Source organism: Novosphingobium sp. MD-1, from assembly GCF_001014975.1.
In the GTDB taxonomy this organism is placed as follows: domain Bacteria; phylum Pseudomonadota; class Alphaproteobacteria; order Sphingomonadales; family Sphingomonadaceae; genus Novosphingobium.
In genome coordinates, this window is the sequence record NZ_BBXA01000032.1 from 1 (window position 1) to 56,409 (window position 56,409).

Annotated in this window: 54 protein-coding genes (1 of these 54 only partly in view); 25 read left to right on the forward strand and 29 right to left on the reverse strand. The window is 66.3% G+C overall.

Annotated features, from left to right (window positions below):
- Both NMD1_RS17025 and NMD1_RS17030 read right to left on the reverse strand, forming a co-directional pair.
- On the reverse strand, positions 1–519 hold a 519-nt coding region (locus NMD1_RS17025; RefSeq protein WP_199558159.1), incomplete at its 3' end, for a glutaminase.
- Between the two features lie 38 nt (positions 520–557).
- A complete protein-coding gene (locus NMD1_RS17030) occupies positions 558–2,588 on the reverse strand; it encodes a S9 family peptidase (protein ID WP_158453987.1) in 2,031 nt (676 codons plus the stop codon).
- Between the two features lie 395 nt (positions 2,589–2,983).
- Between NMD1_RS17030 and NMD1_RS17035 the strand changes: the two genes are divergently transcribed.
- The 4 genes from NMD1_RS17035 to NMD1_RS17050 are packed head-to-tail and all read left to right on the forward strand — an operon-like array spanning position 2,984 to position 5,937.
- Positions 2,984–4,264, forward strand: coding sequence for an arylsulfotransferase family protein (locus NMD1_RS17035; protein WP_158453988.1), 1,281 nt, complete (start codon positions 2,984–2,986; stop codon positions 4,262–4,264).
- On the forward strand, positions 4,261–4,524 hold the full coding sequence (locus tag NMD1_RS17040; protein WP_199558155.1) for a hypothetical protein: 264 nt from the start codon (positions 4,261–4,263) through the stop codon (positions 4,522–4,524). The genes NMD1_RS17035 and NMD1_RS17040 overlap by 4 nt, the downstream gene beginning before the upstream one ends.
- Entirely contained in the window at positions 4,521–4,913 is a 393-nt protein-coding gene (locus NMD1_RS17045) for a hypothetical protein (RefSeq protein WP_124808675.1), read from the forward strand. The genes NMD1_RS17040 and NMD1_RS17045 overlap by 4 nt, the downstream gene beginning before the upstream one ends.
- On the forward strand, positions 4,864–5,937 hold the full coding sequence (locus NMD1_RS17050; RefSeq protein ID WP_125955872.1) for a sulfotransferase: 1,074 nt from the start codon (positions 4,864–4,866) through the stop codon (positions 5,935–5,937). The genes NMD1_RS17045 and NMD1_RS17050 overlap by 50 nt, the downstream gene beginning before the upstream one ends.
- Before the next feature lie 22 nt (positions 5,938–5,959).
- On the opposite strand, the gene alaS is transcribed toward NMD1_RS17050, so the two are convergent.
- The 6 genes from alaS to smpB all read right to left on the reverse strand — a co-directional run bounded on the left by alaS (position 5,960) and on the right by smpB (position 14,421).
- Positions 5,960–8,611, reverse strand: a complete 2,652-nt coding sequence (alaS, locus tag NMD1_RS17055) for an alanine--tRNA ligase (RefSeq protein ID WP_125955874.1) — start codon at positions 8,609–8,611, stop codon at positions 5,960–5,962.
- A gap of 68 nt (positions 8,612–8,679) precedes the next feature.
- Entirely contained in the window at positions 8,680–9,516 is an 837-nt protein-coding gene (locus NMD1_RS17060) for a trans-aconitate 2-methyltransferase (protein ID WP_125955876.1), read from the reverse strand.
- 136 nt (positions 9,517–9,652) lie between these two features.
- On the reverse strand, positions 9,653–10,723 hold the full coding sequence (recA, locus tag NMD1_RS17065) for a recombinase RecA (RefSeq protein WP_124808679.1): 1,071 nt from the start codon (positions 10,721–10,723) through the stop codon (positions 9,653–9,655).
- A 145-nt stretch (positions 10,724–10,868) separates the two neighbouring features.
- Positions 10,869–13,289, reverse strand: coding sequence for a response regulator (locus NMD1_RS17070; RefSeq protein WP_125955878.1), 2,421 nt, complete (start codon positions 13,287–13,289; stop codon positions 10,869–10,871).
- Positions 13,286–13,846, reverse strand: a complete 561-nt coding sequence (locus NMD1_RS17075) for a DUF2062 domain-containing protein (protein WP_124808681.1) — start codon at positions 13,844–13,846, stop codon at positions 13,286–13,288. Before NMD1_RS17075 ends, NMD1_RS17070 begins: the two co-directional genes overlap by 4 nt.
- A 92-nt stretch (positions 13,847–13,938) precedes the next feature.
- A complete protein-coding gene (gene smpB, locus NMD1_RS17080; protein WP_124808682.1) occupies positions 13,939–14,421 on the reverse strand; it encodes an SsrA-binding protein SmpB in 483 nt (160 codons plus the stop codon).
- A 182-nt stretch (positions 14,422–14,603) separates the two neighbouring features.
- Here smpB and NMD1_RS17085 point away from each other — a divergent pair, with 182 nt between their 5' ends.
- Positions 14,604–15,740 (forward strand): patatin-like phospholipase family protein, encoded by a 1,137-nt coding sequence (locus NMD1_RS17085; protein ID WP_125955880.1) that lies wholly within the window; start codon positions 14,604–14,606, stop codon positions 15,738–15,740.
- Positions 15,741–15,789: 49 nt separating this feature from the next.
- On the forward strand, positions 15,790–16,572 hold the full coding sequence (locus NMD1_RS17090; protein WP_125955883.1) for a 3-hydroxybutyrate dehydrogenase: 783 nt from the start codon (positions 15,790–15,792) through the stop codon (positions 16,570–16,572).
- A 129-nt stretch (positions 16,573–16,701) separates the two neighbouring features.
- Here NMD1_RS17090 and dapA read toward each other — a convergent pair whose 3' ends face one another.
- Positions 16,702–17,583, reverse strand: coding sequence for a 4-hydroxy-tetrahydrodipicolinate synthase (gene dapA, locus NMD1_RS17095; RefSeq protein WP_124808685.1), 882 nt, complete (start codon positions 17,581–17,583; stop codon positions 16,702–16,704).
- A gap of 119 nt (positions 17,584–17,702) precedes the next feature.
- Here dapA and NMD1_RS17100 point away from each other — a divergent pair, with 119 nt between their 5' ends.
- From NMD1_RS17100 to NMD1_RS17125, 6 genes are all read left to right on the forward strand, one after another.
- Entirely contained in the window at positions 17,703–19,703 is a 2,001-nt protein-coding gene (locus tag NMD1_RS17100; RefSeq protein WP_233497755.1) for a lytic transglycosylase domain-containing protein, read from the forward strand.
- Between the two features lie 77 nt (positions 19,704–19,780).
- Entirely contained in the window at positions 19,781–20,269 is a 489-nt protein-coding gene (locus NMD1_RS17105; protein ID WP_124808687.1) for a GreA/GreB family elongation factor, read from the forward strand.
- A 40-nt stretch (positions 20,270–20,309) separates the two neighbouring features.
- Complete coding sequence (locus tag NMD1_RS17110; RefSeq protein ID WP_125955888.1) at positions 20,310–20,951, forward strand: phosphoglycerate mutase family protein; 642 nt, start codon at positions 20,310–20,312, stop codon at positions 20,949–20,951.
- Positions 20,951–21,142: a DUF4169 family protein gene (locus tag NMD1_RS17115; protein ID WP_125955890.1), complete on the forward strand. Its 192-nt coding sequence runs from the start codon at positions 20,951–20,953 to the stop codon at positions 21,140–21,142. The genes NMD1_RS17110 and NMD1_RS17115 overlap by 1 nt, the downstream gene beginning before the upstream one ends.
- Positions 21,142–21,345 carry a hypothetical protein gene (locus NMD1_RS17120; RefSeq protein ID WP_125955892.1) on the forward strand — a complete coding sequence of 68 codons (204 nt, stop codon included), beginning with the start codon at positions 21,142–21,144 and terminating at the stop codon, positions 21,343–21,345. The genes NMD1_RS17115 and NMD1_RS17120 overlap by 1 nt, the downstream gene beginning before the upstream one ends.
- A 3-nt stretch (positions 21,346–21,348) precedes the next feature.
- Positions 21,349–21,858 (forward strand): hypothetical protein, encoded by a 510-nt coding sequence (locus NMD1_RS17125; protein WP_223806535.1) that lies wholly within the window; start codon positions 21,349–21,351, stop codon positions 21,856–21,858.
- Positions 21,859–21,973: 115 nt separating this feature from the next.
- On the opposite strand, the gene NMD1_RS17130 is transcribed toward NMD1_RS17125, so the two are convergent.
- Positions 21,974–22,648, reverse strand: a complete 675-nt coding sequence (locus tag NMD1_RS17130; protein ID WP_124808691.1) for an outer membrane protein — start codon at positions 22,646–22,648, stop codon at positions 21,974–21,976.
- 274 nt (positions 22,649–22,922) lie between these two features.
- On the opposite strand from NMD1_RS17130, the gene rlmN reads away from it, so the two are divergent.
- Positions 22,923–24,170 carry a 23S rRNA (adenine(2503)-C(2))-methyltransferase RlmN gene (gene rlmN, locus NMD1_RS17135; RefSeq protein ID WP_125955895.1) on the forward strand — a complete coding sequence of 416 codons (1,248 nt, stop codon included), beginning with the start codon at positions 22,923–22,925 and terminating at the stop codon, positions 24,168–24,170.
- Between the two features lie 127 nt (positions 24,171–24,297).
- Positions 24,298–25,611, forward strand: a complete 1,314-nt coding sequence (locus NMD1_RS17140; RefSeq protein ID WP_125956065.1) for a cyclopropane-fatty-acyl-phospholipid synthase family protein — start codon at positions 24,298–24,300, stop codon at positions 25,609–25,611.
- Here NMD1_RS17140 and NMD1_RS17145 read toward each other — a convergent pair.
- Positions 25,569–27,614 (reverse strand): S46 family peptidase, encoded by a 2,046-nt coding sequence (locus tag NMD1_RS17145; RefSeq protein ID WP_125955898.1) that lies wholly within the window; start codon positions 27,612–27,614, stop codon positions 25,569–25,571. The two genes, NMD1_RS17140 and NMD1_RS17145, sit on opposite strands and share 43 nt — an antisense overlap.
- Positions 27,615–28,036: 422 nt before the next feature.
- Here NMD1_RS17145 and NMD1_RS17150 point away from each other — a divergent pair, with 422 nt between their 5' ends.
- From NMD1_RS17150 to NMD1_RS17160, 3 genes are all read left to right on the forward strand, one after another.
- On the forward strand, positions 28,037–29,326 hold the full coding sequence (locus NMD1_RS17150; RefSeq protein ID WP_125956067.1) for a cyclopropane-fatty-acyl-phospholipid synthase family protein: 1,290 nt from the start codon (positions 28,037–28,039) through the stop codon (positions 29,324–29,326).
- A gap of 61 nt (positions 29,327–29,387) precedes the next feature.
- Positions 29,388–30,077 carry an aquaporin Z gene (aqpZ, locus tag NMD1_RS17155; RefSeq protein ID WP_125955900.1) on the forward strand — a complete coding sequence of 230 codons (690 nt, stop codon included), beginning with the start codon at positions 29,388–29,390 and terminating at the stop codon, positions 30,075–30,077.
- A gap of 115 nt (positions 30,078–30,192) precedes the next feature.
- Complete coding sequence (locus tag NMD1_RS17160; RefSeq protein WP_125955903.1) at positions 30,193–31,407, forward strand: argininosuccinate synthase; 1,215 nt, start codon at positions 30,193–30,195, stop codon at positions 31,405–31,407.
- 886 nt (positions 31,408–32,293) lie between these two features.
- Here NMD1_RS17160 and NMD1_RS17165 read toward each other — a convergent pair.
- Positions 32,294–32,716: a CHRD domain-containing protein gene (locus NMD1_RS17165; RefSeq protein WP_124808696.1), complete on the reverse strand. Its 423-nt coding sequence runs from the start codon at positions 32,714–32,716 to the stop codon at positions 32,294–32,296.
- A gap of 125 nt (positions 32,717–32,841) precedes the next feature.
- Here NMD1_RS17165 and NMD1_RS17170 point away from each other — a divergent pair, with 125 nt between their 5' ends.
- Complete coding sequence (locus NMD1_RS17170; protein ID WP_125955905.1) at positions 32,842–33,852, forward strand: 2-hydroxyacid dehydrogenase; 1,011 nt, start codon at positions 32,842–32,844, stop codon at positions 33,850–33,852.
- A gap of 9 nt (positions 33,853–33,861) precedes the next feature.
- On the opposite strand, the gene NMD1_RS17175 is transcribed toward NMD1_RS17170, so the two are convergent.
- Positions 33,862–34,641 carry an enoyl-CoA hydratase gene (locus tag NMD1_RS17175; RefSeq protein ID WP_125955907.1) on the reverse strand — a complete coding sequence of 260 codons (780 nt, stop codon included), beginning with the start codon at positions 34,639–34,641 and terminating at the stop codon, positions 33,862–33,864.
- A 211-nt stretch (positions 34,642–34,852) separates the two neighbouring features.
- Between NMD1_RS17175 and rpsF the strand changes: the two genes are divergently transcribed.
- The 3 genes from rpsF to rplI are packed head-to-tail and all read left to right on the forward strand — an operon-like array spanning position 34,853 to position 36,049.
- Positions 34,853–35,215 carry a 30S ribosomal protein S6 gene (rpsF, locus tag NMD1_RS17180; RefSeq protein ID WP_124808699.1) on the forward strand — a complete coding sequence of 121 codons (363 nt, stop codon included), beginning with the start codon at positions 34,853–34,855 and terminating at the stop codon, positions 35,213–35,215.
- Positions 35,216–35,218: 3 nt separating this feature from the next.
- Positions 35,219–35,443 carry a 30S ribosomal protein S18 gene (rpsR, locus tag NMD1_RS17185; protein ID WP_011445073.1) on the forward strand — a complete coding sequence of 75 codons (225 nt, stop codon included), beginning with the start codon at positions 35,219–35,221 and terminating at the stop codon, positions 35,441–35,443.
- Positions 35,444–35,455: 12 nt separating this feature from the next.
- Positions 35,456–36,049 (forward strand): 50S ribosomal protein L9, encoded by a 594-nt coding sequence (rplI, locus tag NMD1_RS17190; protein WP_124808700.1) that lies wholly within the window; start codon positions 35,456–35,458, stop codon positions 36,047–36,049.
- Between the two features lie 59 nt (positions 36,050–36,108).
- Here the strand turns inward: rplI and NMD1_RS17195 are convergent, their stop codons facing one another.
- Positions 36,109–36,681 (reverse strand): septal ring lytic transglycosylase RlpA family protein, encoded by a 573-nt coding sequence (locus NMD1_RS17195; protein ID WP_125955909.1) that lies wholly within the window; start codon positions 36,679–36,681, stop codon positions 36,109–36,111.
- Between the two features lie 106 nt (positions 36,682–36,787).
- On the opposite strand from NMD1_RS17195, the gene NMD1_RS17200 reads away from it, so the two are divergent.
- Together NMD1_RS17200 and NMD1_RS17205 are read left to right on the forward strand one after the other, a co-directional pair.
- Positions 36,788–38,227: an AMP nucleosidase gene (locus tag NMD1_RS17200; RefSeq protein WP_125955911.1), complete on the forward strand. Its 1,440-nt coding sequence runs from the start codon at positions 36,788–36,790 to the stop codon at positions 38,225–38,227.
- Between the two features lie 335 nt (positions 38,228–38,562).
- Positions 38,563–39,891 (forward strand): HD-GYP domain-containing protein, encoded by a 1,329-nt coding sequence (locus NMD1_RS17205; protein WP_125955914.1) that lies wholly within the window; start codon positions 38,563–38,565, stop codon positions 39,889–39,891.
- Here the strand turns inward: NMD1_RS17205 and NMD1_RS17210 are convergent.
- The 15 genes from NMD1_RS17210 to ffh all read right to left on the reverse strand — a co-directional run bounded on the left by NMD1_RS17210 (position 39,866) and on the right by ffh (position 54,344).
- Positions 39,866–40,444, reverse strand: coding sequence for a YbjN domain-containing protein (locus NMD1_RS17210; RefSeq protein ID WP_223806536.1), 579 nt, complete (start codon positions 40,442–40,444; stop codon positions 39,866–39,868). The genes NMD1_RS17205 and NMD1_RS17210 overlap by 26 nt on opposite strands.
- Positions 40,445–40,529: 85 nt before the next feature.
- Positions 40,530–42,356, reverse strand: coding sequence for a M2 family metallopeptidase (locus NMD1_RS17215; protein WP_124808703.1), 1,827 nt, complete (start codon positions 42,354–42,356; stop codon positions 40,530–40,532).
- A gap of 86 nt (positions 42,357–42,442) precedes the next feature.
- A complete protein-coding gene (locus NMD1_RS17220) occupies positions 42,443–43,204 on the reverse strand; it encodes an alpha/beta fold hydrolase (RefSeq protein ID WP_125955916.1) in 762 nt (253 codons plus the stop codon).
- A complete protein-coding gene (locus tag NMD1_RS17225; protein WP_125955919.1) occupies positions 43,201–43,647 on the reverse strand; it encodes a GFA family protein in 447 nt (148 codons plus the stop codon). Before NMD1_RS17225 ends, NMD1_RS17220 begins: the two co-directional genes overlap by 4 nt.
- Before the next feature lie 52 nt (positions 43,648–43,699).
- The gene (locus NMD1_RS17230; protein ID WP_125955921.1) at positions 43,700–44,392 is read right to left on the reverse strand and encodes a hypothetical protein; all 693 of its coding nucleotides are present in this window, start codon (positions 44,390–44,392) and stop codon (positions 43,700–43,702) included.
- Entirely contained in the window at positions 44,385–45,035 is a 651-nt protein-coding gene (locus NMD1_RS17235) for a 2-hydroxychromene-2-carboxylate isomerase (protein WP_125955923.1), read from the reverse strand. Before NMD1_RS17235 ends, NMD1_RS17230 begins: the two co-directional genes overlap by 8 nt.
- Before the next feature lie 118 nt (positions 45,036–45,153).
- Complete coding sequence (locus tag NMD1_RS17240) at positions 45,154–46,179, reverse strand: aspartate-semialdehyde dehydrogenase (RefSeq protein WP_124808708.1); 1,026 nt, start codon at positions 46,177–46,179, stop codon at positions 45,154–45,156.
- Between the two features lie 99 nt (positions 46,180–46,278).
- A complete protein-coding gene (locus tag NMD1_RS17245) occupies positions 46,279–48,585 on the reverse strand; it encodes a S9 family peptidase (protein ID WP_125955926.1) in 2,307 nt (768 codons plus the stop codon).
- Positions 48,586–48,726: 141 nt separating this feature from the next.
- Entirely contained in the window at positions 48,727–49,107 is a 381-nt protein-coding gene (rplS, locus tag NMD1_RS17250) for a 50S ribosomal protein L19 (protein WP_124808710.1), read from the reverse strand.
- 3 nt (positions 49,108–49,110) lie between these two features.
- Entirely contained in the window at positions 49,111–49,851 is a 741-nt protein-coding gene (gene trmD, locus NMD1_RS17255) for a tRNA (guanosine(37)-N1)-methyltransferase TrmD (protein ID WP_124808711.1), read from the reverse strand.
- A gap of 19 nt (positions 49,852–49,870) precedes the next feature.
- On the reverse strand, positions 49,871–51,382 hold the full coding sequence (locus NMD1_RS17260) for a serine hydrolase (RefSeq protein ID WP_307546763.1): 1,512 nt from the start codon (positions 51,380–51,382) through the stop codon (positions 49,871–49,873).
- Positions 51,383–51,491: 109 nt separating this feature from the next.
- Positions 51,492–51,812 (reverse strand): hypothetical protein, encoded by a 321-nt coding sequence (locus tag NMD1_RS17265; RefSeq protein WP_125955928.1) that lies wholly within the window; start codon positions 51,810–51,812, stop codon positions 51,492–51,494.
- Between the two features lie 52 nt (positions 51,813–51,864).
- The gene (rimM, locus tag NMD1_RS17270) at positions 51,865–52,353 is read right to left on the reverse strand and encodes a ribosome maturation factor RimM (RefSeq protein ID WP_370385485.1); all 489 of its coding nucleotides are present in this window, start codon (positions 52,351–52,353) and stop codon (positions 51,865–51,867) included.
- 2 nt (positions 52,354–52,355) lie between these two features.
- Positions 52,356–52,814, reverse strand: a complete 459-nt coding sequence (gene rpsP / locus NMD1_RS17275; protein WP_124808714.1) for a 30S ribosomal protein S16 — start codon at positions 52,812–52,814, stop codon at positions 52,356–52,358.
- A 45-nt stretch (positions 52,815–52,859) separates the two neighbouring features.
- Positions 52,860–54,344: a signal recognition particle protein gene (ffh, locus tag NMD1_RS17280; protein ID WP_125955931.1), complete on the reverse strand. Its 1,485-nt coding sequence runs from the start codon at positions 54,342–54,344 to the stop codon at positions 52,860–52,862.
- Between the two features lie 259 nt (positions 54,345–54,603).
- On the opposite strand from ffh, the gene dapF reads away from it, so the two are divergent.
- Complete coding sequence (gene dapF / locus NMD1_RS17285; protein WP_125955933.1) at positions 54,604–55,428, forward strand: diaminopimelate epimerase; 825 nt, start codon at positions 54,604–54,606, stop codon at positions 55,426–55,428.
- Positions 55,425–56,409, forward strand: partial view of a MiaB/RimO family radical SAM methylthiotransferase gene (locus tag NMD1_RS17290; RefSeq protein ID WP_125955936.1) — the 5' portion only. Its footprint extends 218 nt past the window's final position; 985 of the gene's 1,203 nt are visible here — the first part of the coding sequence; the start codon lies at positions 55,425–55,427; its stop codon lies off the right edge, out of view. Before dapF ends, NMD1_RS17290 begins: the two co-directional genes overlap by 4 nt.

The following is a 56,409-nucleotide window of genomic DNA, read 5'->3' on the forward strand; positions in this document are numbered from 1 at the left end:
CGTGCGCTCCACGGGATGGCGAATATTGCCGAACGCCCGCATGTAGTTGGCCAGCGCGAAGTTGCGGAAGCCGGTTTCCCGCTCGGCATTGGCCACGCGTTCGTCGATGATCACGCTCTCGTCGCCCGCCAGCGCGCGCACGAAGTGCAGGATGCTGCCGATCGCCTCGCGCGGCTCGTGGCCGGAAAGCAGCACGTCGGCCACCACGATCGCGCCGGCGTTGATGAACGGGTTGCGCGGAATGCCGTGCTCGCTTTCAAGCTGCACGATCGAGTTGAAAGCGCTGCCCGATGGTTCGCGGCCCACGCGGCGCCACAGGGCGTCGCCCACCGCGCCCAGCGCCAGCGTGAGCGAAAACACCTTCGAGATCGACTGGATCGAAAACGGTTCTTCCGCATCCCCGGCCGTGAACACGTCCCCTTCGGCCGTCACCACCGCCATGCCGAAGCGATCGGGCGATACGCAGGCCAGCGGCGGGATATAGTCGGCCACCTGGCCCCGGTCGGTGGCCTCGCGCATTTCAGCGGCAATCTCGGCAACGATGGCGGCGATATCGCTCACTTCAGATAGCGCTTATACCAATCGGCGATCCGCTCGAACCGGTCGCGCAGGAAGCTTGGCCGGACAAGTCCGTGGTGTTCGCCAGGATAAGCCACCAGCCGCGTCGGAACCCCCGTCAGCTTGAGCGCCTGATAGAGCTGCTGCCCACCGATCAGCGGCACGTTGTCATCCGCCGTGCCGCCCAGGAACAGCGTTGGTGTCTTGATCCGGTCCGCATGGAGCAGCGGCTCGGAAAGGCGCGTCCACAGCGCCGTGTTCTGCCACGGGGGGCCAAGCTCCTGCACATATTGCTCGATGTACTGGTCCACGCCGAAAAAGGCGAAGATGTTGCCCACCCCCGCCCCGCTGACACCGGCCTTGAAGCGGCTGTCGCGCACGATCAGATAATCGGTGAGAATGCCACCATAACTCCATCCGCCAACGCCAAGGCGCGCGGGATCGGCAATGCCCTGCGCCACCGCCCAATCGACGGCGGCGTGCAGGTCGAGCACTTCCTTGTTGCCCCAGTCGGCGGCGATCGCGGCACCATAGGCATCGCCCCGGCCCGAACTGCCGCGATAGTTGACCGCGAGCACGGCATAGCCCTGCGCCGCGATCCATTGCCGCATCGTGTCGATCTCGTGCGCGTCCTGCGCCGTCGGCCCGCCGTGAATCCACAGCACGGTAGGATAGCGTTGCCCCGGCACGTAGCCGGCCGGGAGCGTCAGAATCCCGTGCACTTCGCTGCCGTCGCTCGCCGTGGCGGCAAAATCGCGCACCGGTGACCAGGCAATGCCTGCGTTCAGCGCGCGGTTGTGCGCGGTCAGCGGCCGCATCGTCTTGCCTTCCAGCGCATAGACTTCGGGCATCGCGTCATCGCCGCTGGCAATCACCGCGCGCGGCGCCCTGGCATCTTGGCCGTCGCACTGGTCGAACACCGCCAGCCGGGGATCGCCCAGGCGCTGCACGCCGCCCGTCGCCAGATCAAAGACGGCGGGAACCTCGTGCCGGTCCTCGGCCAGGATGGCGCCCACGCGCCCGCCGCCCAGATCGACGGGCCGTTGCACATAAGTGCCCACCGATGTCGCCACAGTCCGGGTTTGACCGGTCGCCAGCACCGTTTCGGCAAGGCGCGGCTGGCTATACTGGTTTAGCTTGGGCACATCGCCGACCAGATGCGCGATTTTCGCGCCATCGGCAGACCAGATCAGCGCCTGCCCCAAAGCCCCGGCAAGCTTCGTCACCACGCGCGGAGCCGCGCCCGCCTTCGCTTCCACAACGGTGAGCCACTGGGTTGCCGGCGCGGCGGGATCGATGCCGTGATTGGCAAGGTAGGCCACGCTCTTGCCATCGGGTGACCATTCCGCCGCGATGACGTCGAACGAATCCGAAGCCGTCAGCCGCATCTCGGTGCGCGTGGCCACGTCGAACAGCGCCAGATGGGTATGGCTCGCGGCGGTGATGAAGCCCTGGCCGTCTTCCTTGAACTTTGCATCATCGACCACGACCGGCAGCGGCCGCTCAGGATCGTCCTTGGGTGGCTCGGGCGCGGGATCGCTCAGCGTCAGCAGCAGGCGGCGCGAATCGGGCGACCAGCGGAAGGCGGCGATATCGCCCTTAACATCGGTCAGCTTCTGCGCCTCGCCCCCCCGCCGGTCGAGCAGCCATATCTGGGCCTGCTTGTCCTTGCCACGCTTCGAAAGGAACGCGATGGTCTTGCCATCCGGACTGAACGCGGGCGCGCTGGCGCTCTCTTCGCCGTCTGTCAGCTGCAGCGCGGGCGCCCCGGCCAGATCGGCAAGCCAAATCACCGATCGGCGCTTGTCCGTCTTCACGTCCGCATCGCTCACCACGTAGGCGGCCTGCCGGCCATCGGGCGCGCAGGCCATTTCCGAGAGCGATCGCATCGCGAGAATGTCGTCGATAGTCACCGCGTGACGTGCCGGCGCGGATTCCCCCGCGACCGCGAAGGCCGGCAGTGCAGCCAGCGCCAAAATCGTGCCACACCGCAGCGCGCGTGAAGCCTGACGCCATTTCGCGATACCCATCTCTTCCCCCCAACAATCCGTGAAGCAGAGCGTAACCGGGCGGGCCCCAACCGGCAATCGCTCCGGCAAAAAGGGTGCCCGCTGCGCAATCAGCCCCCGATGCCCGCTTTCAGCCCGCCCCCCGCGCGTACGCCCGATACATTTTGCGACAAAGCGCCCCGTGGCTGACATACCCCGGTTACAACTTGTCTATAACTTTAGATCATGAATCTTTATATCTCCTCCATAGGGGCAGCCCGTCCTGGCTCAGGGGGAAATCGTATCCGTTCAGGATCCAGCCAAGGATGAGGGAGCCCACGACGGCAGCAGCGGCGTCCCCGCCCGCACGTCTGTGGGAACGCATTTGCAACGCCCGGATACCGTTGTGGGCAGTCGGCCTCCTGAGCCTTTGCGGGGTGGTCATCACCATCGCGTTCGGCGCGATCGTGGCGCAGGCCGATCGCCATGGCGCGCTGGGCAAGGCTGCGGCCCAGATCGCCAGCATCCCCAACACGCTGGCCGGCGTCTATCACGGACTGTTCCCCAACCGGCCGAAGCTGGTGCTCGATTACGTGCCGGAACCCGGCGGGCTGCACTATGCGGCCGGCCAGAGCTTTGTCGATCCGGGCTATGTCCTGCTTACGGAATTCAGCAATGTCCGCCAGCAGCGGGTCATCCGCCTGATGCGGCTGAGCGATGGCAAGATGCTTCGCGAATACGCGCCGGACGTGCGCGCTATGCTGCAAGGGTCCACGTTCCGATCGGCCATCGTCGACCTGCAACGCGACAAGACCCAGCGGCTCTACTTTCCGATGCATCCCATGCTCACCAATGATGGCGGGCTGATCCTGCACGATACCTCGCCGCTCACGCGGATCGATGCCTGCGGGAAGCGGCAGTGGATGATCGACGGCATCTTCCACCACGCGGTCGAACGCGCGCCTGATGGCACGCTGTGGGCGGCCGACCGGCAACCCCGATCGCGCCGCCCCGGGCTTGGTCCGCTGTTCGGGGACGAGAATATCGTGCATCTCCGGGCGGACGGAACCGTCCTGCGGCGCGAAGCGATCATCGACATTCTCGATCGCAACGGCCTTGGCTATCTCTGGCGCAGCCGCCCCTACCAGGACGATCCGATCCACCTGAACGATGTGCAGCCGGTGCCGGGCGATGGCCCCTACTGGCATGCCGGCGATCTCCTGCTCAGCCTGCGCAACCTTTCGATGATCGCCCTTTACCGGCCAACGGAAGGCCGCATCGTGTGGCATCGCGAAATGCCCTGGCGGTTCCAGCACGATGTAGCCGTGATCGACGATCATCGCATCTCGGTGTTCGACAACAACTGGCGCTGGAACTGGCAGGCACCCGAAAAGGTAGAAACCGACGGGCACAACCGCCTCCTTGTCTATGACTTCGCGGCCGACACCGTCAGCGATCCGCTGGGTGAGGCCTTCCGCAAGCTGGACATCCGCACTCACGCGCAGGGCAGGGCGATGCCCCTGCCCGGCGGCGATTTCCTGATCGAGGAAACCGAACGCGGCCGCCTGTTCCGCATCGCGCCCGATGGCTCCGTCCGCTGGCGCTACGTATCCGCCGATCCCGACCAGCACCGGTATGAACTGCGCTGGAGCCGGTATCTCGATCCCATCGCCGACAGGGTCGGCATTCAAGCAGCGGTGAACGCCAAATGCGAATGAACCTTCAGAGCATGGCCCATGGCCTTTCGATCGCTTCCCTTGCCGCCATCGCCCTGATGGCCACGACCGTTCCGGCGCAGGCCTATGTCGGCCCGGGGCTGGGCCTTGGCGCCATTTCCACCGCACTGGGCGTGGTGGGAGCCATTCTTCTCGGGATCGTGTCCTTCGTCTGGTATCCGGTCAAGCGGCTGGTCCGCGCGGCGCGGCGCAAGCCGGCTGCGCCGGCGCAAAGCGATCCGCTGCCGGAATCCGAGCTGTGATTCCCGCCGCGCTGGTCCTGTTCGCCGCGCTTCTGGCCTCCGTGCATCTGGCGCGCCGGTGGATGCTGCTGCGCCATTTCGGCGATCTGGCCGCGATCGGCCAGCGCTCCGTCCGCACGCTCGCCCGCAGCGGCGTTTCCGATTGGAGCAAGGAACGCGCGACGCGCATTCTCGCGATCCGGATGATGGGCAAATCGCTCGCAGCCGGCGGCCTCCTGCTGATGATCGTCCTGCCCATCGCAGCCGTGCTGGCGATCGGCCCGGTCGCGGGCATTCCAACGCAGGACGCGCTGTTCGATCCCACCGCCCGCCTGTCCATTCTTGCCGCAGGTATCGCCCTTGCCTTCCTCCGCTCCCGCGTCCGCCGCTTTGGCTTACGGCCCGCTTGACCGCCTGCTGCACCGCATCGCCCTGGGCAGCGACGCGGTGCTGGAGATGAGCTTCGATCTGGAACGCTCCCGCCATGGCAAGGCGGCGGCGGCGCGGGAACTCGGCCCGCCGGTCTTCGTCACCGGCCTGGCCCGCGCCGGCACGACCATCCTGATGCGGCTGATCCACGCGGCCGACGATTTCGCCGCGCTCCGCTATCGCGATCTGCCGTTTCCGCTGGCGCCGAACAGCTGGGCACGTATCTCCGACCACCTGAAACGCCATGTGGAAACGCGCGAACGTGGCCACGGCGATGGACTGGAGCACGATCTCGACAGCCCCGAAGCGATCGAGGAAGTGTTCTGGAAGCTCCACGATGGCAAGCGCTATTGCCGTCCGGACGGCTTGGTTCCCTATCAGCCCGATACCGAAACCCTGGCCGCCTTCGGCGATTACCAGCGGCTCGTCTGCCTTCGCTGTGGCGCTCAGCGCTATCTTTCCAAGAACAACGCCAACGTGCTGCGCGTGAGCAGCCTGGCGCGGAACGTTCCCGGCGCGCGCATCTTGCATCCCTTCCGCGATCCGCTGGCGCAGGCCCGTTCACTCCACCGCCAGCACCGGCAAGCCTGCATGCTGGCAGCGGACGATCCGTTTCGTGGCGCCTTCATGCGGTGGCTGGGCCACCACGAATTCGGCGCGCACCAGTTGCCTTTCCTGCTGCCCGCCGGCTCAGGCCCCCAGGGCGATCCCGATACGCTGGCGTACTGGCTGGCGACGTGGATCGGCGTCCATACCCACCTGCTCGGCCAGCCCGAGGACGTGCGCGAAACCCAGGTTTTCGTGGACTACGACCTGCTGGCCACCGGCGATCCCGAATTGCTGGACCGGCTTGGCAGGCGGCTCGATCTGGCCCGCCCGCTCTCGCCCGCCACCCTGCGCCCGCCGACAGCGTTGCCACACCGGGACGCGAAATTGCCCGCCGATCTGATGGATGAGGCCGACCGGGTACACACCGCGCTGCGGAAGCGCGCGGCGGCCCTGTAAGGAGCCACCGCCCGGCTTGTCGCTATCCCGCGATCACGGCCTTGACCGCCGCGATGGCTGCGGCCGCCTTCGCGCCATCCGGACCGCCGCCCTGTGCCATGTCGGGGCGCCCGCCGCCGCCCTTGCCGCCCAGCGCTTCCACGCCCGCGCGCACCAGATCGACGGCGCTGACCTTGCCGGTCAGGTCGTCGGTCACCGCCGCCGCGATCGATGCGCGGCCATCGTTGACCGCGACGATCACGGCCACGCCCGAACCAAGCCGCTGCTTCGCCTGATCGAGCAACCCGCGCAGTTCCTTGGGGTCCAGCCCTTCGAGCACCTGGCCGGCGAACTTCACCCCGCCCACGTCCTCGTCGGCCGCTTCGGGCTTCGTCCCGGCACCGCCACCCAGCGCGAGGGCCTTTTTCGCCTCGGCCAGTTCGCGTTCCAGCTTGCGCCGCTCGTCGAGCAGCGCGGCAATCCGGCCTTCGACGTCCTCTGGCGTGGTGCGCAGCAGGCTGGCGGCGTGCTTCAGCGCTTCCTCGCGGCCCACCAGCCACTGGCGCGCGCCTTCACCGGTCAGCGCCTCGATCCGGCGCACGCCGGAGCTGACCGCGCTTTCGGACACGATGCGGAACACGCCGATATCGCCCAGCGCGCGAACGTGCGTGCCGCCGCACAGCTCCACCGAATAGGGATGCTCCGCGCCCGCGCTGCCCATGCTCAGCACGCGCACCTCGTCGCCATACTTTTCGCCGAACAGCGCCATAGCCCCGGCGGCAATCGCGTCGTCCGGCGTCATCAGGCGCGTGGTAACCGGTTCGTTGCCGCGAATCTCGGCGTTCACTTCGGCCTCGATCACCGCGATGTCCTCGGCGCTGAGCGCCGTGGGGTGCGAGAAATCGAAGCGCAGACGATCAGGCGCGACCAGCGAGCCCTTCTGCGTCACGTGCGCGCCCAGGCGGTGGCGCAGCGCCGCGTGCAGCAGGTGCGTGGCGGAATGGTTCGCGCGCGTGGCATCGCGGCGCGCGGTATCCACCGCCAGCGCCACGGCGTCGCCCACCTTGATCGTGCCGGCTTCGACCTTGCCGTGGTGCGCGTGCAGCCGGCCCAGCGGCTTTGCCGTATCGCTGATGGCGATCTGCAGGCCATCGCTCCCCGTGATCGTGCCGCTGTCGCCGGTCTGGCCGCCCGATTCGCCATAGAACGGGGTCTGGTTGGTCAGGACGACCACCTCGTCGCCCGCGCTCGCCGACGGGACTTCCTTGCCGTCCTTCACCAGCGCGACCACCTGCCCCTCGCCGCTTGTCGCGGTGTAGCCGGTGAATTCGGTCGCTCCCTCGCGCTCGGCGATGTCGAACCACACTTCGCTGTCGGCGGTCTGGCCGGACCCCTTCCACGCCGCGCGCGCCGCCGCTTTCTGCTGCGCCATTGCCGTGTCGAAGCCGTCCTTGTCGACGGCGATCCCGCGCGAACGCAGGGCGTCCTCGGTCAGGTCATAGGGGAAGCCGAAGGTATCGTAGAGGCGGAACGCCGTCTCGCCCGGCAGCTTGTCGCCCTCGCCCAGCCCGGTCGTCGCCTCGTCCAGCAGCTTGAGGCCGTTCGAGAGCGTGCGGCGGAACTGCACTTCCTCGCGCAGTAGGGTTTCCTCGATCAGCGGCTGGGCGCGGCCGAGTTCGGGATAGGCCTGGCCCATCTCCGTCACCAGCGCGCCGACGAGCCGGTGCATCAGCGGCTCCTTCGCGCCCAGCAGGTGTGCATGGCGCATGGCGCGGCGCATGATCCGGCGCAGCACATAGCCGCGCCCTTCGTTCGACGGCAGCACGCCGTCCGCCAGCAGGAAGCTGGTCGAGCGCAGGTGGTCCGCGATCACGCGATGGCTGGCGCGCTGGTCGCCTTCCGCCTTCACCCCGGTCAGCCCTTCGGACGCGGCGATCAGCGCTCGAAACGTGTCGGTATCGTAGTTGTCGTGCTCGCCCTGCAGCACCGCCGCTACGCGCTCCAGCCCCATGCCGGTATCGATCGACGGTTTGGGCAGGTTGCCGACGATTTCGCCCGCCGCCTGCTCGAACTGCATGAACACGAGATTCCAGATCTCGATGAAGCGGTCGCCGTCTTCCTCGGCCGATCCCGGAGGGCCGCCCCATATGTGGTCGCCGTGGTCGAAGAAGATTTCCGAGCACGGCCCGCACGGGCCATCATCGCCCATCGCCCAGAAGTTGTCCTTGGTGGCGATGCGGATGATGCGGTCCTCAGGCAGGCCGGCGATCTTCTTCCACAGCTCGAACGCCTCGTCGTCGGTGTGATAGACCGTGGCGAGCAGCTTGTCCTTGGGCAGGCCCCATTCGCGCGTCAGCAGCGTCCAGGCGTGGGTGATCGCCTGTTCCTTGAAATAGTCCCCGAACGAGAAGTTGCCGAGCATCTCGAAGAACGTGTGGTGGCGCGCGGTATAGCCCACGTTGTCGAGGTCGTTGTGCTTGCCGCCGGCGCGCACGCACTTCTGCGAGGACGTGGCGCGCGGCACGGCGCGCGTTTCCAGCCCCGTGAACACGTTCTTGAACGGGACCATGCCCGCATTCGTGAACATCAGGGTCGGGTCGTTGTAGGGCACCAGCGGCGCGCTGTGCACCACCTCGTGCCCTTGCGAGCCGAAGTATTCGAGGAAGGACCGGCGGATTTCGTTCGTCGACGTCATGAGCCGCCGATTAAGCGAGCGTTCGGCCCGGAACAAGCACGTTTCGCCGATCAATGTGATCGCACATGCTATTCGGCCGTCGCGCGCACCAGCCAGACCGCCGCGGGGAACGAGACGACATCGCCTGAACGGTGGCTTTCGAGCAGATTTGCCAACCGTTCCAGGAAGGCTGGCCGCTCCACTTCGGACATCACGCGAATCGCCCGCGCCGCGGGACCGATCCGGCCGAAGAACGCCAGCGCTTCGGCCACGGCATCGGGTCCGGCTCCGGCGATATAGTCGAAATCGACCGGGGTGAACGTCACGTCCCGCCATCCGCGCAGGCAGGTGCGCACATGATCGGGATCGGCGAACGCGAACGGCCCCGGCGCGAAGGGATCGGCTGAAGTTGGGGGTGGGGCTGACGCGGATGCGCCGGATTCCGGCAGCAGCGAAGCGATCCCGCTCGCCCAGCGATTCTCGCGCGGGGTGCGGAAGCAGGAGAAGACGATTCGCGCGCCCGGCGCGGCTATGGCGGAAAGGTGCGCGAAAGCGGCCGGCGGTTCGGGAAAGAACATCACGCCATGGCGCGAGACATACAGGTCCGGGGCCTGCTCCGGCTGCCAGGTCGAGGCATCGGCAACGGCGAAACGCACGTTGTCCAAACCGGCAGCCCGTGCCGACGCAGCCGCCACCAGGTCCGCCGAAACGTCGACACCGGTGACTGCCGCATCGGGGCGGGCCCGCGCGAGCGCAAGCGAGAGTTCGCCGGCGCCACAGCCAATATCGACGACGTACCGCGCCTGCTCTTCATGGATCGCCGCCAGCAGATGCGGCGTCATCCGGGAAAAGCTCCGGTCCGTCCTGGCGTGCTCGTCCGCCCAGCTCCGGCCCACGCCGCCCTGCCATTCGCCGATGTCCGTCATGTCCGTTCGCCTTCTTCCCGATCCCTCCCGACGCCAAGAAACCGGCACGGCTCCTGCCGGGGAGCGTGCCGGTTCTTTGGTCTGGCTGGACGGACGCGAGCGAGAGGAAGATGCCCGCGCCCGTCAGCCTGAAGGATCAGATGTCGTCGTCCGCGTCCGGCCCCGCCATCAGTCCTTCGGCAACCTGTTCGGTGCGGCCGCGAATGGCGGCTTCGAGACGGTCGCAAACTTCCTTGTTCTCGCGCAGGTAATTCTTCGCGTTCTCGCGCCCCTGGCCGATGCGGATCGAATCGTAGCTGAACCACGCACCCGACTTTTCGACGAGCCCGGCCTTGACCCCGAGATCGAGAATCTCGCCGATCTTGGAGATGCCCTCGCCGTACATGATGTCAAATTCGACCTGCTTGAACGGTGGCGCGACCTTGTTCTTGACGACCTTGACGCGGGTGGAGTTGCCGACGATCTCGTCACGGTCCTTGATCTGCCCGGTGCGGCGGATGTCGAGCCGGACCGAGGCATAGAACTTGAGCGCGTTGCCGCCGGTGGTGGTTTCGGGATTGCCGTACATCACGCCGATCTTCATGCGCAGCTGGTTGATGAAGATCACCATGCAGCGCGAACGGCTGATCGAGCCGGTCAGCTTGCGCAGGCTCTGCGACATCAGGCGCGCCTGCAGGCCGACGTGGCTGTCGCCCATCTCGCCCTCGATTTCCGCCCGGGGCACCAGCGCGGCGACCGAGTCGACCACCAGCACATCGATCGCGTTGGAACGAACCAGCGTGTCGGTGATTTCCAGTGCCTGTTCGCCGGTATCGGGCTGCGAGACGATCAGTTCGTCGATGTTGACGCCCAGCTTCTTGGCATAGACCGGATCGAGCGCGTGCTCGGCGTCGACGAACGCGGCGGTGCCGCCGTTCTTCTGCGCTTCGGCGATGACGTGCAGCGCCAGCGTGGTCTTGCCCGAGCTTTCCGGCCCGTAAACTTCGATCACGCGGCCGCGCGGCAGGCCGCCGACGCCCAGCGCGATATCCAGCCCGAGCGACCCGGTGGAAATCGCTTCCACCTGCATGGTCTCCTTCGAGCCGAGCTTCATCACCGAGCCCTTGCCGAATGCCCGGTCGATCTGGGCGAGCGCCGCGTCGAGCGCCTTCTGACGATCCATTTCCTTGTCTTTGCCTTCCTGAATGAGCTTGAGCTGCGCCGCCATGGCTTCTCGTCCCCTTGCTAGAGATGGCTGACCTGAACCGTCAACAGGGACTATGTACCCACTTTGTTCCATAAGAACAAGATGGGAACGAAAATTTTTCCCGGCATCGCCGAAAAATCATCCATGCCATTGTAGATTATAGATTTTATGCGCCTCGCAGAACCTTTTCCACGGCCGCGACGATCTGCGCGACCGAGAACGGCTTGGCAATGAAGTGCATGTTGGGGATGTCGATATCGCGCCGCAGCTGCTCTTCGGCATAGCCCGACATGAACAGCACCGGCAGCTCGGGCTTCAGCCGGCGAATCTCCCGCGCCATGGCGGGGCCGTCCATCGAAGGCATCACCACGTCGCTCACCACCAGGTCGAACGGCCCGTTCCGGCCGATCGCTTCCAGCCCTTCCTCGCCGTCGGCGGCGGTGGTCACCTCGTAGCCCTGCCGCACCAGCGCGCGCTCGGCCACGGCGCGGACGGTGTCCTCGTCCTCGACCAGCAGCACGCGCCCACCGCCGCTCCATTCGCGCCGGACATCAGCCTTCGGCTTCGGGCCTTCCAGGCTGGCTGCCGGATCGGGGGCATGGACCGGCAGGTAGATCGAAAACCGCGTACCCCGGCCTACCTCGCTTTCGGCGAAGATGAACCCGCCCGATTGCTTGACGATGCCATAGACCGTCGAAAGCCCGAGCCCGGTGCCCTTGCCCTTTTCCTTGGTGGTGAAGAACGGTTCGAAGATCTTGCCGAGCAGCGCCGGCTTGATGCCGTGACCGTTGTCCTCGACGATCAGCGCGGTGTAATCGCCGATCGGCAGGATATCGCTTTTCATCCCGCGCACGTCGGCGGCGGTGATGCGCCGGGTCATCAGCCGCAGCACCCCGCCGCTCTTGTTGTCGGCCATGGCATCGCGCGCGTTGACCGCCAGGTTAAGCAGCACCTGTTCCAGTTGCACCGGATCGGCCCGCACGAAGCCAAGGTCGCGGTCATGCGTCACTTCCAGCTGGATCTTGCCGCCCAGCAGCCGCTTAAGCAGGGTGGACACCTCGGCCACCACGTCGGGCAGTTGCAGCACTTCGGGGCGCAGCGTCTGCTGGCGCGAGAAGGCGAGCAGCTGGCGCGTCAGCGATGCCGCGCGGTTGGAATTGGCCTTGATCTGCTGGATATCGTCGTAATCGCTGTCGCCCGGCGTGTGGCGCATCAGCATGAGGTCGCAATACCCGATGATCGCGGTCAGCACGTTGTTGAAATCGTGCGCCACGCCGCCGGCGAGCTGGCCCACGGCCTGCATCTTGGTGGCCTGCGCGATCTCGCGCTTGAGGCGGGTTTCCTCGCTCGAATCCTTGAGGCTGAGCAGCACCGCGCCATCGCCCAGCCCGCGCACGCCGGCAAGGCTCAGCGAAACCGGTTCCTCGGGCGAGGACCGCAGCCGCACCGCGACGTCGCCCGCCGTCGGCGCCCCTTGCGCGTAACGGCGCACGGCATCGGCGAGCGCGCCCTTGTCCTCGCGGATGACAAGGTCCGAGGGATAGGGAGGCGGCATCGTGTCGTCATGGCCGGCGGCGCGCAGGAAAGCCCGGTTGGCGAACAGGAAGCGCCCGTCGCGGTCCGTCATGGCCAGGCCCAGCGGAAGCCTTGCGAGCAGAGCCTCGATCTGCGGCAGGCCGGTGCGCGCGTCGCCCACCCCGCCCTGGTTGTCGAGCAGGATGAACAGCGAGGCGGTGTGCGAGGGATCGGCGTCGACGCCGCCGTCCGGATCGGCCACCGGCAGGTGGATGAAGCGCACCGGTATGCCCTTGGCGCCTTCGCGCGCGTAGTAGATCCGCTCCTGCTCGTCGGACCGGAACCAGGCCACGAATTCGGTCCCGGTGATCGCGCCGTTCTCTTCCCCGCTGGCGCGGCTGGCGAACGCGGTATTGCCGGCAAGGATGCGCCCATCCGGCGCCACGACCGCCGCCTGGATGCTTTCGCGGGCCAGCGCGCGGCCAACCTTGCCGCCAACGTGCTGCACCATTTCCGCCACCAGATCGCGCTGGTTCACGGGCGTGAAACGCCACACGAGGTAATCCTCGCCCCGCCCTGCGCGGGCGACTTCACCGCTCCAGCGGCCGGTCGCAGTTTCGATCAGGTCCAGCGTGGCACGCCCGTCGCGCCAGGCGGCGCGGGCGGCGGCATCCAGCGCCTCGGCCTGCGGCTTCGACACCGGCAGGCGCGGCGGCGCAGCGCCAAGGCCGAACCATTCGCTGAACCGCAGACTGGCGCAGGCCAACCGGCCGGCGCGGTCGGTGATGGCGATGCCCATGTCCGGCCGCTCGATCGCGGCATGGGTGACCGACCAGTCGGGCGCGGCGAAATCGGGCGCGGCCACCTGCGGGCGCAGGCGCAGGGCCAGCCGAAGCGCACCGCCCAGCAGCAGCGCGCCACCGGCAAAGGCCACCGCGACCACCGGCTCGCCCGATACCGCCCACAGCAGGACGGCCGTCGCCACCAGCGCCCCGCCCAGCAACAGCCATTCGCGCCAGGGTGCCCTGGCGTCCTGCGCCACGGGACCAAGCGCGAGCGGCGATTCGTTCATTCGGCGTGGTCCCGCGCGGCCGCGCGCATCAGCCGCGTGCGCCGCTTGTGCCCGGTCCACCAGCGCCAGCCGAGCGCCGAGAGGACATATCCCGCCACCGCCGCCAGCAGCGAAATCAGGAACAGACCGATCAACAGCGATGGCGCGGCATCGCTGCCCAACCACGCGAGCCATTCACCCACACCCGCTCCGCGCGTAACCAACTCACGCACCGTCAGGAAATCGGCGTGATAGCCGAAGCTGTTGCCCACCCAGATCGCGCCCGGCAGGAACACGAACAGCGTCGTCGGCGGAATCGAGATGAACGTCATCAGCGCAGCCAGCGGGATATTGCCGCGGACGGGAACGCACATCAGTGCTGCGCCGACGATCTGCACGCCGGGAATCAGCGCGAAGATGCCGATGAACAGGCCCGCCGCCACGCCGCGCGGCACCGACCGGCGGGTGAACCGCCATAGTTCATGGCGCGCGGCGAGCGGACGGGCGAAGCGGTTCTGCTCCATCTGCTCGCGCGTTGGCATGTTGGCCTGTGCCCATTTCACGATCCTGTCGAACATCGCGTCCTGCGTTCCACCCGTTTCCCGCCAGCCCACCATCAGGCCGATTTCGCCGCTCTAGCCCTGCCCCGCTTTCGAACCGGTGAAGCGCGTCAGCCGTGCTCCTTCATGATCCGCGCCTTTTCGCGCTTCCAGTCGCGTTCCTTGATCGTAGTCCGCTTGTCCGCCGCATTCTTGCCCTTGGCCAGCGCCAGTTCCACCTTGGCCCGGCCCCGGCCGTTGAAATAGACCGACAGCGGCACCAGCGTCATGCCCTTGCGTTCCACCGCGCCGTGGAACTTGGAAATCTCGCGTTCCTTCAGCAGCAGCTTGCGCGGCCGCTTGGGCTCGTGGTTGAAGCGGTTGCCGTGGCTGAATTCGGGCACGTTGGAATTGATCAGCCACACCTCGCCGCCTTTGACCTCGGCATAGCTTTCGGCGATCGATCCCTCGCCGAAGCGCAGCGATTTCACTTCCGTGCCGGTCAGCACGATTCCCGCCTCGTACACGTCCTCGATATGGTAATCGAAACGCGCACGGCGGTTCTCTGCGACGATCTTCTTCTTGTCGAAAGCAACGGGAGTCGGACGGGCCATGGTATCGAGCATGTAGGTGCGCGGCGGGCGAATTGGAACCCCGCAGGCAAATAGCGGCCGCTCCCGCCCGAAACGGTGCGAAACAAGGTCGCCGGCACGGGAACCGCTCTTGCACTTCCTTCGTTGCAGTGCACAAACCGGACCGGGATTTCCTCTGCGGGGATTCGCAAGCGGAGCAGCGCATGGCCAGATCGAAGGTCCGGCAATCTGAAGACCGAAATCAGGCGGATGACCGGGAACAAGTCGTTCTCGTCCTCCAGGGCGGCGGCGCGCTCGGTTCCTACCAGGCCGGCGTGTTCGAGGCACTGGCCGAAGCCGGGCACGATCCGGACTGGATCGCCGGCATCTCGATCGGCGCGGTCAACGCGGCGCTCATCGCCGGCAACCCGCCCGAACGGCGCGCGCGGCGGCTGCGCGAGTTCTGGGAACAGGCGTCCTCGCGCGTCCCCTTCCCCTCGCCTTTCGCGGAAGGATGGGGACGGCGCGTGTTCAACGAGGCAGCGGCGGCAACAGTGGCGCTAACCGGCATCCCCGGTTTTTTCGCCCCCCGCCTGACCCCGCCGTGGCTAGCGCTGCCCGGATCGCCCGAAGCGATCAGCCTCTACGATACCGCTCCGTTGCGGCAGACCCTTCTCGATCTCGTCGATTTCGACCTGCTGAACGAAGGGCCAATTCGTTTCAGCGTGGGGGCGGTCAACGTGCTGACCGGGAACTTCGCCTATTTCGACAACCGCGACCGGCTGATCGAACCCGAACACATCATGGCCAGCGGCGCGCTGCCGCCGGGCTTCCCGCCGGTGATGATCGACGGCGAGCCGTACTGGGACGGCGGCATCGTTTCCAACACGCCGCTGCAATACGTGCTCGACGAAAGGAACGGGCGCCCGCTGCTGGTGTTCCAGGTGGACCTGTTCAGCGCGCGCGGGCTGATGCCGCGCACGCTGGCGGAAGCCGCGCAGCGCGAGAAGGACATCCGCTATTCCAGCCGCACCCGGCTCAACACCGACATGCAGAAGCGGATCGAGGCGCTCGAAGCCGCCGCCGCGCGGCTGGCGGACAAGCTGCCGGAGGACTTGCGTAACGATCCCGACGTGGCGCTGCTGCGCGCCAATTCGTGCGACAGCCCCGTCACCATCCTGCATCTCATCAACCGGGGCGAGGATTACGAAACGCAGAGCAAGGACTATGAATTTTCGCGCATGACGATGGAAGGCCACTGGCAGGCGGGCATGCACGACGTGCGCCGTTCCTTCGCCAGCCCGCGCTGGAAGAAGCGGCACCCGCCCGCCCGGGGCATCGCCACGCTGGATCTCGCCTGAATCTCAGAATCTTTTCGGGGACCGCCCCTAAAGCAACCGGAGCAAGTAAATGGAACTCAAGGACAAGGTCTGCATCGTCACCGGCGCGGCCAGCGGCATCGGCCTCGCCATCGCGAAGCGCTATGCCGCGGCGGGCGCCAAGATCGCGATCGCCGACCTCAAGATCGAGGCGGCGCAGGCGGCGGCCGACGGCATCAACGCCGACCATCCCGGCCAGGCGATCGCGGTGGCGATGGACGTGACGCAGGAAGATCAGGTCAATGCCGGCGTCCAGCAGGTGGTCGATGCCTGGGGCACGGTGGACGTGCTGGTCTCCAACGCGGGCATTCAGATCGTCAACCCGGTGGAACAGTTCGCCTTCGCGGACTGGAAGAAGATGCTGGCGATCCACCTCGACGGCGCCTTCCTCACCTCGAAGGCGGTGCTGCCGCACATGTACAAGCAGGGGTCGGGCACCGTGCTGTTCATGGGCTCGGTCCATTCCAAGGAAGCCTCGCCGCTGAAGTCCGCCTATGTCACCGCCAAACACGGGTTGCTTGGCCTGTCGCGGGTGATCGCCAAGGAAGGCGGACCGAAGGGCGTGCGCACCAACGTGATCTGCCCCGGCTTCGTACGCACGCCGCTGGTCGACAAGCAGATCCCGGAACAGGCCAAGGAACTCGGCATTTCCGAAGAGGACGTGATCAAGAAGGTCATGCTCGGCCAGACCGTGGATGGCGAATTCACCACGGTCGACGACATCGCCGAAGTCGCGCTGTTCCTGGCCGCCTTCCCCACCAACGCGCTGACCGGGCAATCGCTCGTGGCCAGCCACGGCTGGTACATGAACTGACGCTCCGACCGTTCACAACCGACCATCGTCATTGCGAGCGCAGCGAAGCAATCCAGAAGTTTCACGCGGGACTCTGGATTGCTTCGCTATGCCCGTAATGACGAGACTATGGCACGAAAACGAGGAGGGTCACACCAGTCCGGCGTGCTCCAGCGCCGCATCCACCGCCTTGCGCGCGGCATCGCTGCACGGCACCAGCGGCAGGCGCATATCCTCGGTCATCCAGTCGTGCACCCGGGTCAGCGCATACTTGAGCGGCCCCGGCGAAGCGTCCTCGAACATGGCGTAGTGCAGCGGATAGAGCCGGTCGTTCAGCTCGCGCGCCTTGGCGATGTCGTTGTCGGCGCAGGCCTGCTGGAATTCGGCGCAGAGCTTGGGCGCGACGTTGGCGGTCACCGAAATGCAGCCCACCGCGCCCGCCGCGTTGGCGGGCAGAGCCAGCTCGTCATCACCCGAAAGCTGGCAGAAATGCTTGCCGATGCCCATGCGGTGATCGGTAACGCGCGAAAGATCGCCGCTGGCGTCCTTGATGCCCACGATCTTGTCCGGGTAGCGCTTGGCCAGTTCGCACACCGTTTCCGGCAGGATGTCGGTCACCGTGCGACCGGGCACGTTGTAGAGGATGATCGGCAGTTCGTTGTGCTCGGCCAGATAGCTGAAATGCGCGATCAGGCCGGCCTGGCTCGGCCGGTTGTAATAAGGCGCGACGCACAGCGCCGCCGCCGCGCCGCTCTTGCGCGAGAACGTCATGTGCAGCAGCGCGTTCATCGTATCGTTGCTGCCGCAGCCCGCGATCACCGGCACGCGCCCCGCTGCCTGCTCCACGCAGACTTCGATCACGCGGTGGTGTTCCGCGTTCGACAGCGTGGAGGCTTCGCCAGTGGTGCCGCACGGAACCAGCGCTTTCGAACCATTCTCGATCTGCCAGTCGACAAGGCGGCGAAACGCCTTCTCGTCAAACACTCCGTCGCGAAAAGGAGTCACCAGAGCCGGAATGGAGCCGGAAAACATGGACTTTGTTCCTCATTTTGCCGCAAGAACGGCGGTGATCGCCCCGTTGTGGTTGGTTTTGACCGACGAACCGGGCATGTTCAGCGCCTGATAAGGAGCCGTTCCATAGGATGTCCAGCATGGACGTGAAAACCGTGCTTCGCAAATTCGCCTGTACCGCGCTGGTCCTGCCGGGCCTCGCCGCATCCGTCGCCTGCCACGCGAGCGACAATGACGGCAGCGCGTGGGACCAGGCGCGCGCGCAACTGTCCGCCTCGCAACAGGGGCCGATGTCGTTCGCCGTCGAACGCTGGAAGCTGCTGACCTCGTCGAACCGCTTTGCCTTCAACGATTATGCGGGCTTCGTGCTCTCCTACCCCGGCTTCCCTGACGAGGAGAAGCTGCGCCGCTATGCGGAAAGCGCGCTGGACCGGGATTTCGCCGATCCCGCGCGGCTGGTGGCGTTCTTCGACCGGGAACCGCCGCTGACCAATCCCGGCCGCGCGCAATATGCGCTGGCGCTGCAAGCGCTGGGCCGGCCTGAAGCCGCGCAAGTCGCCAGGGCCGCATGGCGCGGCGGAGCGATGAGCGATTCGGCCGAATCCTCGCTGCTGGCGGGCTGGGGCACCACCTTCACGCAAGACGATCATGACGCGCGCATGGACGCGCTGCTGTGGGCCGGCGCGGCAGGCCAGGCGGCGCGCGAACTCGCCTGGGTTTCGCCGGCGCGCCGTCCGATCGACGCGGCACGCCTTGCCGCGCTGCAGGGAACCGACCCCTATGCCGCGGCCGCCGGGATCAACGGACAGGTTCTGAACAGCGATCCGGGCTTCGTTTACCAGCGCGTGCGCCAGTTGCGGAAGAACGGCGACGGTGTCTCGGCGCGGGCCTTGCTCTCCAGCCGGCCGCCGCTCGCGCGCAAGCCGCTGGATCGTGCCAAGTGGGTCGATGAACTGCTGATCAACGCGCGCGGCGCGGCATCGGCCGGCGATTCGCGCAGCACCGTGCGAATCGCGGCGGGAATAGACGATGCCTTCGATCAGGGCGAAGACGTCAGCCAGATGCCCTATGACCTGCGCGACGATTATACCTCGCTGATGTGGCTCGGCGGCACGCAGGCGCTGTGGAACCTGGGGGCGGGCAGCGACGCGGCCCCTCTGTTTTACCGCTATGGCGCCGCCGCGCGCACGCCGGGCACGCGATCCAAGGGCTTCTACTGGGCCGGGCTTGCCTCGGCACAGGCGGGGCGCGGGACCGACGCGCAGCGCTATTTCGCCATGGCCGCGCAATATGCCGACCAGTTCTATGGCCTGCTCGCGCTGGAACGGCTGGGCAAGCCGGTGCCGCGCTTTGCCGTGGATTCGACCGCGCAACCGACTCCGGGCGAACGCGCCCGCTTCCAGAACGCGCCGATCACGCAGGCCGTGCGCGAAGTCGCCCGCAATGCCGACTGGCGCACCACCGTCCGCTTCTTCAAGGAAATCGCGGAACAGCAGCAGAGCGAAGGGCAGCACATGCTGGTGGCGGACCTTGCCCGGTCGCTGGGCCGGCGCGATCTGGGCGTGATCGTGGGGCAAGCCGCCGGTGCGCGCGGCTACCTCGATTTCCAGCACATTGCCTTCCCGCTGATTCCCGTGCCCGACAACAGCCGCGACACCTGGACGATGGTCCACGCCATCACGCGGCAGGAAAGCCAGTTCGCGCAGAACGCGATCAGCCATGCCGGCGCGCGCGGGCTGATGCAGCTGATGCCCGGCACCGCCAACGAACAGGCCGGCAAGCTGGGCCTTTCGTTCAGCTCGCAGGCGCTGATCGACGATGCCGGATTCAACATCCAGCTGGGATCGGCCTATTTCCAGCGGCTGATGAACTACTACAACGGCAGCTATCCGCTGGCCGTCGCCGCCTATAACGCCGGCGCGGGCAACGTGAACAAGTGGCTGCGCGCCAATGGCGATCCCCGCAGCGGCGGCATCGCCTGGGTCGACTGGCTGGAACGCATCCCGATTTCGGAAACGCGCAACTACGTGCAGCGCGTGCTGGAAAACGCGGTGGTCTACGAGGCAATGAACCCCGACAAGGCAAGCTACACCGGCGCCAATCCGATGAGCCACTTCCTCGGCAAAGCGTCTCCCGGCTGATTTGGGTTCGCGCGCAGGCGCGGTTGCGTGAACCAAATCCTCTTTCCAGACACGGCGCTTGGGCTAATACCGCACCGATGAAACCAGACGGCAATCCCATAACCCCCGCCGGCCTCGCCGCCCTGCGCGCGCGGTACGATCATCTGCTCGGCACCGAACGCCCGCAGATCGTCGAGGTGGTGAGCTGGGCCGCCGGCAACGGGGACCGGTCCGAGAACGGGGACTACCTCTACGGCCGCAAGCGGATGCGCGAGATCGACCGCGAACTGGCGTGGCTGGCGCGGCGAATGAAGGCTGCGCGGATGGTCGACCCAGCACGGCAGGAAGACCGTTCGCGCGTACTGTTCGGCGCCACGGCCGAGATCGCGGACGAGGATGACAACCGCAAGGTGCTAACTCTGGTGGGCGACGACGAGCAGGACGCGAGCGCCGGACGGATCGGCTGGAGCGCCCCGATCGCCCGTGCCCTGCGCGGCGCACGGGTGGGCGATCTGCGCGTGGTGCGGCTGCCCGGCGGGGAGAAGGAGTGGGAAATCGTCTCCATCTCCTACCCCGATCCCGCCTGACCCCTTGGAATGTGCCGCGCTTTGCTGATACCAGCGGCGCATGAAATCCGGCCGCTTCTTCATCATGCGCCACGGCGAAACGGTGTACAACGCCTCCGCCCGGCTCCAGTCCAACCACATCCATACCCCGTTGACGCGGCAGGGCTTCGAACAGGCGCTGGCCATGGGCAAGGCACTGCGCGAGGAACTGGGCGCGCGGCCGCCGGTGGTGCTGCACATCTCGGAAACCGGGCGCGCGCTGCAGACCGCGGCGATCATCGCCGAGGCGCTGGAACTCGACTGGTTCGAGGCGCGCCGGTCGAACGCGCTCAAGGAAATCGACATGGGATCGTGGTGCGAACGCCGCTACGCCGATGTGGAAGCGGAGGAAGGGCCGGTGATCCTGGCCGATCACCTGCTGCGCCCCGCCCCCGATGGCGAGGACTATCCCGCCATAGCCAGCCGGCTCGAATGCTGGCTGGACGCCATCGAGTACGAAGGGCTCACCGACGGGCGCGATCACATCGTGGTCATGCACGGCATTTCCAGCCGCGTGCTGCGCGGGATGATGGCCGGCTATCCGGTCCACCCCGATCATGGCGTGCCGATCGCGCCGTCGCTGGTGCAGGGATCGGTGGCGCTGATCGAAGGTGGCCGGGAACGGGTTTTGTTCGGCGCCGAACGCGGAATCGAGCACGCCTGATGGGCGATGTCGTCAACCTGCGCCTTGCCCGCAAGGCCAAGGCCCGCGATGCGGCGCAGGGACAGGCGGCGTCCAACCGCGCGAAGTTCGGCCGGACCAAGGCGGAAAAGCAGCGCGATGCGCTGGAGACGGCGCGCGCGGAACGCCTGCTTGATGGAGCGCTGCGCGACACCGGGCGCGAGACGGACTGATGCGCACCACCCATGACGACGCGACGGTGCGGCTTTACCATCTGGATGGCGGCCCCGAAGGCGGCGCGGCGGAAACGCTGTTCTACGGCCCGCTGACCAAGGCGCTGGACATCGCCGCCGCGCAGTCCGAGGCGGTGCAGGACGGCCTGTTCCTGGCGACCGACAATGACGTGATCGCCTATCTCGACCTCATCGGGGAATAGCTCTTGCGCCGCCTTCTGCTCCCTGCCTGTCTGATCGGGGCCTGCCTGATCGGCCTGTTGCCCGCCGCGCCGGCCACGGCGCGCGACAGCCTGGGCATCTGGAACGACTGGGGCGCTTTCCGCGATGCCGCCGTGCCGCGCTGCTACGCCATCGCCATGGCGCAGCCCGTCACTGGCCGCCCGCGCGATTTCCAGCCCTTCTTTACCGTTGGCATCTGGCCCCGGCGCAACGCCCGCAACGAAATCCACATCCGCCTTTCGCGTCGGATCGGGCCAAGCGGCCGTGCGGTGCTGTCGCTGGGTGGCCAGTCGTTCGAACTGGCGACCGGGCAGGCCGATGCCTGGGCGCAGGACCCGCGCATGGATGCGGCCATCGTCGCCGCGTTGCGATCTGCGCGCGAAATGACAGTCTCTGCCCGCGGGCGCGATGGCCGGCTGTTTCGCGATACCTATCGCCTTCCCGGCGCGGCCAGCGCGATGGACGCTGCCGCGCTGGGATGTGCCGGGCGGTAGAACAATCCCGCACAATCGTTCGCGCATGGAAAAGCGGGCGTTCGCGCATGGAAAAGCGGGCCGGAGTTTCCCCCGGCCCGCCCTTCCCGCCCGCAAGCGGATCAGCCTGCTTCCGTCAGAAGCGCAGACCGTAGGTCACCGCGATCTGGTGACGGTCGGTATCCACGTTGAAGCGGCTGCTGTCCGGCGTCTGGCCGCCGAAATCGAACTCGCCCTTGCCGTAGTGCGAATAGCGGTATTCGATGCGGCCGAAGGTCTTCGGGCTGAACGCATATTCCAGACCGCCGCCGACGCGGTAGCCATCGAGGTCGATCCGCTGGTCCAGCGTGGTCGTGCCATCGCTGCCAAGCACGCCGTAACGGGCGTTGGTATAACCGCCCTTCACGTAGAGCAGTGTCTTGGGCGACATCGCATAACCGACCCGCGCGCCCACATAGACGTCACGACCAGCCGAAACCCGGCCCAGGTTGAACGTGTTGGGGCGCGCGCCCTGCGCGGTCCACTTTGCGGTGCTGTCGGTCAGTTCCGCATCGGCGCCGACCACAAGGTTGCTGCCCAGCGGCACGTCATAGCCGATCTCGCCGCCATAGAGCAGGCCATCGATCGACTGCTTGAAATTGCGGGTATTGTCGATGTCGACGCTGCTGCCCGACCGGCTCTTGTCGTAGCCCAGCGTCACGCCGACGCGCGGGCCCTTGAAGGTTTCCGAAGGGGCAGCCTCCTGCGCGGACGCGGGGGCTGCCAGCGCAAGCGCGGTGCCGGTGGCGAGGATGGCGCAGATAGTCTTCATTGTTCACTCCATTCGCTTGTTGTCTGTCGGTTTTGCGACCCGACAGGACTTCTCGAATGGATGAAGGCGCAGCTTGTTTCATGAACCTAACACAACGAAAATGCTGCGATATTTTTACAACACCCCGTGCGGTGAGGCTCCCTGTGCGCGGGACGGACGGGGGAACCCGTCAGCGCCCGTCATGTTCGCGCGCGTGCGAGCGGAGATTCCACCGTCGATGTTCGCGTTTCCCTCGGGACTGGCGATTTCGAGGAAAATCCGTATATGGCCAGCCATGACAGCCATTCCGATCATGCCGATCCCCGGACACGTCGATCCGGTTCCCGTTCCTCGCGACGTTACGCCACGCGCTGACGGGCGCGTCGATCTGATCGGTCTTCCCCGCCCGCGCATCGCCGAACTGTTCGCCGAAGCCGGGCTGGACGCCAAGGCGGCGAAGCTGCGCGCCAAGCAGGTTTTCCACTGGCTGTACCATCGCGGCGTCACCGATTTCGACGCGATGACCGACATCGCCAAGACCATGCGCCCGTGGCTGGCGGAACGCTTCGTCATCGGCCGGCCCGAGATCGTCACCGCCCAGGTTTCCAGCGACGGCACGCGCAAGTGGCTGCTCCAGACGGCAGACGGCCATGACTTCGAGATGGTGTTCATCCCCGATGCCGACCGGGGCACGCTGTGCGTCTCCAGCCAGGTGGGCTGCACGCTCAACTGCCGCTTCTGCCACACCGGCACGATGCGCCTGGTCCGCAACCTCACGCCCGGCGAGATCGTCGGCCAGGTCATGCTGGCGCGCGATGCGCTGGGCGAATGGCCCAAGGGGTCGATGGCAGGCCTCGAGGAAGACGAGGACGAGCGGACTTATACTTCCGACGGGCGCCTGCTCACCAACATCGTGATGATGGGCATGGGCGAACCGCTCTACAACTTCGACAACGTGCGCGATGCGCTGAAGCTGGTGATGGATGGCGATGGCCTGGCCCTGTCGAAGCGACGCATCACCCTGTCCACCAGCGGCGTGGTGCCGATGATGGAACGCTGCGGCGAGGAAATCGGCGTGAACCTGGCCGTCTCGCTCCACGCCGTGACCAAGGACGTGCGCGACGAGATCGTGCCGATCAACCGCAAGTTCGGTCTGGATCAGCTGTTGCAGGCCTGCTCCGATTACCCCGGCGCGTCCAACGCCCGGCGCATCACGTTCGAATACGTAATGCTGAAGGACAAGAACGACAGCGACGACGACGCCCGCGAACTCGTGCGCCTGATCCGGCAATACAAGCTGCCCGCCAAGGTCAACCTGATTCCGTTCAATCCCTGGCCCGGCGCGCCCTATGAATGCTCGACGCCGGAGCGGATCAAGCGCTTTGCCGAGATCGTGTTCGAAGCCGGCATCAGCGCCCCGGTGCGCACACCGCGTGGCCGCGACATCGATGCGGCCTGCGGCCAGCTCAAGACCGCCGCGCAGAAGATGAGCCGCGCGGAACTCGACCGGCTGGCGGACGAAAAGCAGGCGGCGCTCGGCTGAAGGAACAGGCAGGTTCAGCCGATCCGGTCTATCTATCGGGTTTGCGGCGCAATTTCCTGTCCCCAATCCGCCTAACCATCGTTAGGCTGCGTCCTCGAACACCGAAATGAGGTCGCCCGCGATGTCGATGCTGCTGCTGGACCGCGTGCTCAGGCGGATCATCCGCCGGGGTACGCTCACCCTGACCGAACACTCCGGCAAGGTCCGCACCTATGGCACGGCGGAACCTGGCTGGCCGGATCTCGGTCTGCGCCTGCTGGACGCGGGCGTGCCCGGCTATATCGCGCGGCACCCCACGCTGGGCCTTGCCGAAACCTTCATGGACGGCCGCATCGCCATCGAGGGCGGCGACATCCTGGACTTCATCACGTTCGCGCGGCGCAACAATCCTTGGGAGCGCTCGGGCGATTTCGAGGCCAAGGGGCTGGGCGGCCGGATCGTCGAACGGATCGTCAGCCGGATCGACCAGATCAACCAGCGCACCGCCTCGCGCCGCAACGTGGCGCATCACTATGACCTGGGCGATCCGCTCTATGACCTGTTCCTCGATGCCAGCCGGCAGTATTCCTGCGCCTACTGGGCGGACGGCGTCACCACGCTGGAGCAGGCGCAGATCGCCAAGATGGACCACATCGCCGCCAAGCTGGCGCTGAAGCCGGGGATGCGCGTGCTCGACATCGGCTGCGGCTGGGGCGGCCTGGCGCTCCACCTGCACCGGGTGGCGGGCGTGGACGTCCACGGCGTGACGCTGAGCAAGGAACAGATCGCCTATGCCAAGGCCTGGGCGGAACGCGAGGGCGTGGCGGACAAGGTGACCTTCGGCCTCACCGATTATCGCGACGTCACCGGGCGGTTCGACCGGATCGTCTCGGTCGGCATGTTCGAGCATGTCGGCGCGGCCAACTTCCCCGCCTTCTTCCGCAAGTGCCACGATCTTCTGACGGACGACGGCGTGATGCTGCTCCACACCATCGGCCGGTCCGATCCGCCGGGCGGCACCGATGCCTTCACCCGGAAATACATCTTCCCCGGTGGCTATATCCCGGCGATGAGCGAGACGCTGGCGGCGATCGAGCCACACAAGCTGATGCTGGGCGATATCGAGATCCTACGCCGGCACTACGGCCTGACCATCCGCGAATGGTACAAGCGGTGCGCCGCCAACCAGGCACGGATCGAGGAGCTCTACGACGAGCGGTTCTACCGCATGTGGATGTTCTATCTGGCCGGCGCCGCGACCGCGTTCGAATACGGCGGGCTGGTCAACTTCCAGTTCCAGATCGTGCGCAACCGCGATGCCGTGCCGCTGACGCGCGATTACATCGGCAGGGCCGAAGCGGAGATGCGTGCCGCACGCGGCAGCACCTCCGCCCCCGATCCCTGTGCTGCGTCAGCGCTTCACTTGCCGGAAAGTTCCCTGACCAGCGCCGAAGCGGGGTAAATCCTTTCCAGCGCCTGCTGCACCGCCGCCGTGCTGACCACCACGGTGCGGTTCACATCGGGCTGATAACCATAGTTGCCGCCGAGCGAATGGATGTTGCCATCGAATGCGGCGCCGATCACCGCGCCGTCCTTGTCCACCACGGGCGAACCGGAATTGCCGCCGATGATGTCGTTGGTCGTCACGAAGTCATAGGGCGTGGACTTGTCGATCTTTGCCTCGTTGGCAACGAAAGCCTTGGCCAGCACGAACGGATCGGCCCCCGTGGCGCGCGCGAACGCGCCGCCCATGGTGGTTACCGGGGCCACGTCCTGCCCGCGCTCCTTCCAGCCCGCGACCTTGCCGTAGCTGATGCGCAGCGTGAACGTGGCATCGGGATAGACGCTGTCACCATAGGCAGCGAAACGCGCATCGGCGAGCTTTGCGCCGGCGGCGGCCAACGGTCCCTGATAGCGTTCGTCGACCTGCTTCTGGAGTTCGCGATCGCGCGCGTCGAGCTGGCGGGCATAGGCGATCAGCGGATCGGTGGACGCATCGATCGCCGCCTTGCCGCCCTGCCACAGCGCCTTGCGCACCGCCGGATCGGCCAGCGTGGTGCCGCCCACGAGCCGCGCCGCCAGCCCTTCGGGCGATTCCCGGCCGAGCATCAGCCTGGTCTGCGCATCGTCCGCGCCCAGCGCCTCGCGCGCCTTGGACAGGCTCCATTCCAGCTTGAGCTGCTCCAGCCACGGATAGATCGGCCGTTCGTCCAGCACTTCCTTTTCCAGCAGGGGCAGCTGCGAATCGGTGAAGCCGGGCAGCCGCTCGGCATTGGGCTTGGCCCGTTCGTCCGCGGCACGCACCAGCGACTGCGCATAATCGTAAAGGTCGCTCATCGGGTGGATGAAGCGATAGGGCAGGTAGAGATCGCGATAGGCGCCGACGGCCTTGGCGACATCGCCCCACGGATTGCCGATCGCCGCGTTGCCAGCGGCCTTCGCCTTGAGCGCGGCTTCGTTATCGGCCAGCACCTTGACGAACGCAGGATCGTTCAGCGCCTGCTCACGGCCGATGAACACCTTGAGGGTGTTCTCGATGCCGAACAGGGTATCGCCGCCTTCACGCTTGCGTTCGGCGCTCTGCTCCATCGCCGAAAGCAGGCGTCCGCGCAGTTCGGACAGGACGCGGTTGTTCAGCGGCAGCGAAACCGCGCGCTGGAAAGCCAGCTGGTCGGACGTGAACAGGCGCTGCGTGGAACCCGGATTGCCGACCACGAAGGTCGCCTCGCCCGGCTGCGGCGCGCGCGGGCTCCACTTGAGGAACGCCGCCACCTTTACCGGCTTGCCGTTCTCGTAGGCCCGCAGGAACGAGGCATCGAGCGCATAGCGCGGATAGTTGAAGTTGTCCGGATCGCCGCCGAAGAACGCGGCCTGGAACTCGGGCGCCCAGACCAGGCGCACGTCGGAATACTTGCGATAGGTGTAGAGCTTGTACTGACCGCCGCCGAACAGCGTGACGACCTGGCAGCGCGTGGTCGCCGTATCCTTGCAACCCGCCTTCTCGATCTCGGCGATCTTGGCGTCGCGCGCCTTGACCAGCGCCTCGCCCGCCAGCGCGCCGATCGCGCCTTTCACGTCCGCCGTCACATCGGTGATCGCGGTAACGACCTCGGCCTGCTGGCCGGGGCACTTGCGCTCCTCCTCGCGCCGGGCGGCGATGAAGCCGTTGGCGACGAGATCGGCCTGCTGCGTCGAAAGGTTCTGCGCGCATTCGACCACGCAGTGATGGTTGGTGAGGATCAGGCCATCGGGCGAAACGAAGCTGGCCGAACAGCCGCCGGTCAACCGCACGGCGGAGGCACGCACGCGATCGAGCCATTTCTGATCGGGCGCCCAGCCGTAATCCTTCTTCATCGTCGCGGCGGGAAAGGCATCGAACGTCCACATGCCTTCATCGGCCTGGGCCGGGGCGGCGAGCAGGAACGGCGCGGCAAGGGTCGCGGAAGCCAGGAGAATACGGCGCATGAACAGGGGTGTCCTTGTTGGGGTTGGCAGCGAAGTTGACGAAGTTGACACGGTCCTGAGAAACATCGTCAATCACCGTTCAGCCGGCATCGCGGGCGCACAAATACGCTCCCGCGCAGACGGAAAAGCGGTTCCGGCTGAAATCATGCGCGGAGGGTTGCCACGGCGGGCGGGGGTAGGAAAGGGAAATGTTGGAGTGTGGGCCAGATCGCTCATGCTCGCATCTTTCGAAAAGCTCAGGATGAGTGGGTGTGGCAGTGGGATCGTTCTTGCGGTCGGCGCCGGCTTCCAACCAAATCCGCTCATCCTGAGCCTGTCGAAGGATGCGCGCGGTGACCGCCCCGCCCAACCCACACCATCGCCCGCCACATGGTTCGATTCCCCCTTGCCTCGCCTCCGCTTTGCCATAGTCTCCCATGTCGATGTGGCTGCTTGACCAGATGCTTCGCCGGCTGATCCGCAAGGGTCGGCTCATCGTCATCGATCACGATGGCAAGGAATACGCCTATGGGCAGGGCACGGACGCGCCCTTGCGCATCCGGCTGACCGACAAGGGCGCCTCGACGCACATCGCGCGCTATCCGCGCGTGGGCGCCGGCGAGGCCTATATGGACGGGCGGATGGTGATCGAACCGCCGCACGACATCCGCGATCTGGTGCTGTTCGTGGCGCTTAATGCCGAAGGCGATCACGAGCGCGCGCTGGGCGCCAAGGGGCCGCTGCGCAAGCTGCTGGACCGGGTCGCCGCCACGGTCGACAGCTTCAACGACCGGCGCTCGGCCCGCAAGAACGCCGAATATACCTACAACCTCACCCGCCGGCTCTACGAGCTGTTCCTCGATGAGGACCGGCAATACACCATGGCCTATTACCGCGATCCGGCGATCAGCCTGGAACAGGCGCAGCTCGACAAGAAGGCGCACATCGCGGCCAAGCTCAATCTCGACCGCGCCACCTCTTCGGGCAAGCGCGTGCTCGATATCGGCTGCGGCTGGGGGGGCCTGGCGCTCTATCTGCACCGGCATTACGACGTGGACGTGCTGGGCGTGGCGCTCGCGCCCGACCAGATCGAGTTCTGCCGCGAACGCGCGGCCGAGCTGGGCGTGGCCGACCGCGTGAAGTTCGAGCTGATGGACTATCGCGACGTGCAGGGCGAATTCGACCGGATCACCTCGGTCGGTCTGCTGGAGCATGTGGGCACGCCGCAGTATCCGGCGTTCTTCGAGCATACCCACCGCCTGCTCAAGCCTGATGGCGTGATGTTCTCGCATTGCTGCGGCCGCGCCGGCCCTCCCGGCAAGACAGACGCCTGGACGCGCAAGTACATCTTCCCCGGCGGCTACATCCCCGCGCTGTCCGAACTGGTGAGCGAGAGCGAGAAGGCCGGCTGGCAGGTGACCGACGTGGAAGCCATGCGCTTCCATTACGCGCACACGCTGGAGGAATGGTACAACCGCACGCGGCTGCACCGCGACGAGATCGTGGCGCTCTATGACGAGCGGTTCTACCGCATGTGGGAATTCTACCTGGCCGGGGCGGAGCAGGCGTTCCGCTATGGCGGGCTGGTCAACTGGCAGCTCCAGTACGTGAAGCGGCGCGACGCGATCCCGATGATCCGCGACCGGATGGTGGAGGAAAGCGCCCGCCTGCGCGCCAACGATACAGCGCCGGCCTGGCATCTCGATCCCGCGCTGAAGCAGGCGGCGGAATAGCCAGCCCGCGCGGCAACGATACCAAAAGGGGAAAACCCCGGGTAAGTGGAGAGGAACGATCATGATCAAGAGACTGGCTGCCGAGGGATTCGGCACGTTCTGGCTTGTGTTCGGCGGGTGCGGATCGGCCGTGCTGGCCGCCGCCTTCCCCCAACTCGGCATCGGGTTCGCCGGCGTGGCGCTGGCGTTCGGGCTGACGGTGCTGACCATGGCCTATGCGGTGGGCGGCATCTCGGGCGGGCATTTCAACCCGGCCGTGTCGCTGGGCCTCGCCGTCGCCGGGCGTTTCGGCTGGAAAGACCTGATCCCCTACTGGATCGCGCAAGTGCTGGGCGCGGTGATCGCCGCGGCGGCGCTCTATGCCATCGCCAGCGGCAAGCCCGGCTTCGAAGCGGGCGGCTTCGCCTCGAACGGCTATGGCGCGCTCTCGCCCGGCGGCTATTCGCTGCACGCGGCGCTGCTGATCGAAACGATACTGACCGCCGGCTTCCTGATCGTGATCCTGGGATCGACGTCCTCCGCCGTTCCGGCCGGGTTCGCGCCGATCGCCATCGGCCTCGCGCTCACGCTGATCCACCTGATCTCGATCCCGGTGACCAACACCTCGGTCAACCCGGCGCGTTCGACCGGCGTGGCCTTCGTCGCCACCACCGACGCCCTCCACCAGCTCTGGCTGTTCTGGGTGGCGCCGCTGGCGGGCGCGGCGATCGGTGGGCTGATCTGGAAGACGCTGCTGACCAACTCGGACTGACGGCGCCCTTCAACCACCGCTTTCCTGCGCGGCCGGTCCGGATGGGCCGGCCGCTTGCGATACGGCCCCCGTCCTGTTACGCGCCGCGCGCTTATCTCACGGGGAATCGCCGATCATGTCCGATATCAAGCGCGTCGTCCTTGCCTATTCCGGCGGCCTTGACACCTCCGTCATCCTCAAGTGGCTGCAGGTGACCTACAATTGCGAGGTGGTGACCTTCACCGCCGATCTCGGACAGGGCGAGGAACTCGGGCCGGCGCGCGCCAAGGCCGAACTGATGGGCGTGAAGGCCGAGCACATCTACATCGACGACCTGCGCGAGGAATTCGTGCGCGATTTCGTGTTCCCGATGATGCGCGCCAACGCCCGCTACGAAGGCGATTACCTGCTCGGCACCTCGATCGCGCGGCCGCTGATTTCCAAGCGCCTGATCGAGATCGCCAAGGAAACCGGCGCCGACGCGGTCGCCCACGGCGCCACCGGCAAGGGCAACGACCAGGTCCGCTTCGAGCTTTCGGCCTATGCGCTCGATCCCTCGATCAAGGTCATCGCCCCCTGGCGCGAATGGGACCTCACCAGCCGCACCGCGCTGATCGCCTGGGCGGAAAAGCACCAGATCCCCGTGCCCAAGGACAAGCGCGGCGAAAGCCCGTTCTCCACCGACGCCAACCTTCTGCACACCTCGTCCGAAGGCAAGGTGCTGGAGAACCCGTGGGACGAGACGCCGGACTACGTCTATTCGCGTACGGTCAACCCGGAAGACGCGCCCGACCAGCCGGAATACATCACCATCGATTTCGAGAAGGGTGATGGCGTAGCGCTCAATGGCGAGGCAATGAGCCCGGCCACGCTGCTGACCGCGCTCAACGAACTCGGCCGCAAGCACGGCATCGGCCGGCTCGACCTCGTCGAGAACCGCTTCGTCGGCATGAAGAGCCGCGGCATGTACGAAACGCCGGGCGGCACGATCTACGCCGTCGCGCACCGGGGCATCGAATCGATCACGCTCGACCGCGGGGCCGCGCACCTCAAGGACGAGCTGATGCCCAAGTATGCGGAGCTGATCTACAACGGCTTCTGGTTCGCGCCCGAGCGCGAGATGCTGCAGGCCGCGATCGATCATTCGCAAGCGCGCGTAAACGGCACCGTGCGGCTCAAGCTCTACAAGGGTCTTGCCTCGGTGGTCGGCCGCAAGTCGCCCGACAGCCTCTATTCGGAACGGCACGTGACGTTCGAGGACGATGCCGGCGCCTATGACCAGAAGGACGCGGCCGGCTTCATCAAGCTCAACGCGCTGCGCCTGCGTCTGCTGGCCCAGCGGGATCGCTAAGCGGTCGGGAACCAGTCAGCACCCGAATCAGAAAACGAAAACCGGCCTCTCTGACGGGGCTGGTTCAAGTTGTCCACCGCAAAACCGATCGCCTGTGGATAACTTCCGGGGTTTCCGCTTGCGCGACTCAGACCGCAGGCGCAGCATTGGCTTGTCGAAAGGGAAAGCGACCCGAAATCTGAAGCGCAAGCCGATGAATTCAGGAGTTTTTCTCCAGAGACCCGATCTGGAAAGTACGCGTTTCAATCGGCCGCAGGGTATCATCCGTGCCCGGCGAAGCGGGGAAGTGTGACCGGACAAATCGGTAAGGCGAGTGCAACGGTGACGCCAGCAGGGCGTATCGCGCGGCAAGGGCTCTGCCTCCACCCGGCGCGAAAGGTCCGGCCACGGCGAAAGCGGAACGCAGCGCCAATCCTTCAGACCCGCGGGGGTCCGTCCGACGGCGCGCCTTTCTCGGCTCGACCCGAGGGAGCGGTGCCCGGACACGAAGGAAAAACGCCCGCCCATGGCCGCGAGGCCGGCTGCGGGAACCAACGCCGCACCTGCCCCGCCGGCAGGATCCGGCCCGGATGCAGGAAGCGTCAGTTGCCGAAGGTATGCGCAAGCATCGCCCAGGCAACGGCCTAGGGGCTTCGCGCCCCGGATGGCACGCTTTCGGACAGAAGGCCGGTCTGGCGAAGGAACCCGCCTGAGGGCGGCGGCAGTGGAGGCCGGCAGCGATGCCGGCCTCCATTTGCGTCAGGGCGATTGTATCGCTGCGAACGAGACGCTTGGATTGCCCACCCCGCTGCGACTAACGCCGCCTGCGGCGACGCAAGTCTCGCTCCCCTCCCGCTTGCGGGAGGGGCTGGGGGTGGGAAGCGCCTTGCTCCCTGCCTCGCGAAGATCACGGCTTGGCGAGCTGTCCCCGCACCGCGCCCTTGGGGAAATCGTCGGTATGGATGTTCACATAGAACCCCGCCGGGTCGGCGAGGATCTTCTTGATCTGGTCCGGCTCCATGGCGATGCAGGCATCGCTGGTCGGCCCGGTGACTTCCAGCGTGGCCAGCGGCGGCCCATCGACGCCGGCCGCGCCGGTGTGCACGTGGGCCATGGTCGGCTTGGCGATCTTCGCGCCAGACAGCGTGTAGCAGAAATCGCCGCTGTCGGGATCGAGTTCGGCGCGGAACGAACCCGTGCCGTCAGGATCGCCGCCCGCCGGCTCGTTGGCGCCGGCCAGCGTCGCGGTCAGGATCGTGGTCGCGGCGAATGCGGGGGTAACGGCAAGCGACAGCGCCAGAGCGGGCGCCAGCAGGATAGCCTTGTTCATTGCAACGTCTCTCCATCGACCGGAGATACGGACTCGCCCCCGGCCCGTCGCTACCGATACACCTCTCGCACACTGCAAGGAACCATGGGCTTGCCTGATCCACACCGCCGATCCATGAGCGGCACATGACGTCCCCCAACCCCTTGCCCAACGCCTTGCCCAACGCCTTGCAGAGCATCGAGATTCTGGTCACCGCCCCGATCCGCTCGGGCGTTACCGAGGCGCTGGAAACAACCTTTACCGCGCACCGGCTGTGGGAGCAGGACGATCCGGACGCCTTTTTCGCCGCACACGGCGCGCGGATCCGGGGAATCGCCACGACCACACTGTTCGGCAAGGTCCGCGCCGACCTGATAGAACGCCTGCCCGCGCTGGAGATCATCGCCAGCTTCGGCGTGGGCTACGACAACGTGGACGTCGCCGCCGCCGTGCAAGCCGGCGCGATCGTGACCAACACCCCCGGCGTGCTGGTGGACGAGACGGCGGACCTCGCCCTGGGCCTGCTGCTGGCGACGATCCGGCAGATCCCGCAAGCCGAACGGCATTTGCGCGCCGGGCTGTGGCCGCAGGAGCGCTTCCGCCTGTCCCCCTCGCTGCGCGGCCGGCGCGTGGGCATCCTCGGGCTCGGCGCCATCGGCAAGGCGATCGCGCGGCGGCTGGAAGGGTTCGGGGTGGAAATCGCCTACCACGGACGGACCCGGCAGCTAGGCGTGGATTACCCGTGGTATCCCGATGCCCGTGCGCTGGCGCAGGCGTGCGACGTGCTGATCGTCGCCGCGCCGGGAACGGCCGAGACCGACAAGATGGTCGATGCCGCGGTGCTCGCGGCACTCGGCCCGGACGGCATCCTCGTCAATATCGGGCGTGGCTCGATCGTGGACGAGGACGCGCTGGTAGCGGCGCTGGCGAATGGCACCATCCTCGCCGCCGGGCTCGACGTCTACGCGCACGAACCGCAGGTGCCCGAAGGCCTGCTTGCCCATCCCCGGTCGGTGCTGCTGCCACATGTCGGCTCGGGTTCAGAACGGACGCGCGCGGCGATGGGCGCGTTGCAGGTGGAAAACCTCGTCCGCTGGTTCACCGACCGCGCGCCGGTAACCCCGGTGCCCGAAACGGCACACCTCGTGCCGCGTTAAGGGTTCGGCTTACCCCTTCTGGCTGCGGCCGCGTTCGATCACCGCACGGCGGCGCGCCTCGACGTCACCGGCGCTGACCTGACTGTTGGCCGCCACGGACACGCGATGTTCCAGCGCGATCGCCTCGCCGAACGGCAGCGCATAGCCATCGTCGATCAGCTTCTTGTAGGCAGTGACCATCGCCGGATCAGCCCCGGCGATGTCGTGCGCCAGCCGCTTCGCCGTGGCGAGCAAGTCCGCCGGCGGGACCACGCGGTTGACCAGCCCCCAATCGGCGGCAGTGCGCGCATCGATGAAATTGCCCGACAGCGAAAGCTCCTTGGCACGGGCGATGCCGATCAGGCGCGAGAGTTTCTGCGAAAGGCCCCAGCCCGGCATGATGCCCACGCGCGCATGGGTATCGGCGAAGCGCGCGTTTTCGGACGCGATCAGGATGTCGCAGGCAATCGCCAGTTCGAACCCGCCGGTGATGGCGACGCCGTTGATCGCGCCGATCACCGGCTTGCGGCACTGCTCGATCGCCCGCACCGGATTCTCCTCCGCTGCCTCGGCGTTGGCCGCGCCCAGGTTGGACGTGTCCGCGCCCAGTTCCTTGAGGTCCAGCCCGGCGGTGAAGGCGCGCTCCCCTGCTCCGGTCAGAACCACCGCGCGGATGCCGTCGTCGCCGTCCAGTTCCTGCATGGCGCGGGCAAGGCTGGCCCGCATGGCGCGCGACAGCGCGTTCATCGCCTCCGGCCGGTTGAGCGTGACGATGGCAACCGCTCCTTCGCGATCGACGGTAACGGGCATCAGACATCCTCCCGGAGTTGTTTCGTGCTATTATGGCCCCTTCGGCGACGCGCGATCAAGCCGGCGAACGGGCTGAAGTCCCTTGCGTTCCGCCCGGAATCCGCTAAGGGCCGCAGCTTCCCGTGGCTTACGGGATTCGAAGAAAGCCGGAGGGGCCCCGCAATCCCGCGGATCAGCCAGCGATCGGTTAGAAGATGAAAGGACGCGAAGCATGCCGCTTTACGAGCATGTCTTTCTGGCGCGCCAGGATCTGAGCCAGGCTCAGGTCGATGCGCTTGCCGCCACCGCCACCGAAATCGTCGAGAGCAACAACGGCAAGGTCACCAAGACCGAGACCTGGGGCCTCCGTTCGCTGGCCTACAAGATCCAGAAGAACCGCAAGGCGCACTTCGTGATGCTCAACATCGACGCCCCCGCCGGCGTGGTGGCCGAGCTGGAGCGCCAGACGCAGATCAACGAAGACGTCATCCGCTACATGACGATCCGCGTGGACGAGCACGAAGGCGGCCCGTCGGTGATGATGCGCAAGAACGAACGCGACCGTAGCCGTCGCCGCGAACGCGAAGGGGAATAAGAGATGGCTCGTCCGTTTTTCCGCCGCCGCAAGAGCTGCCCGTTCTCGGGCAAGAACGCGCCGAAGATCGACTACAAGGACGTGCGCCTGCTGCAGGGCTTCATGTCCGAACGTGGCAAGATCGTCCCCAGCCGCATCACCGCGGTTTCGGCCAAGAAGCAGCGCGAGCTGAGCCAGGCGATCAAGCGCGCCCGGCACATCGGCCTGCTGCCCTACATCGTCAAGTAAGGAGCGCTACCCATGCAGATCATCCTGCTCGAGCGCATCGAGAAGCTGGGCACCATCGGCGACGAAGTGACCGTCAAGGACGGCTACGCGCGCAACTACCTGCTGCCCAACAAGAAGGCGCTGCGCGCCAACGAAGCCAACCGCAAGGTCTTCGAAGCCAACCGCGCCCGCATCGAGGCCGATAACGCGGCCCGCCGCGAAGAAGCTGGCAAGGAAGCCGGTTCGGTCGAAGGCAAGGAAGTCGTGCTCATCCGCGCGTCGTCGAACGCCGGCCATCTCTATGGTTCGGTTTCGGTCCGCGATATCGTGGAAGCCCTGGTCGATCAGGGTGCCAAGGTGTCGAAGGCGATGATCGTTCTCGAACGCCCGATCAAGACCATCGGCGTGTTCCCGGTCCGCGTTGCGCTGCACCCGGAAGTTTCGGTTCAGGTCAAGGTGAACGTCGCCCGTTCGCCGGACGAAGCCGAACTCCAGTCGCAGGGCGTCAACGTGATCGACGCGATGTTCGACAACGAAGCCGGCGGCTTCACCGAGGAAGTCGATCCGAACCTCGAACCCGGCGAAATCCCGGCGGAACTGCTGGAAGAACGCGCCGCGGAAGCCTGATCGCTTCGCGACAAGCAAACGGAAAAGGGGCGCCCCACGGGTGCCCCTTTTTTGTTGTGTCAGAACCCCGCCGCCGAAAGCTGGCCGCGCAGGTTGCGCAGGATCGGTTCGGGAACGGGCGGCAGCGGGCGCGCGGGCTGGCCCCGGCGCAGGCGCGCGCGGTCATCCTCCGAAGGTTCCACCCGGCGCACGCGCACCGCTACCTGGCCCTGCGCGCGCACGCCCAGTTGTTCCGCCGCGCCGCGCGACAAATCGATGATCCGCGCGCGGCCGGCGAACGGTCCGCGATCGTTGACCCGCACGATGATCCGGCGGCCGCTATCAAGCGCGGTAACTTCCACGTAGCTCGGCAGCGGCAGCGTGGTATGCGCGGCGGTGACCCAGCCGGGAATGAACGCCTCCCCGTTGGCGGTGCGGTTGCCCGATTCATGGCCATACCAACTGGCGTAGCCGAGCATATCATAGGTGGGGCTGGCGGCGGGCACGTAAGTCTGCCCACGCACGGTATAGGCCGGGCCGATCCGCACCGGCGTATCGCTGACCGGGCGGAAACCGCCGCCACCGCCACCTGCGCAGCCGGACAGCGCCAGCAAAAGCGCCATCCCCGCACCGATATTCGCCAGCAACCGCATCGCGCCTCCTTATCCTCCCGGCGCCGCTCCGGCCATAGCGGTCCTCTCCGCCGTGGCGGCATAAGCCGTCTTTGCAGCGTCACCGATTGCGCGCTACATACTGCCGATGGATACACCTGAAACGATCATCACCGAGCTTTCCCGCATTTTCGACGCCGCCGTGGCCTGCCTGCGGGCGGATATCGCCGCTTTCGCCACGCAAGGCACCCCGCCCCCGCCCGAACGGCGCCACGATGGCAGCTACTGCTATCCCGAACTGCGCATCCACTTCGATGGGCAGACATTGGGCGACCATTCGACACGCTCGTTCGGCCGGCTGATAGAGCGCGGCACCTATGCCTGCACCGTCACGCGCCCGGCCCTGTTCGAGGACTACCTGGCGGAGCAGCTCGCGCTGATCCTGTCCGACTACGAAGTGCGGATCGAAGTCTGCCCGTCCCGGCAGGAAATCCCGTTTCCCTACGTGCTGGACGGCAGCGACGGCGCTCAGATGAGCGGGGTGACGCCGCAGGATCTGGCGCAGCACTTCCCCACCACCGAACTGGCCCGCATCGGCGACGAGATTGCCGACGGGCTGGACGTGCCCGAATACGAAGGACTGCTGCCGCTGTCCTTGTTCGATGGCCTGCGCACCGATTTCAGCCTGGCAAGGCTGGCGCATTACACCGGCACGCGGCCCGACGATTTTCAGCGCTACGTGCTGTTCACCAACTACCACCGCTATGTGGATGAATTCGTGGACTGGGCGGCGCAACAGGTGGGCGATGGCCATCACATCGCGCTGTCGGGCGCGGGCGGGCTGTACCTTGATGCGCCGGTCGACAACGCCCGTGCGCGCCTGTCCGACACCGCCTGGCGGCGGCACCAGATGCCGGCCTACCACCTGATCGCTCCCGATCGTTCAGGCATCACGCTCGTCAACATCGGCGTCGGCCCGTCCAACGCCAAGACGATCTGCGATCACCTGGCCGTGCTGCGCTCCGAAGCCTGGCTGATGATCGGCCATTGCGGCGGGCTGCGCCCCACCCAGAAGATCGGCGATTACGTGCTCGCCCACGCCTATCTGCGCGATGATCACGTGCTTGATCCCGTGTTGCCGCCGGAAATCCCGATTCCCGCCATCGCCGAGATTCAGCGAGCGCTGGCGCAGGCGGCGGAGATGGTCAGTGGCACCGGCGGCGCGGACCTCAAGAAGCGTATGCGCACGGGCACGATCGTCACGACCGACGATCGCAACTGGGAGTTGCGCTACACCCAGTCCGCACGGCGGTTCAGCCTGTCGCGCGCGGTCGGCATCGACATGGAAAGCGCCACGATCGCGGCGCAGGGCTATCGCTTCCGCGTGCCCTACGGAACGCTGTTGTGCGTCTCCGACAAGCCGCTGCACGGCGAGATCAAGATGCCGGGGCAGGCCAACCGGTTCTACGAGGAAGCCATCGCCGCGCACCTGGCCATCGGCACCACCACCTGCGCGCTGCTGCGTGCCGAAGGCCCGCGCCTGCACAGCCGCAAACTGCGCGCGTTTAACGAGCCTCCGTTCCGGTAAACCGCTCGCTCCGATTGTGACAGTGCCGCCGGATGCGATTCGCGTGGCGGCACCTGTCACAATCGGCGTTCCGATTGAAAAAGGTGGATGGCGCGGTCAGCTTTCGCCGCACCGCCAAAGCCGCACAAATTACTGATTTTTTTGTACTATATTCGGCAGCACCTCGCCAGCGCAGCGCGGGTTGCAAACATGGCACTTTCACGCCCCCCAAATTTGTACGCGACGTTTACGATTTGGAACCATCCTGAATGTTACGCGAACCGAAGCGGACGAACCTGCGTCCGTATCGCACGGAGCAGTTTGGGTCAGGCTTTGAATATGAAGGTCGGTTGCCAATGGCGCTAAAGCAGATTGAGAAGGATCAGGTCCGCGCCGGCATGTGGATTCATGCCATCAAGGGCGTGTGGTTCTTCCACCCGTTCTGGCGTGGTAAGTTCCTTCTGGAGCATAGCGACGATGTGGACGCGCTGCGCTCTGCGCGGATTTCCGGCGTGATCATCGATACCGACAAGGGTCTCGACATCAAGGTCGACCCTCCCAAGGCCGCGAACCAGCCCGCTCCTCCGCCCGCCGCCGCACCCGCGCCCCAGCCTGCGCCGCCCCGCGCGACCTCGCGCAAAAGCGCCAAGCCACGGCTCGCTCCGATCGCACCGGCAGCGCGCCAGAAGCCCGCCGCGCCCGAAACTTGCTCCATGGCAGCCGAACTCGGCCGCGCGCGCAAGACCGTGAACCTTGCGCGTCGCCTGATGTCCCAGCTTCTGAAGCAGGTTCGCTCGGGCGATACCATCGATGCCGAAAAGCTCGGACCGCTGGTGGACGAAATCGCGGATTCGCTGTCGCGCAACAATTCCACGCTCACGTCGGTGCTGCGACTGAAGCGCAAGGACGAATACACCTACATGCATTCGGTGACCGTCTCGGCGCTGATGATCAACCTTGCCCGCGAACTGGATTTCTCCGAGGAAAAGGTGCGTGAGGCCGGCATGGCCGGCTTGCTGCACGATATCGGCAAGATGGCGATCGATGATTCGATCCTGAACAAGGCCGGACGCCTGACCGACGCCGAGTTCGCCTCGATGCGGGAGCATCCCGAACGCGGGCATTCCGTACTGCGCAAGGACGATACGCTGTCGGCGCTGGTCATGGACGTGGCGCTGCATCATCACGAAAAGGTCGATGGCACCGGGTATCCCCACCGGCTGAGCGGCGACGAGATCACGCTGCTCTCGCGCATGGGCGCGGTGTGCGATGTCTATGACGCCGTCACGTCGGACCGCCCCTACAAGGCTCCTTGGACACCGGCCGAAGCGATCCACGAGATGCTGAGCTGGAACGGCCATTTCGACGAATATGTGCTGGCCGCGTTCGTGCGCTCGGTCGGCGTCTATCCGGTCGGCTCACTGGTGCGGATTCCCGGCGACCGGCTTGCGATCGTGATCGAAACGCACCGCAAGCACCCGGAACGCCCCACGGTGCGCGCTTTCGCCAGCACCACGCCCGGCATGACAATCGAGCCGGAAGACATCAACCTGGCCGAAACGCAGGACGACATTCTGAGCTTCGAACGGCCGGCCGACTGGGACCTTCACGATTGGGAAGAACGCTGGCCCGAACTTGCCGGCGCTTCGCTCAAGAACGTCAAGGGCGAGAGCCGGAAGCGATAAGGCGGCCCGCTGGCCGCTTCGCATCCGCGCCGGTATCCTCGTTGAACGCCAGCGCGCCCACGTTATCCAGGGCGAAGCTGAAGTTTTCGACCACCTTGCGGAACACCGACGAATCAAGGCCGCCTCCGGTCACCACATCCCAAGACAGCACGACCGACTTGTCGGTGCCAATGGTCAGGGCGCCGAACCGATAGTCGCGCGCGAAGGCCGCCGCTTCCTGCGGCCCGAAGGGCTTGTCGGGCGTGAAACTGGCGCTGAACTGCAACGACTGGCAATTGTCGTGCATCTTCGCGTCGCAATCATAGAACAGCACGAACGTCTGCCATTTGCCGATGCGCGCGTTGATCAGCGGTTCGCCGGCGTCATCGGCGGTCAGATCGGCGCCATAGCCCAGCGAGCGCAGCGCCGCGACCACGCCGTCCGGGCTGGTCGCCGAAACCTGCCGCGCAAGCGCGACGGGTTCGGTATCGAGATTCATGCTGGCATGGGCGGGCACCGAGGCCGCAAAGGCACTTCCCAAAGCCAGAAACGCGGCAATCCGGCGCGATTTCATGATGGCATCCTCTGATTTTTATATGATTTGAGAGGATGGTGACTGAAACCGCGCCTGACGGCAAGACCTTATCGGGGAACAGGCCCTACCAGCCGCAGTCCTTGCCGCGGTTCTGCTGCTCCAGCCAGCGCGAAAGCGGCGCGAAATAGCGCACCATCGAGGCGCCGCTCATCTCGCGGCTGCCGGTGAAGGCTTCCAGCGCATCGGGCCAGGGCTTGGATGCGCCCATCGTGAGCATCGCATTGAGCTTCTGGCCCACCGCCTTGTTGCCATAGAAGCTGCACCGGTGCAGCGGCCCCTTCCAGCCGGCCTGCTTGCACGCCGCCTCGAAGAACTGGAACTGCAACACCCGCGCCAGGAAATAGCGCGTATAGGGCACCACGGCGGGGATGTGATACTTCGCGCCCGGATCGAAGGCATCGGCGCTGCGCGGCGCGGGCGGCACGATGCCCTGATACTTCAGGCGCATGTCGTTCCAGGCCGTTTCATACTGCGCGGGCTTGATCGTGCCGTTGAACACGTTCCAGCGCCAGCGATCGATCAGCAGGCCGAAGGGCAGGAACGCCACCTTGTCCATCGCCTGGCGCAGCAGCAGGCCGGTGTCCTTTTCCGGCCCCGGCACCTTCGCGCGATCGAGCAGGCCGATCTGCACGAGATATTCGGGCGTGATCGAGAGCGCCACGAAATCGCCAATCGCTTCGTGGAAACCGTCGTTGGCGCCATTCAGGTAAAGCGGGTCCTGCCCGTTGTAGGCGCGCTGATAGTAGTTGTGACCAAGTTCATGGTGGATGACGCCGAAATCGTCGCCGTTCACCTTGATGCACATCTTGATGCGCAGATCGTCCTTGTTGTCCACGTCCCAGGCCGAAGCGTGGCACACCACCTCGCGATCACGCGGCTTCACGAACTGCGAACGCTGCCAGAAGGTTTCGGGCAATTGCGCCAGGCCCAGCGAGGAATAGAAGCCCTCGCCCGCCTTCACCATCTTGAGCGGATCGTAGCCCTTCGCTGCCAGCAGATCGGTGACGTCGTAGCCAAGATCCCCCGCCCCGGCGGGAGCGACGATATCATAGATGTTGCCCCATTCCTGCGCCCACATGTTGCCCAGCAGGTCGGCGCGGATCGGGCCGGTCCTGGGCTGCACGGCATCGCCGTACTTCTCGTTGAGCTTGGTGCGGACATAGCAGTGCAACTGCCGGTAAAGCGGCTGGACCTCGCCCCAGATCTTCTCGGTCAGCGCCGCGAAGGCATCGGGGTCCATATCGTAGTTCGAGCGCCACAGCGCGCCGGTATCGGCAAAGCCAAGTTCGCGCGCGCCAGCGTTGGCGATATCGACCATGCGCACGTAGTCGGCCTTCATCGGCGTGCCGACCGTATCGTGCCAGCTTACCCACATTTCCTTGAGCTTCGCCGGATCGCGCGTGGTGCCCATCGCTTCCTCGATGTCGCTACCATTGACGGGCTCGCCATTCAGCGTGCCATGGCCCTTGCCGTAGATGCCCTGGACGCGGGCCTGCAGCGCGGCGAATTCCTCGGCCGCGCCGGGGGTGGTGGGCGCCGGCGTGGTGATCTGGGTGCGAATGACCAGCAGCTTGCGCGCGACGTCGGGCGCAAGGCCTGGCACCTTGGCGAGGATCGCCGCCTGCTTGGCCTGATCGACCTGAAGCTTCGTCAGCGCCGCGTTGCCAGCGGACGTAAGCTCGGCGGTATCGTAGGTTATGTTGGTCTGATAGACCCACTCGGTGCGGTTGGTGCGGATGGACTGGTCGAAATAGTCCTTTTCCGCCTGGGACAGCCACGTCTTCACCGTGGCGGGAGTGGCGGCAGCATCCTGCGCGCAAGCGGGCGCGGCAAGGCCCGTCACGGAAAGACCCGCGACGGCCAGCGCAAGAACGGAAGACAGCGATTTCATGGACGGGGGCTCCCTGAGGACATTGCCAGCGCCGCGCGATGCGGGCGCTTGTCATGCCTCCGTGGTTAAGCCTCCGAACGCCGGGGTCAAGTCGGACTGGTAAGAAACGAAACGATCTCCGCCCCCATTTCGGGCACGGTCACACTGCTCATGTGCGTGCCGGGAATGGTCGCGCGGCGCGCATCGGGCAGCGCGGCGGCCAGCCGGTCGGCCGAGCCGTTGTCGTTGTCCTTGTCGCCGCACAACACCAGCACGGGCATGGTCACGCCGGCAAGATCCTCCGGCGCGGTATCCGCCATCGAGCCCAGCAGCAGCCGCGCGGCGACGCGATCGACGTTCATCGTCTTCATGAACTGCTGCGAGACATAGGCGGGATCGCCGGGCCGGATCGTGCCGAAGCGATCGATCACGTCGATAAAGAAATCGCGCCGGCCCTTCCATCCGGCCAGCCCTTCCAGCCCCATGCCCGCCAGCACCAGCCGGCGCGGGGAAAGCCCGCCCAGCACCGCCCGCGCCGAGGTGCGCGACCCCAGCGAGAACCCGCACAGGTCGAAATCGGTGAGCCCCAGATGCCGCACCAGCGCCATGGCATCGAGCGCGAGCACGTCCGCCGGATAGGAAGTCGGATCGTGGGGCGCGGCACTTTCGCCATGCGCGCGCAGATCGGGCATCAGGCATTCGAACCCGGCGGCGACAAGCTGCGCGGCGGTGCCGAACTTGACCCAGTTGATCGCCGCCGAGGAGAACAACCCGTGCAGCAGCACGACCGGCCTGCCCTTCCCCATCCGGTGCAGCGCGAGTTGCGCACCGCCGTGGCCGGCGAAGAATTCGGTGGTCAGCTCGGTCATTCGGGAACCTCCAGTCCGGCGGCCTTCCAGCGGTCGGCCACGCTCGGCGTCTGGTCGCTGCGATGGCGGGGAAGCGCGCGCGTGTCCAGCCATGCCTCGTGCAGGCTTTCCGCGCCGGCATGCGATACCGGCCGGAAGATCGAAGGATCGTCGAAACTGCCGACGGTAATGTCCATCTTGCCGGCGCCATCGAGGAAGGCAAAGCCCAGCGGCGTGCCGCAAGCCGAACAGAACGGACGCCGCGCGATCGCGGACGAGGCATACCAGTCGGGCTCGCGCTCCCAGGCCACGGCGTCGCGCGCCACCTGCACGAAGGCCGCCGCCACCCCGCCGGTCGCCTTCTGGCACATGCGGCAATGGCAGAGATAGGCCTCGTGGTTGTCCAGCCGCACGGCATAGCGAATGCGGCCGCACTGGCAGCCGCCGGTCATGGTGGTCAGCATGAGCGAGAGGATAGCGAAGGGGCAACGCTTAAACCAGAGTCACTCCCTACATTTAGCTATGGACGGGGGCGGCCTGCCTCGTGCCTTCCGCATCAAGGGGGGCTGGGAGATCGAGCGGCCTTTCGATGGAAATGACGCCCCGTGCCCAATCGGCAATCACGAACCTCGATTTGCCGTCCGGCTTCGCGAGTACCATCGATACGCCCACGCCCGCCACCGCCTGAGGCGCGTCCATTGCCACAACGCCACGCGCAAGCGTGAAGAACTTAACATCCGAAAAGCGGCATCCCACCACATCGAACAACGGGCGCTCATCCGTTCCGCCATTGCGCGCAATTGCAATGTAGCCTTCCGCATCGGCGCCCTCCGCCTCAGACAGCAAGGTAAATCCGCTCAGGATGCGCTGATCGTCCTTGAATGGCCGGAAAACCTCGCCGGAGCGCATGTCCACCAGCCTCAACGCCCGGCGCCCTCCGCCTGGTACATCAAGATAATATAACGTGAGCGGCCTGTTTCCCGCATGCACCACCTCACCGATCAACCGCGTGTTCTCGACGGGCTGTGATATGGTGGATGACCCTGGAAGCTCCCTGCGTCGCACTAGGTCGGACGTCATTGGAACCAGCAGCAGCACGAGGCCCACGATCAGCAAAACGGCAATTGCTGCGAAGGCACTCGTTTTGGACGTCCTCAATTTGCGCATCAGCCGCCTTGAGAGCATCCACCGGGGTTTCTCGTCATCCACTAGGAACCAGCCCCTTCTGTTCCATGCGCCACACCGCAAGGTCGATGCGGTCCTGCCCGAAGAAGGGTTCGCCGTCAAAGACCAGCGTCGGCACGCCCCAGTGCCCGGCGGCTTCCAGCGCTTCCTGGTTGGCAGCGAGTTCGGCGTCGAGCCGTTCCGCGTCGCTCACGGCTTCGGCTTCGAGTTCGGCGAAGTCCAGCCCGGCGCGAGCGGCGGCGCCAGCAAGGTGATCGCCTTCGTGCCAGCCCTGCGTACCGCCCCAGATCAGGCGCGAGACTTCATCGGCGAAGGCCAGTGACTTGCCGCGCCGCGATGCCGCCTGCCCCATGCGCGTCAGTCGGAAGATATAGGGCTGCTCGTCCGCGATGCGCCGCGTGGCGATGTCCTGCACGATCGGATCGGGGCGCGGCGGAACGAAGGGAATGCCGTGGAACTGCGCCAGCCGCGCCACATCCACGAACAGATAGCGCAGCCAGCCGGGATGGTTGCGCTCGAAGAAATCAGGCTGCCGGATCGCCAGCGGATAGACCGGGCGCAGATTGATGGCGAGATCGTACTCGTCCGTCAGCGCGCGATAGCGGCGCGTGGCAAGGTAGCTGTACGGGCTGCGGAAAGACCAGAAAACGTCAGCGGAAAGCGTCATGGCGCAGGTGCCCTCTCCCAAGGATCAGAGGCGATCCTAGGGAGAGGGCGGCTGTCGCGCAAATATTATGACATCGAGAATGCCGAATTCTTCCCGCAACCGGGGAAGAATTGCCGGCTTACCCCTTCTTGAGGTGACGGCGGCCCAGCAGTTCCGCGATCTGCACCGCGTTAAGCGCCGCGCCCTTGCGCAGGTTGTCGGAAACGCACCACAGCGCCAGGCCGTTATCGACCGTGGAATCCTCGCGCACGCGCGACACGAACGTGGCGTAATCGCCCACGCATTCGATCGGCGTCACGTATCCGCCGTCCTCGCGCTTATCGACGAGCATGACGCCCGGCGCCTCGCGCAGGATCGACTGGGCCTGTTCGGCGGAGATTTCTTCCTCGAACTCCAGGTGCACCGCTTCCGAGTGGCCGATGAACACCGGCACGCGAACGCAAGTGGCGACGACCTTGACCTTCGGATCGAGGATCTTCTTGGTTTCGGCGACCATCTTCCATTCTTCCTTGGTCGATCCATCGTCCAGGAACACGTCGATGTGCGGGATCACGTTGAACGCGATCTGCTTGGTGAACTTCTTCGGTTCCACCGGATCGCCGACGAAGATCGCGCGGCTCTGTTCGAACAGCTCGTCCATGCCTTCCTTGCCCGCGCCGGACACGGACTGGTAGGTCGAGACGACCACGCGCTTGATCTTCGCCGCATCGTGCAGCGGCTTGAGCGCAACGACCATCTGCGCGGTCGAGCAATTGGGGTTCGCGATGATGTTGCGCCGGGTATAGCCGTCGATCGCATCGGGGTTCACTTCGGGCACGATCAGCGGCACGTCCGGGTCCATGCGGTAGAGCGACGAGTTGTCGATCACCACGCAGCCCTGCGAAGCGGCCTTGGGCGCATAGATCTTGGTCGGGCCGGAACCGGCGGCGAACAGCGCGATGTCCCAGCCGGTGAAATCGAAATGCTCGATGTTCTGGACCTTGAGCTTCTGCCCGGTCTCGCCGAACTCGATCTCGGTGCCCTGCGAACGCGGCGAGGCGACAGCGGCGATCTCGTCGATCGGAAACGCGCGCTCGGCAAGGATGTTGAGCATCTCGCGGCCCACGTTCCCCGTCGCGCCGACAACTACAACCCGGTAACCCATGTCACTTCCCTTCCAGTGCCGCGCATCGCATGACGCGGGCCGTCCATAGCGGCTGGTTCCGACCAGCCAAGCGAATTGGCCTTCCGGCCACCCAAATTCCTATTTCTCGGCCACGAGCGGCGCCGGTCCGACGCCGTTGCGATCGAGGAAACGGAAAACCGTCTCATAGAGATGCTGGCTCACCTTCGGCCCACTGATGCGGTGGGTATAACCGGGGTAGAGCATCATTTCGAAAGGCATCGCCTCCGCCTGCATCTTGGCAATGAACGCGGAGGAGTTCTCGAACACCACGTTGTCGTCCGCCATGCCGTGGATCAGCAGCAGCGGATCGCGGATGCGGCCGGTATCGGCCAGCGCGTTCGACGTGGCATAGACCTGCGGTTCGCGCTTCGGGTCGCCCAGGTAGCGTTCGGTATAGTGGGTGTCATAGAGTTCCCACTTGGTGACCGGAGCCACGGCGATGGCCGCCGCATAGGCGCCGGGGTCGGCCTGCAGCATCTTGATCGACATATAGCCGCCATAGGACCAGCCGAACGTGGCGATCCGCTTCGGGTCCACGAAATCCAGCGCCTTGAGGTAATTCGCCCCGGCAAGCTGGTCCTGCACCTCGACCGAGCCCATCGCGCGGTAGAGTGTGCTTTCGAACTTCACCCCGCGATTGGCCGATCCGCGGTTGTCGATCGCGAAATAGATATAGCCCTTGTCGACGATCGCCTGCGCCAGCGCGCCCTGCCAGCCCTTGTGCACCACCTGCGCGTGCGGGCCGCCATAGTGGAAGGTGAAGACCGGATACTTGCGCCCAGGCTCCAACGGCGGCGTGATCATCATCCAGTGCAGCGGAGTGCCATCGGCGGCCGGGATCGTGCCGAAGGTCGCCGGGCGATGGCTGGCGAGATAGGGCGCGTAAGGGTGCGATCCCTCCACGCGGTTCTCCTCGATCCACGCGATGCGCTTGCCGGCGGCGTCAGCAAGGTAGGACTGCGGCGGCTGCGCATCGGCATTGCGCGTGACCATCAGCGTCTGGCCGCGCTTGTCCATCGTCGCGGCGTTGTCGAAACCGGGATCGGTCAGGCGCACGATCTTCGACGGCGCCGCGAGATCGAGCGCATAGACCTGCTGCGTCAGCACGCCGTCCTTCGTACCGGTGAAGAACACGCGGCCGGCCTTCTGGTCCACGCCGACAAGGCCAGTCACCACCCAGTCGCCCTGCGTGAGCTGCTGCCACTGGCTGTCCGGATAATGGTCGGGCCGGAAGCGGTAGAGATGGCCGAAGCCATCGCGTTCGGACCACCAGATGAGGCTGCCGTCCGCCAGAAAGCGATAGCTGTCCGACAGGTTGATCCAGCTGCGTTCGGCGGCCTGTTCGCTGAACAGCACCCGCGCCTTGCCCGTGGCGGGATCGACCGCCAGCATGTCGAGCCGGGTCTGCGCGCGGTTTTCGCGCTGGACGTAGAGCGTCTTGCCGTCGGGTGCCCAGTCCACGCGAGCCAGGTAGATGTCCTTTTCAGCGCCCGGATCGCCCGCACCAAGGTCCACCGCGACGCGGCCGCTGCCGCCCGGCGCCATGATCCACAGCGAAACCTCGGCGTTGGGCGTGCCGGCGGCCGGATAGCGCTGGTCGAAGGTCTTGGTGCCCTCCGCGCCGATTGCCGCGCGGGTGACGACGCCCACCTTGGCCTCGTCGAACCGCTCGACCGCCAGGCGGCTTTCGTCGGGCGACCACCAGAAGCCCGCAAAGCGCGACATTTCTTCCTGCGCCACGAACTCAGCCTCGCCCCAGTGGACGGTCTCGGCGCTTTCCGTGGGCGTTACCGCGATGGGTGCGCCCTGCCCTGCTACCGGGCCGACCCACAGCCGGCGATCGCGCACATAGGCGATGCGATCGCCCTTCGGCCCCAGCTTGGGGTTGAGTTCGCCCCCCTGCGTTCCGGGAATGCGCTGGACGCTACCGTCCAGCCCGGCCAGGAACAGGTCGCCATCGAGCGGCACCAGCACGGCCTTGCCGTCGGGCGCCCATTCGTAGCTGACGATGCCCTTCAGATCGCCGATCCGCTGCCGTTCGCGCTGCATCTTCTCGGCCTCGGACAGTTCCTTGCCTGACGACAGCTTGAGCGAATCCACCAGCATCCGCCACTTGCCCGTCTTCCGCTCGAAGCCCCACAGGTCATAGCGCTCGCGATCGTCGGCACGGTTGCGCAGCAGCGTGAGGTACGCGCCATCGGGCGAGAGCTTGACCCCGCGCGGTGCCGGCCCGTTGAGCGAGGGACTGGCGAAGACGCGCTCCAGCGTGAGCGCGGGCGCGGCCTGCGCGGTGGCGGTCACCGGCGGTTCTCCGGCGTGAGCAGAAGCGAGGGGCAGAAGGGCGCAGAGCGCCGATGCGGCAAGGAGGTGTCGGAAGCGAAGCATGGCAAGGTCACGAACCTCTCTGGGAAAGGGCAGCGGATGGGGAGAACCGGCGAAAACGGCGCGCAGACAGCAAAAAAGGCGCCCTGGCGGTGGTGCCAGGACGCCTTTCTACACAATTTCCGTGTCTTGGGCGTTGGGCTTTCAGCCCTCCTGGCCGGTCTTGACGACCTTGCGCTCGGCAATACGCGCCGATTTGCCGGTGCGGCCACGAAGATAGTAGAGCTTCGCACGACGCACGACACCACGGCGCACCACGGTAATCGAATCAATGTTGGGCGAGTAGAGCGGGAACACGCGCTCCACGCCTTCGCCGAACGAGATCTTGCGCACGGTGAAGTTCGAGCCAAGGCCACGGTTCGAGCGCGCGATGCACACGCCTTCGTAAGCCTGGACGCGGGTGCGGTCGCCTTCAACGACGCGCACGCCCACGCGCACGGTATCGCCCGCGCGGAAATCCGGAATATCCTTCTTCGCCTTGAAATCGGCGATGGCTTCAGCTTCAAGCTGCTGAATCAGGTTCATTTTTCAATCGTCCTGCACTTCACGCTGCGCGCCAGAGGCAGACTGGACCCGAGCACCGACGTGGCGCTCCCAAAGGTCCGGCCTGCGTGACCGGGTATCGTCTTCCGAACGGCGTTTCCGCCATTCCGCGATTTTCGCATGATCCCCCGATCGCAGCACTTCAGGGATCGTGCGCCCTTCCCATTCGACGGGTCGGGTATAGTGCGGGTATTCGAGGAGACCGTTCTCGAACGACTCCTCCTGCCCGCTTGAAGGCGCGCCCATTACGCCGGGAAGCAGCCGAATGCAAGCGTCGAGCAGCATAAGGGCGGCGCATTCGCCGCCGGACAGCACGATATCGCCCACCGAGACTTCCTCGACCTGCCGGCCCGCGAAGATGCGCTCGTCGAAACCCTCGAACCGGCCGCACAGCACGATCACGCCGGGACCGGCCGCCAGTTCTCGCACGCGCTCCTGCGTCAACGGCTTGCCGCGCGGTGTCATGGCAACGACCGGGCATCCGGGATGCGCCGCCAGCGCATGATCGACCGCCGCCGCCAACACGTCCACCCGCAGCACCATGCCGGCCCCGCCGCCAGCGGGCGTATCATCGACGGTCCGGTGCTTGTCGATCGCGAAATCGCGGATCTGCACGGCATCGAGCGCCCACGTCCCCTCGCGCAACGCCCGCCCCGCCAGACTGACGCCGAGCGGGCCGGGAAACATTTCAGGATAGAGCGTGAGGACAGTGGCGGCGAAGGTCATTCGGGCTTCTTGGCAGAGATCAGGGAACGGCACCCTCGAACGTGAACCGCAACGCCTGGATCGTTATCGGGCGCGTCGGCGCGAGGACGATCTGTCCGTTGACGCTCCCCTTGCCGCAAGTCCAGCGGAAAGTGCCGGTCATGCGGCCGGTCGGCGTAACCGGCGCGGCGGTGTCGCACGTGCCGGCCTGCGCTTTCAGTTCACCCAGCACTTTCGTCCAGTTTTCCGCGGTGCGGTCCATCGGGAAGTTCATCGCCACGCGCCCGTTCAGCGGCGCCACCGTGCCCGCCTGCCACACGGCTTGCGCCGCAGCGTAGAAGCTGGCGAGATCGGAAGAGACAGGCATTTCCGGGCGGTGGAGCAGGCCAGCCTTGTGCATCAGCATCGCCGCATCCCATGCCGGGCCGGTCGGGCCGGCGTAGGTGCGGTTGGTCAGCACGAAAATGCCGGTGCCGTATTCGGGCATCAGCATGACATGCGAGCCATAGCCCGGATAGCCGCCGCCATGGCTCATGGTGAGGCCCAGGTCGCAATCCTGCATCACGCGCCAGCCCATGCCATACGCGAGCGCCAGCGGGCAGGCGGTGGCACCGGTGCTGCCGGGGCGGGTGGCGATCGAGACGAAGTTCAGCCCCTGCGCCAGTTCGCGGATGGTCGCGCGGCGCACCGGCCCTGTTTCCGGCCCGTCGCGCGCCGGCCAGCCGGAGAGGAGGAAAGCGATCCACTTCGCATAGTCGTTGGCGCTGACCTGCAACCCGCCCATGGAATTGAACGCGCCGTCCTTCATCGTCGGCTCCTCGCTCCACACGCCGTTTTCCCAGCGATAGCCGACAGCGCGCCGCTCGATCGGCGAGGCGGGCGTGTCATAGCCGCTCGAAGTCATGCCCAGCGGGACAAGGAAGGTCTTCTCCACATAGCGGCGATAGGGCTGGTGCGTCACGTTGGCGACGATCCGGCCGAGAATGGCATAGCCGAGGTTCGAATATTCGTGCCGCGCCTGCGGTTCGCGCGTGAAGGGCACGCCGGTTTTGAGCAGCGCGGTGAAATCCTCCTGGCTCAGCACCTGCTGGCGATCGCCCCAGGGATCGTCGGTGACGAAGCCAGCGACGTGCTGCAACAGATCGCGCACGCGGATTTTCGGGGAATCGCTGGTGGGATAGGTCCAGCCGCGCATCTCGGGCACGTACTTTTCGGCCGGATCGTCCAGCGCGAGCAGGCCCTTGTCGCGCAGCGAGAGGATCGACAGCGCGGTGAAGGCCTTGGTCATCGAGGCGATGCGGAACAGGCTGTCGGGCGTGACGGGGCGGCGCGCGGCGAGATCCTGCACGCCTTCCCCCTTCACCAGTGCGAGATGGCCGCCCTGCACCACGCCATAGACGAGACCGGGCACATGGTTTTCCGCCATGAACGTGGTGAAGCCCGCTTCGATCTGCGGCGCGATGCTATCGAGCGTGGCGCTCTGGGGACTCGTGCTCTGGGCGTGAAGCGGTGACGCCGCGAGCACGACCGCCATCGCCGGAATCATCGTCATCGCCCGCATCGGAACCTCCCGCCCTGCCAATATTGCGCGCGGAACGTGCCTGATACGGGTGCGAATGCCCAGCGGGCGCATCAACCCTTTTGCGGATTGCGCGCGGGTGTTACCGGAAAGCCCGCGCCGGACCCAGCACGGCCACGCGATAGCGGTACTTGCGAACGGCCAGATGCGCGGTGGCGGCGGCAAGGCCATAGGCCGCCAACCCCAGCAGGACGAGCGCGAGCGCCACGTCATCCTCGCCCGCCATGAGCAGTACGATCGCCGCCAGCCAGATCACACCGGCAACCGGCAGGGCGGCATGGAGCGCGAGGCGCAGGTCGCCCCATTCAGGCCGGCGCACAACGAGCTTCTGCGCCAGCACCCGGCCGGCGATACCGAAAGGGATCAGGAACAGGATCAGCGCGAAGTCCATGGCGTCGATCATATACGGATCGCCACGGCGACGTTACCGAAACAACGGCCGGACCGGGCCGAAATCAGGCCTCGGCATAGGCGGAAGCGATCAGCATCCGCGTTTCGTTCCATTCCGGCACAGCTTCGGCGCGCATCGGCACCATGAAGCGCTTTCCATCGGGCCGGCGGATTTCCAGCACATCGCCCGCGCCGTAGTTTTCGACCGCGATGCATTCGCCCAGCGATTCGCCATCGGTGGAAACGGCTGCAAGGCCGATCAGGTCGGCGTGATAGTACTCGCCCTCCGCCAGCGACGGCAGGGCCGAGCGCGGCACGGTGAGCGCGGTGCCGCGCAGCCGTTCGGCGGCGGTCCGGTCGGTCACTTCGGCGAAGCGGGCGATCGCCCCGCCCTTGCCGTCATCGCGCAGCTTTTCCAGCGTCAGGCTGGAAGCGTTGAAGGCGCGGTAGCGCTTGAGCGCCACCACGCCTTCTCCGAACAGCTTGAGACGGACTTCGCCCGTCACTCCGTGCGCACCGGTCACGGCGGCCAGCGTAACGGGCTTGTCCGACAAGATCAGGCCTCGGTCGACTCTTCGGCAGCAGCCTCGGCAGCGGGCGCTTCCTCAGCCGGAGCTTCCTCGACGGGAGCCGGAGCAGCAGCTTCAGCGGCGGCGGCTTCAGCGGCCTCTGCGGCTTCACGCGCCTTCTCGGCCTTTTCCTCGGCGCGATCCTTGGCCTTCTGGCCCGGTTCACCCTTCTTGAGGTTGCTTGTCGCGGCGCGTTCCTTGATCCCGGCCTTGTCGAGCAGGCGGGCTACGCGATCGGTCGGCTGCGCGCCGACGCCCAGCCAGTAGCGCACGCGGTCTTCGACCAGACGGACGCGGTTGGCGTCGTCCTTGGCCAGCAGCGGGTTGTAGGTGCCGACCTGCTCGAGATAGGCACCATCGCGCGGGGCGCGGCTGTTGGCGACGACGACCTTGTAATACGGGCGCTTCTTGGAACCACCACGCGACAGACGCAGAGAAACAGACATTACTTCAACCTTTCCTCGAAACTCTTCGAACGCAAATTTCCGAAATCACTTCTTCCGCAGCAGATCGCCGAGGTTGGCGGGCATGTTGCCCAGCCCCGGCAGACCGCCGGCACCACCCATGCCGCCACCCAGGCCACCGAGCCCGCCCGGCCCGGCCTGCTGGTCCAGCCCCGGCATGGCGGCGCCAAGGCCGCCCTTGCCGAACAGGGCGCCAAGCCCCTTGAGGCCGCCCATCTTCTTGATCTGCTTCATGGCCTTGGCCATTTCCATGTGCATCTTCAGGAGCTTGTTCACGTCCTGAACCTGTGTGCCCGAACCCTTGGCCACGCGGATCTTGCGCTTGGCGTTGAGCAGTTCGGGCCGCGTGCGCTCGGTCGGCGTCATCGAACCGATGATCGCGTCCATGCGCAGCAGCACCTTGTCGTCCATGCCCGATTGCGCCATCGCCTGCTTGGCCTTCTTCATGCCGGGCATCATGCCTGCCAGCGCGCCAAGCCCGCCCATGCGCTGCATCTGCTGCAGCTGGGTGCGCAGGTCGTTCATGTCGAACTGGCCCTTGGCCATGCGCGCGGCCAGCCGTTCGGCCTCGTCCGCCTGCACCGTCGCCGCCGCCTTTTCGACGATCGAGACGATATCGCCCATGCCCAGGATGCGGCCGGCAACGCGCTGCGGGTGGAACGGCTCGATCGCATCGAGCTTTTCGCCCGTGGCCGCGAACTTGATCGGCTTGCCGGTAACCGCGCGCATCGACAGCGCCGCGCCGCCGCGCGCATCACCGTCCATGCGGGTCAGCACCACGCCGGTCAGATCGACTTCGCCGGCAAAGCTCTGCGCCACGTTGACCGCGTCCTGGCCGGTCAGCGAGTCAACGACGAGCAGCGTTTCCTTCGGCGCGGAGACGGCGGCGACGGCCTTCATCTCGTCCATCAGCGCGGCATCGACGTGGAGGCGGCCGGCGGTATCGAGCAGGAGAACGTCCACCGCCTGCAGCTTCGCCGCGTGGAGCGCGCGCGTGGCGATGTCCACGGGCTGCTGGCCAACGATGATCGGCAGCGTGGCGACGCCAACCTGTTCGCCCAGCACCTTGAGCTGTTCCTGGGCCGCCGGACGATTGACGTCGAGCGAGGCCATCAGGACCTTCTTGCCCTGCTTTTCCTTGAGCAGCTTGCCGATCTTGGCAGTGCTGGTGGTCTTGCCCGAACCCTGCAGGCCGACCATCATGATGACAACCGGCGGGGCCGCCACAAGATCGAGATCGGCGGTTTCCGATCCCAGCATCTCGACCAGCGCGTCGTTGACAATCTTGACGACCTGCTGGCCGGGCGTGACCGACTTCAGCACCGACTGGCCAACGGCCTCCTCGGTAACCTTGTCGACAAAACGGCGCACCACGGGCAGCGCAACGTCGGCTTCGAGCAATGCGATGCGCACTTCGCGCATGGCCGCCCGGACATCGTCCTCCTTGAGCGCGCCGCGGCCACGCAGGCGATCGAACACGCCTCCAAGCCGGTCTGAAAGACTATCGAACACGCCGTATTCCCGTTGCCATGCCCCGCCGTCCGCCACATCGCCAACGCAAAACCGCGTAACGCGAAAAACGCCGGTGGGCGAAACCTCGCCGACCAGCGTGTGGCATCCTGTTGGAGCCGTTATTGAGCCGTACCAGCACCCTTCGAGGTGATGGGACGCTATGCCCTTAGCGCTGCCTGGACGAAAAGGCAAGCTGAACCGCCATCGCGGATGCCCTATGGCATTGCGCTAAGCCCGCGCGCGCCCTAGATCGCCCGCCATGCGCATACCCTTCCGCAAGATGCACGGCCTTGGCAACGATTTCGTGGTGATCGACGCGCGCGAGACTCCCCTGGCCATGTCGGACCGCCGCGCCGCCGCGCTGGCCGACCGGCGCACCGGCGTGGGCTGCGACCAGTTGATCGTGCTGGAGCCCTCCGCCGTCGCCGACGTGCGGATGCGCATCTTCAATAACGACGGCGGCGAAGTGGAAGCCTGCGGCAACGCCAGCCGCGCGGTGGGCCTGCTGCTCGGCGGCGAACGGCGGATCGAGACGCTGGCCGGCGTGATCCGCTCGGAAGCTGGCGCCGATGGCGTGGCGGTCGACATGGGCACGCCCCGCTTCGACTGGAACCGCATCCCGCTCGCCTATGCCATGGACACCTTGACGATGCCGGTCGGCTGGGAAGACCTGACCGATCCCGTCGCGGTCAACGTCGGCAATCCCCACGTCATCTTCTTCGTGCCCGATGCCGATGCGGTGGACCTTGCCCGGCTTGGTCCGCTGATCGAGAACGACCCGCTGTTTCCCGAACGCGTCAACGTCAATGTCGCCAGCCTGATCGGCCCCGACCGCATCCGCCTGCGCGTGTGGGAACGCGGCGCAGGGCTGACCCGCGCCTGCGGCACCGGCGCCTGCGCCACCGCCGTCGCGGCGATCCGGCGCAAGCTGACGGGGCAGACGGTAACGGTCGAGCTTCCCGGCGGTCCGCTGACGATCGCGTGGCCGGAGGGGGAACAGCCGGAAGGCGGCTCGATCCTGATGACCGGCCCGGCCGCCACGAGCTTCGAGGGCAGCTTCGAGGATACGGACTTCCCCGCATGACCGCAACGGTCGCACCGGCCGACGTGGTGACGCTGGGTTGCCGGCTCAATCTCGCCGAAAGCGAAAGCATCCGGGCGATGCTCGCGGATGCCGGAACGCCGACGGTCGTGGTCAATTCCTGCGCGGTGACCGCTGAAGCCGTGCGTCAGTCGCGCCGGGCGGTGCGCCGTCTGCGCCGCAGCCACCCGCAGGCACGGCTGGTGGTTACCGGCTGCGCCGCCACGATCGAGCCGGACAGCTTCTCCGCCATGCCCGAAGTGGATGCGGTGGTGCCCAACGCGGCCAAGGCCGATCCGCGTGTCTGGCACCCGAATGGGGAAGAAGCGCCCTCCCGGCAGCGGCAGAGCGAAGTCCATACCCGCGCCTTCGTGCCGGTGCAGACCGGCTGCGATCACGCCTGCACCTTCTGCATTATCCCGCAAGGGCGCGGTCGCAGCCTGTCCACGCCCGTCGCCGATGTTCTGCGCGTGATCGAACGGCACCTTCTGCTGGGCGTCAACGAGATCGTGCTGACCGGGGTGGACGTGACCGGCTGGGGCGCGGAACTGCCTGATGCGCCGCGCCTGGGCGTGCTGGTGCGTGCGATCCTCGATGCCTTCCCCAGCCTGCCGCGCCTGCGCCTGTCCTCGCTCGACGGGGTGGAGATCGACGGCCTGCTGTTCGAGATCATCACCGGCGAAGCCCGCGTGATGCCGCACGTGCATCTCTCGCTGCAATCGGGCGATGACATGGTGCTCAAGCGGATGAAGCGCCGCCACAGCCGGGCGCAGGCGGTCGCGCTGACCGATGCCCTGCGCGCTGCCCGTCCGGACATCGCCATCGGTGCGGATCTGATCGCCGGCTTTCCCACCGAGACCGAAGCGATGCACGCCGGCAACCTGGCCATCGTGCGCGATTGCGGCGTCGTCCACGGCCATGTCTTTCCCTACTCCCCCCGCCCCGATACGCCCGCCGCGCGGATGCCGCAGGTCGCCCCGGCCA

Excerpts from the sequence above, each read along its gene's own strand:
- NMD1_RS17030 (WP_158453987.1), bottom strand. The coding sequence starts at position 2,588 with ATGGGTATCGCGAAATGGCGTCAGGCTTCACGCGCGCTGCGGTGTGGC.
- NMD1_RS17040 (WP_199558155.1), top strand. The coding sequence starts at position 4,261 with ATGAACCTTCAGAGCATGGCCCATGGCCTTTCGATCGCTTCCCTTGCC.
- alaS (WP_125955874.1), bottom strand. The coding sequence starts at position 8,611 with ATGACGTCGACGAACGAAATCCGCCGGTCCTTCCTCGAATACTTCGGC.
- NMD1_RS17060 (WP_125955876.1), bottom strand. The coding sequence starts at position 9,516 with ATGACGGACATCGGCGAATGGCAGGGCGGCGTGGGCCGGAGCTGGGCG.
- recA (WP_124808679.1), bottom strand. The coding sequence starts at position 10,723 with ATGGCGGCGCAGCTCAAGCTCATTCAGGAAGGCAAAGACAAGGAAATG.
- NMD1_RS17070 (WP_125955878.1), bottom strand. The coding sequence starts at position 13,289 with ATGAACGAATCGCCGCTCGCGCTTGGTCCCGTGGCGCAGGACGCCAGG.
- NMD1_RS17075 (WP_124808681.1), bottom strand. The coding sequence starts at position 13,846 with ATGTTCGACAGGATCGTGAAATGGGCACAGGCCAACATGCCAACGCGC.
- smpB (WP_124808682.1), bottom strand. The coding sequence starts at position 14,421 with ATGGCCCGTCCGACTCCCGTTGCTTTCGACAAGAAGAAGATCGTCGCA.
- NMD1_RS17085 (WP_125955880.1), top strand. The coding sequence starts at position 14,604 with ATGGCCAGATCGAAGGTCCGGCAATCTGAAGACCGAAATCAGGCGGAT.
- NMD1_RS17090 (WP_125955883.1), top strand. The coding sequence starts at position 15,790 with ATGGAACTCAAGGACAAGGTCTGCATCGTCACCGGCGCGGCCAGCGGC.
- dapA (WP_124808685.1), bottom strand. The coding sequence starts at position 17,583 with ATGTTTTCCGGCTCCATTCCGGCTCTGGTGACTCCTTTTCGCGACGGA.
- NMD1_RS17100 (WP_233497755.1), top strand. The coding sequence starts at position 17,703 with ATGGACGTGAAAACCGTGCTTCGCAAATTCGCCTGTACCGCGCTGGTC.
- NMD1_RS17105 (WP_124808687.1), top strand. The coding sequence starts at position 19,781 with ATGAAACCAGACGGCAATCCCATAACCCCCGCCGGCCTCGCCGCCCTG.
- NMD1_RS17110 (WP_125955888.1), top strand. The coding sequence starts at position 20,310 with ATGAAATCCGGCCGCTTCTTCATCATGCGCCACGGCGAAACGGTGTAC.
- NMD1_RS17115 (WP_125955890.1), top strand. The coding sequence starts at position 20,951 with ATGGGCGATGTCGTCAACCTGCGCCTTGCCCGCAAGGCCAAGGCCCGC.
- NMD1_RS17120 (WP_125955892.1), top strand. The coding sequence starts at position 21,142 with ATGCGCACCACCCATGACGACGCGACGGTGCGGCTTTACCATCTGGAT.
- NMD1_RS17130 (WP_124808691.1), bottom strand. The coding sequence starts at position 22,648 with ATGAAGACTATCTGCGCCATCCTCGCCACCGGCACCGCGCTTGCGCTG.
- rlmN (WP_125955895.1), top strand. The coding sequence starts at position 22,923 with ATGACAGCCATTCCGATCATGCCGATCCCCGGACACGTCGATCCGGTT.
- NMD1_RS17140 (WP_125956065.1), top strand. The coding sequence starts at position 24,298 with ATGCTGCTGCTGGACCGCGTGCTCAGGCGGATCATCCGCCGGGGTACG.
- NMD1_RS17145 (WP_125955898.1), bottom strand. The coding sequence starts at position 27,614 with ATGCGCCGTATTCTCCTGGCTTCCGCGACCCTTGCCGCGCCGTTCCTG.
- NMD1_RS17150 (WP_125956067.1), top strand. The coding sequence starts at position 28,037 with ATGTGGCTGCTTGACCAGATGCTTCGCCGGCTGATCCGCAAGGGTCGG.
- aqpZ (WP_125955900.1), top strand. The coding sequence starts at position 29,388 with ATGATCAAGAGACTGGCTGCCGAGGGATTCGGCACGTTCTGGCTTGTG.
- NMD1_RS17160 (WP_125955903.1), top strand. The coding sequence starts at position 30,193 with ATGTCCGATATCAAGCGCGTCGTCCTTGCCTATTCCGGCGGCCTTGAC.
- NMD1_RS17165 (WP_124808696.1), bottom strand. The coding sequence starts at position 32,716 with ATGAACAAGGCTATCCTGCTGGCGCCCGCTCTGGCGCTGTCGCTTGCC.
- NMD1_RS17170 (WP_125955905.1), top strand. The coding sequence starts at position 32,842 with ATGACGTCCCCCAACCCCTTGCCCAACGCCTTGCCCAACGCCTTGCAG.
- NMD1_RS17175 (WP_125955907.1), bottom strand. The coding sequence starts at position 34,641 with ATGCCCGTTACCGTCGATCGCGAAGGAGCGGTTGCCATCGTCACGCTC.
- rpsF (WP_124808699.1), top strand. The coding sequence starts at position 34,853 with ATGCCGCTTTACGAGCATGTCTTTCTGGCGCGCCAGGATCTGAGCCAG.
- rpsR (WP_011445073.1), top strand. The coding sequence starts at position 35,219 with ATGGCTCGTCCGTTTTTCCGCCGCCGCAAGAGCTGCCCGTTCTCGGGC.
- rplI (WP_124808700.1), top strand. The coding sequence starts at position 35,456 with ATGCAGATCATCCTGCTCGAGCGCATCGAGAAGCTGGGCACCATCGGC.
- NMD1_RS17195 (WP_125955909.1), bottom strand. The coding sequence starts at position 36,681 with ATGCGGTTGCTGGCGAATATCGGTGCGGGGATGGCGCTTTTGCTGGCG.
- NMD1_RS17200 (WP_125955911.1), top strand. The coding sequence starts at position 36,788 with ATGGATACACCTGAAACGATCATCACCGAGCTTTCCCGCATTTTCGAC.
- NMD1_RS17205 (WP_125955914.1), top strand. The coding sequence starts at position 38,563 with ATGGCGCTAAAGCAGATTGAGAAGGATCAGGTCCGCGCCGGCATGTGG.
- NMD1_RS17210 (WP_223806536.1), bottom strand. The coding sequence starts at position 40,444 with ATGAAATCGCGCCGGATTGCCGCGTTTCTGGCTTTGGGAAGTGCCTTT.
- NMD1_RS17215 (WP_124808703.1), bottom strand. The coding sequence starts at position 42,356 with ATGAAATCGCTGTCTTCCGTTCTTGCGCTGGCCGTCGCGGGTCTTTCC.
- NMD1_RS17220 (WP_125955916.1), bottom strand. The coding sequence starts at position 43,204 with ATGACCGAGCTGACCACCGAATTCTTCGCCGGCCACGGCGGTGCGCAA.
- NMD1_RS17225 (WP_125955919.1), bottom strand. The coding sequence starts at position 43,647 with ATGCTGACCACCATGACCGGCGGCTGCCAGTGCGGCCGCATTCGCTAT.
- NMD1_RS17235 (WP_125955923.1), bottom strand. The coding sequence starts at position 45,035 with ATGACGCTTTCCGCTGACGTTTTCTGGTCTTTCCGCAGCCCGTACAGC.
- NMD1_RS17240 (WP_124808708.1), bottom strand. The coding sequence starts at position 46,179 with ATGGGTTACCGGGTTGTAGTTGTCGGCGCGACGGGGAACGTGGGCCGC.
- NMD1_RS17245 (WP_125955926.1), bottom strand. The coding sequence starts at position 48,585 with ATGCTTCGCTTCCGACACCTCCTTGCCGCATCGGCGCTCTGCGCCCTT.
- rplS (WP_124808710.1), bottom strand. The coding sequence starts at position 49,107 with ATGAACCTGATTCAGCAGCTTGAAGCTGAAGCCATCGCCGATTTCAAG.
- trmD (WP_124808711.1), bottom strand. The coding sequence starts at position 49,851 with ATGACCTTCGCCGCCACTGTCCTCACGCTCTATCCTGAAATGTTTCCC.
- NMD1_RS17260 (WP_307546763.1), bottom strand. The coding sequence starts at position 51,382 with ATGACGATGATTCCGGCGATGGCGGTCGTGCTCGCGGCGTCACCGCTT.
- NMD1_RS17265 (WP_125955928.1), bottom strand. The coding sequence starts at position 51,812 with ATGATCGACGCCATGGACTTCGCGCTGATCCTGTTCCTGATCCCTTTC.
- rpsP (WP_124808714.1), bottom strand. The coding sequence starts at position 52,814 with ATGTCTGTTTCTCTGCGTCTGTCGCGTGGTGGTTCCAAGAAGCGCCCG.
- dapF (WP_125955933.1), top strand. The coding sequence starts at position 54,604 with ATGCGCATACCCTTCCGCAAGATGCACGGCCTTGGCAACGATTTCGTG.